Source organism: Collinsella tanakaei, from assembly GCF_016902615.1.
In the GTDB taxonomy this organism is placed as follows: domain Bacteria; phylum Actinomycetota; class Coriobacteriia; order Coriobacteriales; family Coriobacteriaceae; genus Collinsella; species Collinsella tanakaei_A.
Genome location: NZ_JACJMB010000002.1, coordinates 114,416 through 165,931, shown reverse-complemented (window position 1 = coordinate 165,931; position 51,516 = coordinate 114,416). Strand labels below are relative to the sequence as shown.

General features: G+C 65.8%; 39 protein-coding genes and 1 riboswitch (1 of these 40 running past the window's edge). Of the genes, 22 read left to right on the top strand and 17 right to left on the bottom strand.

The genetic code is table 11. The features are described 5' to 3' along the window. Positions 1-80 precede the first annotated feature (80 nt). Positions 81-1,061 carry a hypothetical protein gene (locus H6A21_RS01555; RefSeq protein ID WP_204559835.1) on the top strand — a complete coding sequence of 327 codons (981 nt, stop codon included), beginning with the start codon at positions 81-83 and terminating at the stop codon, positions 1,059-1,061. Positions 1,062-1,076: 15 nt separating this feature from the next. Here the strand turns inward: H6A21_RS01555 and H6A21_RS01550 are convergent, their stop codons facing one another. Together H6A21_RS01550 and H6A21_RS01545 are read right to left on the bottom strand one after the other, a co-directional pair. Beyond that, positions 1,077-1,916, bottom strand: coding sequence for a PRD domain-containing protein (locus H6A21_RS01550; protein WP_204559834.1), 840 nt, complete (start codon positions 1,914-1,916; stop codon positions 1,077-1,079). A gap of 103 nt (positions 1,917-2,019) precedes the next feature. Further along, positions 2,020-4,173, bottom strand: coding sequence for a PTS transporter subunit IIABC (locus H6A21_RS01545; protein WP_204559833.1), 2,154 nt, complete (start codon positions 4,171-4,173; stop codon positions 2,020-2,022). Positions 4,174-4,643: 470 nt separating this feature from the next. On the opposite strand from H6A21_RS01545, the gene H6A21_RS01540 reads away from it, so the two are divergent. The 3 genes from H6A21_RS01540 to H6A21_RS01530 all read left to right on the top strand — a co-directional run bounded on the left by H6A21_RS01540 (position 4,644) and on the right by H6A21_RS01530 (position 8,047). After that, positions 4,644-5,384: a helix-turn-helix domain-containing protein gene (locus H6A21_RS01540; RefSeq protein WP_204559832.1), complete on the top strand. Its 741-nt coding sequence runs from the start codon at positions 4,644-4,646 to the stop codon at positions 5,382-5,384. A gap of 120 nt (positions 5,385-5,504) precedes the next feature. Then, complete coding sequence (locus H6A21_RS01535) at positions 5,505-6,332, top strand: fructosamine kinase family protein (RefSeq protein WP_204559831.1); 828 nt, start codon at positions 5,505-5,507, stop codon at positions 6,330-6,332. Positions 6,333-6,568: 236 nt separating this feature from the next. Then, positions 6,569-8,047, top strand: coding sequence for an ATP-binding cassette domain-containing protein (locus tag H6A21_RS01530; RefSeq protein ID WP_204559830.1), 1,479 nt, complete (start codon positions 6,569-6,571; stop codon positions 8,045-8,047). 311 nt (positions 8,048-8,358) lie between these two features. Here H6A21_RS01530 and H6A21_RS01525 read toward each other — a convergent pair whose 3' ends face one another. The 3 genes from H6A21_RS01525 to H6A21_RS01515 all read right to left on the bottom strand — a co-directional run bounded on the left by H6A21_RS01525 (position 8,359) and on the right by H6A21_RS01515 (position 11,375). Next, positions 8,359-9,714, bottom strand: coding sequence for an alpha-amylase family glycosyl hydrolase (locus H6A21_RS01525; protein ID WP_204559829.1), 1,356 nt, complete (start codon positions 9,712-9,714; stop codon positions 8,359-8,361). A gap of 172 nt (positions 9,715-9,886) precedes the next feature. Further along, positions 9,887-10,591 carry a hypothetical protein gene (locus H6A21_RS01520; RefSeq protein WP_204559828.1) on the bottom strand — a complete coding sequence of 235 codons (705 nt, stop codon included), beginning with the start codon at positions 10,589-10,591 and terminating at the stop codon, positions 9,887-9,889. A gap of 127 nt (positions 10,592-10,718) precedes the next feature. Beyond that, positions 10,719-11,375 (bottom strand): YczE/YyaS/YitT family protein, encoded by a 657-nt coding sequence (locus H6A21_RS01515; protein WP_204559827.1) that lies wholly within the window; start codon positions 11,373-11,375, stop codon positions 10,719-10,721. A gap of 244 nt (positions 11,376-11,619) precedes the next feature. Here H6A21_RS01515 and H6A21_RS01510 point away from each other — a divergent pair, with 244 nt between their 5' ends. The 5 genes from H6A21_RS01510 (at position 11,620) to H6A21_RS01490 (ending at position 16,602) form a co-directional block, all read left to right on the top strand. Beyond that, on the top strand, positions 11,620-12,069 hold the full coding sequence (locus H6A21_RS01510; protein WP_204559826.1) for an Rrf2 family transcriptional regulator: 450 nt from the start codon (positions 11,620-11,622) through the stop codon (positions 12,067-12,069). A gap of 324 nt (positions 12,070-12,393) precedes the next feature. Then, positions 12,394-13,221 carry a DUF5685 family protein gene (locus H6A21_RS01505; RefSeq protein WP_204559825.1) on the top strand — a complete coding sequence of 276 codons (828 nt, stop codon included), beginning with the start codon at positions 12,394-12,396 and terminating at the stop codon, positions 13,219-13,221. A gap of 105 nt (positions 13,222-13,326) precedes the next feature. Further along, positions 13,327-14,106 carry a DnaJ domain-containing protein gene (locus tag H6A21_RS01500; RefSeq protein WP_204559824.1) on the top strand — a complete coding sequence of 260 codons (780 nt, stop codon included), beginning with the start codon at positions 13,327-13,329 and terminating at the stop codon, positions 14,104-14,106. A gap of 45 nt (positions 14,107-14,151) precedes the next feature. After that, a complete protein-coding gene (gene dnaK / locus H6A21_RS01495; RefSeq protein WP_204559823.1) occupies positions 14,152-15,930 on the top strand; it encodes a molecular chaperone DnaK in 1,779 nt (592 codons plus the stop codon). Positions 15,931-16,080: 150 nt separating this feature from the next. Further along, positions 16,081-16,602, top strand: coding sequence for a nitroreductase (locus H6A21_RS01490; protein ID WP_204559822.1), 522 nt, complete (start codon positions 16,081-16,083; stop codon positions 16,600-16,602). 90 nt (positions 16,603-16,692) lie between these two features. Here H6A21_RS01490 and H6A21_RS01485 read toward each other — a convergent pair whose 3' ends face one another. Beyond that, positions 16,693-17,844 (bottom strand): aldo/keto reductase, encoded by a 1,152-nt coding sequence (locus H6A21_RS01485; RefSeq protein WP_204559821.1) that lies wholly within the window; start codon positions 17,842-17,844, stop codon positions 16,693-16,695. A 175-nt stretch (positions 17,845-18,019) separates the two neighbouring features. Between H6A21_RS01485 and H6A21_RS01480 the strand changes: the two genes are divergently transcribed. The 3 genes from H6A21_RS01480 (at position 18,020) to H6A21_RS01470 (ending at position 19,851) form a co-directional block, all read left to right on the top strand. Next, positions 18,020-18,286: an autorepressor SdpR family transcription factor gene (locus tag H6A21_RS01480; protein WP_204559820.1), complete on the top strand. Its 267-nt coding sequence runs from the start codon at positions 18,020-18,022 to the stop codon at positions 18,284-18,286. A gap of 1 nt (position 18,287) precedes the next feature. Further along, positions 18,288-18,965 carry an SdpI family protein gene (locus H6A21_RS11195; protein WP_204559819.1) on the top strand — a complete coding sequence of 226 codons (678 nt, stop codon included), beginning with the start codon at positions 18,288-18,290 and terminating at the stop codon, positions 18,963-18,965. Positions 18,966-19,200: 235 nt separating this feature from the next. Continuing rightward, positions 19,201-19,851, top strand: coding sequence for an MBL fold metallo-hydrolase (locus H6A21_RS01470; RefSeq protein ID WP_204559818.1), 651 nt, complete (start codon positions 19,201-19,203; stop codon positions 19,849-19,851). Between the two features lie 241 nt (positions 19,852-20,092). Here the strand turns inward: H6A21_RS01470 and H6A21_RS01465 are convergent, their stop codons facing one another. Then, a complete protein-coding gene (locus tag H6A21_RS01465) occupies positions 20,093-23,233 on the bottom strand; it encodes a vitamin B12-dependent ribonucleotide reductase (protein WP_275052427.1) in 3,141 nt (1,046 codons plus the stop codon). 819 nt (positions 23,234-24,052) lie between these two features. After that, on the bottom strand, positions 24,053-24,376 hold the full coding sequence (locus tag H6A21_RS01460) for a DMT family transporter (RefSeq protein WP_204559816.1): 324 nt from the start codon (positions 24,374-24,376) through the stop codon (positions 24,053-24,055). 21 nt (positions 24,377-24,397) lie between these two features. Next, a riboswitch (guanidine-III (ykkC-III) riboswitch) is annotated at positions 24,398-24,464 on the bottom strand. Positions 24,465-24,719: 255 nt separating this feature from the next. Here H6A21_RS01460 and H6A21_RS01455 point away from each other — a divergent pair. After that, positions 24,720-25,838 carry a hypothetical protein gene (locus H6A21_RS01455; protein ID WP_204559815.1) on the top strand — a complete coding sequence of 373 codons (1,119 nt, stop codon included), beginning with the start codon at positions 24,720-24,722 and terminating at the stop codon, positions 25,836-25,838. A 162-nt stretch (positions 25,839-26,000) separates the two neighbouring features. Here the strand turns inward: H6A21_RS01455 and H6A21_RS01450 are convergent, their stop codons facing one another. Further along, positions 26,001-28,508 carry an excinuclease ABC subunit UvrA gene (locus H6A21_RS01450; RefSeq protein WP_204559814.1) on the bottom strand — a complete coding sequence of 836 codons (2,508 nt, stop codon included), beginning with the start codon at positions 28,506-28,508 and terminating at the stop codon, positions 26,001-26,003. 118 nt (positions 28,509-28,626) lie between these two features. On the opposite strand from H6A21_RS01450, the gene H6A21_RS01445 reads away from it, so the two are divergent. The 4 genes from H6A21_RS01445 (at position 28,627) to H6A21_RS01430 (ending at position 33,790) form a co-directional block, all read left to right on the top strand. After that, on the top strand, positions 28,627-29,610 hold the full coding sequence (locus H6A21_RS01445; protein WP_204559813.1) for a LacI family DNA-binding transcriptional regulator: 984 nt from the start codon (positions 28,627-28,629) through the stop codon (positions 29,608-29,610). 174 nt (positions 29,611-29,784) lie between these two features. Next, on the top strand, positions 29,785-31,194 hold the full coding sequence (locus H6A21_RS01440) for a PTS transporter subunit EIIC (RefSeq protein ID WP_204559812.1): 1,410 nt from the start codon (positions 29,785-29,787) through the stop codon (positions 31,192-31,194). 84 nt (positions 31,195-31,278) lie between these two features. Then, the gene (locus H6A21_RS01435) at positions 31,279-32,691 is read left to right on the top strand and encodes a glycoside hydrolase family 32 protein (RefSeq protein WP_204559811.1); all 1,413 of its coding nucleotides are present in this window, start codon (positions 31,279-31,281) and stop codon (positions 32,689-32,691) included. A 355-nt stretch (positions 32,692-33,046) separates the two neighbouring features. Then, positions 33,047-33,790: a LytR/AlgR family response regulator transcription factor gene (locus H6A21_RS01430; protein ID WP_204559810.1), complete on the top strand. Its 744-nt coding sequence runs from the start codon at positions 33,047-33,049 to the stop codon at positions 33,788-33,790. Positions 33,791-33,907: 117 nt separating this feature from the next. Here H6A21_RS01430 and H6A21_RS01425 read toward each other — a convergent pair whose 3' ends face one another. The 8 genes from H6A21_RS01425 to H6A21_RS01390 form a co-directional block, all read right to left on the bottom strand. Continuing rightward, a complete protein-coding gene (locus H6A21_RS01425) occupies positions 33,908-34,498 on the bottom strand; it encodes an HdeD family acid-resistance protein (protein WP_204559809.1) in 591 nt (196 codons plus the stop codon). Positions 34,499-34,893: 395 nt separating this feature from the next. Further along, positions 34,894-35,898 (bottom strand): TIGR00341 family protein, encoded by a 1,005-nt coding sequence (locus H6A21_RS01420; protein WP_204559808.1) that lies wholly within the window; start codon positions 35,896-35,898, stop codon positions 34,894-34,896. 247 nt (positions 35,899-36,145) lie between these two features. Further along, on the bottom strand, positions 36,146-39,685 hold the full coding sequence (nifJ, locus tag H6A21_RS01415; protein ID WP_204559807.1) for a pyruvate:ferredoxin (flavodoxin) oxidoreductase: 3,540 nt from the start codon (positions 39,683-39,685) through the stop codon (positions 36,146-36,148). 327 nt (positions 39,686-40,012) lie between these two features. After that, on the bottom strand, positions 40,013-40,459 hold the full coding sequence (locus tag H6A21_RS01410) for a hypothetical protein (RefSeq protein WP_204559806.1): 447 nt from the start codon (positions 40,457-40,459) through the stop codon (positions 40,013-40,015). Positions 40,460-40,623: 164 nt separating this feature from the next. Next, positions 40,624-41,220, bottom strand: coding sequence for a recombination mediator RecR (gene recR, locus H6A21_RS01405; RefSeq protein ID WP_204559805.1), 597 nt, complete (start codon positions 41,218-41,220; stop codon positions 40,624-40,626). Between the two features lie 41 nt (positions 41,221-41,261). Further along, positions 41,262-41,582 carry a YbaB/EbfC family nucleoid-associated protein gene (locus H6A21_RS01400; protein WP_204559804.1) on the bottom strand — a complete coding sequence of 107 codons (321 nt, stop codon included), beginning with the start codon at positions 41,580-41,582 and terminating at the stop codon, positions 41,262-41,264. Positions 41,583-41,738: 156 nt separating this feature from the next. Beyond that, positions 41,739-44,375 carry a DNA polymerase III subunit gamma/tau gene (dnaX, locus tag H6A21_RS10860; protein ID WP_239462550.1) on the bottom strand — a complete coding sequence of 879 codons (2,637 nt, stop codon included), beginning with the start codon at positions 44,373-44,375 and terminating at the stop codon, positions 41,739-41,741. Between the two features lie 81 nt (positions 44,376-44,456). Then, positions 44,457-44,651, bottom strand: a complete 195-nt coding sequence (locus tag H6A21_RS01390; protein ID WP_342636025.1) for a hypothetical protein — start codon at positions 44,649-44,651, stop codon at positions 44,457-44,459. Positions 44,652-44,850: 199 nt separating this feature from the next. On the opposite strand from H6A21_RS01390, the gene H6A21_RS01385 reads away from it, so the two are divergent. The 5 genes in view from H6A21_RS01385 to H6A21_RS01365 are tightly spaced (at most 7 nt apart) and all read left to right on the top strand, a layout consistent with a single transcriptional unit that may run on beyond the window. Beyond that, complete coding sequence (locus H6A21_RS01385) at positions 44,851-46,713, top strand: serine/threonine-protein kinase (protein ID WP_204559802.1); 1,863 nt, start codon at positions 44,851-44,853, stop codon at positions 46,711-46,713. A 6-nt stretch (positions 46,714-46,719) separates the two neighbouring features. Beyond that, a complete protein-coding gene (locus H6A21_RS01380) occupies positions 46,720-47,631 on the top strand; it encodes an FhaA domain-containing protein (protein ID WP_204559801.1) in 912 nt (303 codons plus the stop codon). A 7-nt stretch (positions 47,632-47,638) separates the two neighbouring features. Next, complete coding sequence (locus tag H6A21_RS01375) at positions 47,639-48,052, top strand: FHA domain-containing protein (RefSeq protein WP_204559800.1); 414 nt, start codon at positions 47,639-47,641, stop codon at positions 48,050-48,052. Further along, positions 48,049-49,824 carry a Stp1/IreP family PP2C-type Ser/Thr phosphatase gene (locus tag H6A21_RS01370; RefSeq protein WP_204559799.1) on the top strand — a complete coding sequence of 592 codons (1,776 nt, stop codon included), beginning with the start codon at positions 48,049-48,051 and terminating at the stop codon, positions 49,822-49,824. The genes H6A21_RS01375 and H6A21_RS01370 overlap by 4 nt, the downstream gene beginning before the upstream one ends. Next, positions 49,824-51,516: the 5' portion of an FtsW/RodA/SpoVE family cell cycle protein gene (locus H6A21_RS01365; RefSeq protein WP_204559798.1), read on the top strand. It continues 1,199 nt past the right edge of the window; only the first 1,693 of its 2,892 coding nucleotides appear in the window; the start codon lies at positions 49,824-49,826; its stop codon lies beyond the right edge, outside the window. The genes H6A21_RS01370 and H6A21_RS01365 overlap by 1 nt, the downstream gene beginning before the upstream one ends.

The following is a 51,516-nucleotide window of genomic DNA, read 5'->3' as shown; positions in this document are numbered from 1 at the left end:
CCCCCCCTCAAACGGCGCGGGCAACGGGATATACTTCTGTAAACGCAAAGGCGTGCCGTACATCGACCGATCGGGGGACCATGAAGCGCCGCGATTCACAAATCGACCCGTTTAACGCCGGCGAGCCCGAGCTCCCCTGGGAGTCGCCCGACGCATATGGCGATCACGACGAGGACGCCTGCGAGCTTCCCGACCACAGCTACGAGAGCCCCACGAAGGCTCCCGACGACTACGACGCACCCGATGACGCGCCTGCGCAAAAGCCCGCAGAGCCCGAACAGCCGACGAACCGTCGCGCGTCCCGCCCCGCGCCCACACGCGAGAGCACCCCGGCACCGGTCTCGACACCGAAGCGCAAGCGCGGCTGCGGCTGCCTGGTCCTCATCTTGATCGTCATCGCCATCAACGTGCTGCTGCCCACGTTGGCGTTCATCCCCCACTGCACCGGTATCATGCTCGAAGACGATGCCGTCGAACTCACGTGGGACGCGAGCGATTCCTACGAGGATGAGGAGCGCGAGGAGGACGAGGCCGAGATCGAGGCGCTCGCCGAGGATACGCTCGACACCGTCACCGCCCCAGAGAGCCCCGCGCGCTCGCTGATTGCCTCCCACTTCGAGCAGGACTTCCAGCAGAATCTCGGCTACACCGTGCAGGACCTGGGCATCGATACGGATGATTACGTCGAGTGGGCCCTGACCGGCTTCGACTACGACATCACCGACGTGTTCGCCTTCGATGACAGCGAGGGCTGGGGCGAGGCCTACGGATCGGTCTACTTCGACGCGACGACCCCCGACATCTTCGCCTTCAAGGATTCGTTCTATGCTGCCGCCCATGAGTTCCTCGCCCAGAACAACCTGATCGGCATCGACGTCATGCCCAACGATGCGCAGCGCGCAAGCTTCCAGGCGCTGTTCGACGAGCAGCTCGACGCCTTCCGCACGACCGTCACGACGACGTCGACGGCAAACCTCGAGACCAAAGAGGGTTCAGACGGCTGGGTGCTCGCCGATGGAACCTACGACAGCGCGATGGAGTACATCTTCAAGCTGTACTAGCGAAAAACGCCTGCGCTATCGCTCGCCGGCGACGCGGGCGATATGCATGGCGAGGTAGCCCACCTCGAGCTCGCTCACGCTCATGCTGAGCGTCCGCTCCATCTCGGCGCACACCGCTGCGGCCGTCCGATAGCTCTCCGGCGCGCTCGACCGGATGGTGTCGTTCACGTCGATCGTCAGGCGTTCCCCGTTCAGGATGCGGGTCGCCATGTACTTCACGTGCGTCATGAGGCGCATGTAGTCCATGGACCGCACGTCGATGGACATTCCCGTAATGCGCTCGACCGATTCGATGCACGCGCGCGTGAGCTGGGCGATCTGCATCGCCTGCTCCACGTGGCTCGAATCGAGGGCGGAATGGACGTGCAGGGCCACAAGCCCCGTCTCGTCATCGCCGAGCGTGACGCCGACCCGCCGCTCCAGCTCGCGCACGCCGCGGCCGGCGACATCGAACTCCTGGGGGAAGAGCGCCCGGATGTCCTCGGTCAACGGATTGCTCAGCGCCCCGCCGCCGCGCACGCGCGCCACCGCGAACGCCAGATGGTCGGCAAGCGGCAGCAGCATGTTCTGGTCGACAGGGCCGAATGCCGCACAGGCATCCTGGTAGATGTCTTCGGCAACATCGAGGATCTCCGGGTCGATGCGCTCGAGGAGCTCACGCGAGGCGCCGCGAGACCCATCCACCTCGGAAAGCAGGTACAACTGCACCGTCTCCGGACGCCCCAGGCACTCGACGCGCTCACCCGGCTTACGACCGAACCCCACGCCCTTGTCCACGACCAGGTACTCCCTACCCTCGTCGACGTCGAACGCGAGGACGGCGTTGTGGTTCAGCGGCTTGGTGATGCGGTACATGGACGACCTTTCCGAGCGAGAAGCGAGCAGGTGGGAATCGGTCCCCGGCGCGAGCGCACCGGGGACCGTGAGGCTTCAACGACGTACCGCGGTACCTCTGGAGTTAAGCCTCGAAGATATCGATGGCGAGCAGGTCGTCGCCCTGGTTCACATGGCCGAACGCCAGCTGGCGCACCTCATGCTTGCCGTCGGTGGCGGTAACCAGCACCGGGGTGGAGATGCTCGGGGCGTTGGCACGGATGAAATCGAGGTCGAACGTCAACAGTGTATCACCGCGCTTGACCTCGTCGCCCTGCTTGACGTGAGCGGTGAATCCCTCGCCGCCCAGCTTGACGGTGTCGATGCCCACATGGCACAGGATCCCCGTGCCGTCCGCAAGCTCGAGACCCACGGCATGCTTTGTGTCGAACACGAAAGCGACCTTCGCGTCGCACGGTGCCACGAGCGCGCCTGCCGCGGGCACGATGCAGGCGCCGTCACCCATCATCTTCTGGGCGAAGACGGCATCCGGGCACGCGGTGATCGAGAGGGCCTCGCCGGACAGCGGGCTGCCCAGGATGACGGTCTCCACCGGCTCGCGCTTCTCGTCGCGGGCAGCCTCGGCCACCTCGGCAGGCGCCGCAGCCTCGGGCGCGGCAGCGGACTGCGCCGGTAGGGCGGCCAGGTACGCCTCGAGGTTCGTCTTGATGACGTTTACCTGCGGGCCGTACACCACCTGCACGCCCTCGCCGCGGCGGATGACGCCCGCAGCGCCCGTCGCCTTGAGCTGGGCCTCGTTCACCAGGCTACCGTCGTGCACCGTCACGCGCAGACGCGTGGCGCAGCAGTCGACGTCGCGGATGTTGGCAGCGCCGCCGAGGCCCGCCGTGATCTCCGTGGAGCGCTCGTCATCGGCGGCACCCGCACCGGCGCCATCGGAGGCCTTACCGTCCTTGCGCGCGTTGTAGTCGGCCTTGGTGTAGAGCTTGGTCTCGGCGTCACCCTCCTCGCGACCGGGGGTCTTGAAGTCGAACTTCTTGATCAGGAAGGAGAACAGGAAGTAATAGATGAAGAAGAACGCGATGCCGAGCGGGATGATGAGCAGCCAGCTCGTCTTGTCGTTACCCTGCAGGATGCCGAACATGAACAGGTCGAGAAAACCGCCGGAAAACGTCAGACCGACCGTGATGTTCAGCAGGTAGCACAGCATGTAGGCGAGGCCGGCGAACACCGCGGAGATGGCGAAGAGCACTGGGGCCACGAACAGGAAGCTGAACTCGAGCGGCTCGGTGATACCGGTCAGGATGGAGGTCAGCGCAGCGGAGAGCAGAAGGCCGCCCACGAGCTTCTTGCGCTCGGGCCTGGCCGCGCGGTACATGGCGAGCGCGGCGCCGGGGAACGCGAAGATGTACAGGACGAACTCACCGGTGAAGCACCAGGTGCCGGCCGTAGAGAAGTGGACGACGGTGGGGTCGGCCAGCTGCGCGAAGAAGATGTTCTGGGCGCCGTAGATCATCTGACCGGCAACCTCCATGGAACCGCCCACGGCAGTCTGCCAGAAGGGCAGGTAGAAGACATGATGCAGGCCGAAGGGAATGAGCAGGCGCTTAATCATGCCGAACAGGAACACGCCCACCGGGCCGGCGCTCGAGACGCCGTAGCCAAGCGCGTTGATGCCCTCCTGCACCGGCTGCCAGACGAAGAACATCGCGATGCCCACGAACGTGAACACGATGGTGGAGATGATGGGCACGAAGCGCGAGCCGCCGAAGAACGACAGCGCCTGGGGCAGCTGGATCTTGTAGAACCTGTTATGGAGCGCTGCGGTTCCCAGGCCGACGATGATGCCGCCGAACGCGCCCATCTGCAGCGACTGGATGCCGAGCACGCTCGCGGTCGCACCGTCGATAAACTGGTCGGCACCGCCGGTCAGGTCGATCATGGCCGAGATGGCAGAATGCATGACGAGAAACGCTACCGCCGCCGAGAGCGCCGCGACCTCCTTTTCGGCACGCGCCATGCCAATGGCCACGCCCACAGCGAAGATGAGCGGTAGGTTATCGAAGATCACGCCGCCGCATGCGGACAGCACCGTGAAGATGTCCCATGCGATGGTACCGGGGCCCATGATGCCCAGCAGGTTGTACGTGGCCAGGGTGGTCTCGTTCGTGAAGGTGCTGCCGAGGCCCATAAGCAGGCCCGCCACCGGCAGCACTGCGATGGGCAGCATAAACGAGCGGCCCACGCGCTGAAGGATTCCAAAGATCTTGTCCTTCATGTACGCCTCCTCTTGTTCGCGCGCCCCGATGGGGCGCAAGCCTTTCCGGCACCCGATTGGGCCCGGAGCGAAACGACGCTGACGTTCCGAGGAGGACGACCTTGGCACAGGTGCGTGGGGTCGGACGCGGTCTGCCGGCATGAAAAAAAGCACCGACCAACGACATGAGCGACGGATGCGCCGCCTCGGAAAGTCGAAGGTTAGTGCCTGCCTACCAGTTACACGCCTTGCTATGCGATTCGTCGCTATTCTGCCGTGTTTGAACGGCGGTGGCGACCGAAGGAGCGGCGAACGGTCGATATTTTCGGGTGGGCGGCATGCGCTCACGCCAATGAGTAAGGCGCCGTTTGCAAAAGGCGCGCGAGCCCACTGCGCAACCGGCGGTTGACACCTGTTTTGTCGCCGCGGCATACAGCGATCACCGCATCGGTACAATCCGAATGAGGCAACCTGCGGCCGAGGAGGCAGCGATGGCACCTGATCAGATATCGACCAACTCACTCGGCGCGCACCTGCGTGCCGCCCGCCTGGAGCGCGGCCTTACGCAAGGGCAGCTCTCCATCCGGCTAGGGATTTCGCGCCAGGCGATCTCGAAGTGGGAGCATGACCGCTCGCAGCCCGACCTGGAAAACCTCCAGAACATAGCGGCGCTCTACGGGATGTCGGTCGACGAGCTGCTCGGCAAGCCCCCGGCCGACAAGGCGATCGCCGCCGCGGAGGCTACGCGGAACATAACCCCCTCCGAGGGGGCGCGAATCGCGCGCGACCGAAGGCGCGCCGGCGCATACACGGTGCTCTCGGGGTTCCTCATCGGCATCGGGCTCAGCCTCTGCACCATCGTGGGCACACAGCGAGCCGCGGCCGGCGATGCCCCGTATCTTGCATTCGCCCTTTCGGTTGCCGCGCTCCTCATCTGCCTCAAGCTGTTCGAGTACACCCTGGAATACCGCCGGCGCGGTGGCTCTCGTGTGCTGTTTGCCCTCCAACTGGCAACTGTCGCGCTGGTTTCGGTCGTGCCGCTCGCGCTCGGCGGGACCCCGGCCGCAATGGGGGCGTGCGCGCTCGCGGCCGTAGCATGCTCGATATGCGCAAGCCGCATCGTCGCGTGGCGCCTCCTGTATCAGCGCACCTGGAACGTCCGGGAAGACTTCCGCGATCCGTTGGGCCGCAGGTGGCATGGCACGGGCACGCACACGACGCGCGAGCCCTGAGGCGTCCCTGCCGAATCCCGCAGCGCGGCCGTGCTCCCCATTCGCTATGCTTGACGTGGCGCGCTGATATCTGCGATGCCTGCGCGCCCTAGACCCTCCCGCACCGATGAGGAGACGAAAATGCCCCGCTTCACGCCCGATACCGCAATAAAGACCGTCTCGGCGGCAACCGACGAGCTCCTGTGCGAGGCGGCGGGGCTTCGCTGGCTCGCGGCGGCGGAAGAGACGGGCGGCATCCGTATCGCACACGTCATCGAAGCTGCGCGGGATCGTCTCGTTGAGGAGCGCATCAAGACCGGTGCGCCCACACGCGCCGCAGCCCGCCGCATCGGTGCGGCGCTCGCGCGCATGCATGCCGCGGGAGCGCCCTGGTGGGGCTGCCCGCCGCCCGACACGCCGCGCGGCGCGCGGGGCATCGGCCGCGCCCTGACACCGTGGGCCGAGCGCGGGGCGGCGAAGAGCTGGGGCGCGTTTTTCGCCGAGTACCGCATCGCCTACTATGTGCGCATCCTGCGCGACGAGGGAACCTTCGGCCCGCGAGAGACCGCGCTGTTCGACCGGGTCTGTGCACGCCTTGCCGCAGGAGACTTCGACGCCCCGCAGCCGGCGCTCGTGCGCGATGCCGGCACCTGCTGCGCGCGCCTCCATGGCGACCTGTGGGCGGGAAACGTGCTCTACCTGGCAGATACGGACGCACGCACCGGCGGCGCCCTCATCGACCCCATGGCATACGGAGGGCATGCGGAAACCGATTTGGCCATGCTGCAGCTGTTCGGCTACCCGTACCTGGACGACGTGCTTGCGGGCTACGACGAGGTGTCCCCGCTCGCCGACGGATGGCGCGAGCGCGTGGGTCTGCATCAACTCGCCCCGTTGCTGCTCCACTGCGTGCTGTTCGGCGGCGGCTACGTGCCCGAAACGCTGGACACCGCCCGCCAGTACCGTTGATCACCGCGAGCCGCCCCACACGGCGCGCTCCGTCACCGACGTAGAACACGCGGCTTCCTGCTATACTCGGGGCGTCGACCGAGTGGGAAATAGGTCCCGCAGTGCGTGTGGCGGCGTCATCGGGTCGAACAGAAAGGCTGGACACGGTGCGGATTCGCTAGACATCTCTTCTCGTTTCCATTCACCCGCCGAAGCGGGTGCGGCGGCGCTACCCGCTGTTGAAAAGGAGTATGTCTATGCAGCTTTCGCTCTCCGGCGTCACATTCGCCTATCCCTCTGCGCAACAACCGATTCTCACTGACGTGAGCGTCACGTTCCCCGTCGGCTGGACCGGCCTTCTGGGTGACAACGGCTGCGGCAAGACCACGCTCGCGCGAATCGCCTGCGGCGACCTCGCGCCTGATCGCGGAGCGGTCACGCAAAGCCTGTTCTCCATCATGTGCCCGCAGGAAGCCGACGTGGCGCCCGATGCGCTCTTCGACTTCGCTGCCGACTACGGGCGCGATGCGCGCGAGCTGCGCCGGATCTTCCGCATCGGAGACGACATGCCCTGGCGCTTCGACGAGCTCTCGTTCGGTGAGCGCAAGAAGCTCCAGATCGCCGTCGCCCTGTGGCAGCGCCCCGACGTGCTCGTGGCCGATGAACCCACAAACCACCTGGACGCCGATGCACGCGCCCAGCTCACAAGCGCCCTCGCGCGCTTCCGCGGCATCGGCATCCTCGTATCGCACGACCGCGAGCTGCTCGACGCGCTCGCCTGTCGCTGCGTCTCGTTCGAACCCGGCGGCACGCTCGTCGTTCGCCCCGGAGGCTACACCCAGGCGCACGCGCAAGCGGAACTCGAGCGCGCAAGCGTCGCGCATGAGCGTGCGGCGGCACAAGAGGAACTCGCGCGCCTGTCCTCCGAGCGCGACCGGCGCGCCCACGAGGCGGCGCGCGCCGATGCGCGACGCAGCAAGCGGCGCGTCGATCCCAAGGACAAGAGCGCCAAGGCCGCAATCGACCTCGCCATCTACACCGGGAGAGACGGCGTCGCCGGCAAGAGGACCGTGCAGATGAACGCGCAGGTCGCCTCAGCACGCAAGCGCGTCGAGGCGGCGTTTGTCCACAAGCGCTATGACGGCGACCTCTGGGTCGATGCGAGCCCGAGCCCGCGCAGGACCGTGCTGCACATACCCGCCGCGACCATCCCCTGCGGGGCGGGCACGCTCACCGTCCCCGAGCTCTTCGTGGGCAACACCGACCATATCGGCATCGTCGGCCCCAACGGCGCGGGCAAGTCGACACTGCTTGCGCACCTGCGCGGCCTTATCGCCGCCGACCTCGCCGTGCTCGATATCCCCCAGGAGCTCGATGCTGCGACGCGCGCGAGCACCGTCACCGGCATCACCGCGCTTTCAGATGCCGAGCGCGGCCGCGTGCTTTCCACGGTGGCGCAGCTCAACTCGAATCCGGACCGAATCCTCGAGGGCGGCAACACGAGCCCAGGCGAGCTGCGCAAGCTCATGCTCGCCGAGGGCATGCTGCGCCACCCCGTCCTCATCATCATGGACGAGCCCACCAATCACCTGGACCTGCATTCCACCGAAGCGCTCGAGCGCGCGCTTGCCGCCTTCCCCGGCGCTCTGCTGCTGGTCAGCCACGACCATGCGTTCCTCGCTGCCTGCACCGCGCGCACCTGGGAGGTCCGCGAAGGCGCAGTAGCCGCCCGCTGACCCGCCGGATAAGGTCTCAAGACGGCCGGAAGGCGGCAAAAGGGGGTTACTAATATCTCGAGGGCCCACTTTCAGTACTTTTTTCGCAAGGTGCCCGGTAGGCGCTCCGAACGCGTTTACCGGGCACCTCATCTACCTGCGGTTTCTTTGTTGGCAATGCGACAGGGCAACCCGGTCTTCGCGACGGGTCGCCCAAAATGTACTGAAAGTGGGGTGTCCTCATCGGGGACGGGGCAGCTCGGCGCCATCCCACGCCGCACGGCGCGGGATGGCGCCGAGCTGCCCCGTCCCCGATGAGGACACATGCCGGATTAGGGCAGGCGGCGCAAGTAGCGGACCTCGAAGGGCTCGAGCTCGAGGGTGCCGGCGAGCTCGAGAGGCTCGGCATCCGCATCGAGCATGTCGGCAAAGGCGCCCGAAAGCTCGCCCGCCTGCAGGCAGAACGGCTCATCGACCGCGTTCACCGCCACGAGCACGTCTTCTGCCGGCTGCATGCCCTCCATCTCGACGGCACGCTCGAACAGCAGCTGCTTGTTGGTGATCGCCACGTTTCGATAGGTTCCGTAATTGAGCGCACGACTGCCCGCGCGCGCCTCGATGAGGGTATGCAGATAGGCGGTCAGCTCGTTCGGCTCGGGCTGCTCGAAGGCGGGACGCAGGTCGTAGTCATCGCGCGCGCCCTTCACGCCCGTCTGCCCCCACTCGCTGCCGTAATAGATGCAGGGGATGCCCGGCATGCCGAACAGCACGCCGTAGGCGGGACGGATGCAGCGCGGCTCGGTCAGGATGCTCGCCAAGCGCGTGACGTCGTGGTTGTCCGCGAAGCTCAGCAGATGCAGCCCGCGGTAGATGCACCACGGGTCGCCGCCGAACTGGCGATGAAGTGAATGGGCGATCTCGAACATGTTCTGCGAGTTGAAGCTCGAGTACAGGCCCTTGTAGCACTCGTAATTCGTGCAGGAGTGCAGCATCCGGTCGTTGACGAGCTGGCTGTAGTCGCCGTGCAGCGTCTCGCCGATCAGGACGAAGTCGCGCCCCGGTTCGCTCGCCGCGGTGATGTCGTTTGCCACCTCGCGCAGGCGGCGCATGAAATCGTGGTCAAGCGAGTAGGCGACATCGAGGCGCAGGCCGTCGATATCGAACTCGTAACGCCACGTGCGCACGCAGTCGAGCAGGTACTCCACGACGGCGGGGTTGCGCAGGTTCAGCTTCACGAGGTCGAAGCAACCCTCCCAGCCCTCGTACCAAAAGCCGTCACCGAAGGCGGAATCGCCGTCGAAGTTGGTGAAGAACCAGTCACGATACGGCGAATCCCAGCGCTTCTCGCGCACATCGCGAAACGCCCAGAACTCACGGCCCACATGGTTGAAGACGGCATCGAGCACCACCTTGATGCCGTGGTCATGCAGCGTGCGGACGACATCGGCGAAGTCCTCGTTCGTGCCCAGGCGGCAATCGATACGGGTGAGGTCGCGGGTGTCGTACCCGTGAGAGCTCGACTCGAACACCGGGTTGAGCAGCACCGCGCCCACGCCCAGCTCCTCGAGATAGGAAGCCCACTCGGCTATATGCAGAATCCGATGAGCCTGCTCGCCATCGTTGTGCAGCGGCGCGCCGCAGAAACCGATGGGATAGATCTGGTAGAACGTGCACTCATATGCCCACATGGCAGCCTCCCGTGCTCTCGACAGAACCGATAGCCAGTATACCTACGGAGGCCGAGGTCTATTCCCTATCCGGATGAGCGGTCATAAACCGGCCACGCGGGGCACGCCCCGCCGCGTGCGCCGCCTCCGACCGCATGCGCGACGGGGCGCCCGGCAGGACCTGCGCAGTCACCTATCCCATCAGCGACCCGTTGAAGTGAATGATGACGGCAAACATCGCAATCATGCCGCCGGCAGCCAGGACAGCGCCTGCGCCCACGAGCGCCTTGCCCCACATAGGCATCGGCCGCTTCCCCGACAGGCCGAGTCCCGCCGCGATCATGAGCGCAAGGCCGCACCCGAAGGCGACCACGCCCGCCCCGACACCACGCGCCACCAGGGGCAGGTCCGCAGCGGTGACGTTCACCAGATGGTAATCATGCAACATCGAGGGATCGCCCGACACGATCATCTGCACGCCAGGCGCAACGGTCAACACGAGCACGATGGCCGCAGTCAGCACGCCGAACCCGATAGACGCGGCGCGTGAACCGAGCGTGCCACCCGCACTGCCGCCGAAGGCGAACAGCGACCCGTTGAAGTAGATGATTGACCCGAGCGAGAGCGCAAGCCCCGCCACGAACAGCACGATGCCGATCGCGGTCAGCCACACCGGGGTCCCCGCAGGCGGGATGAGCAGCGCGCACCCGACACCGGCGGCGATCAGCCCCGCGCCCGACCAGTGTGCCAGCGCAGGCATCTTCGCCGGCGGCACCAACGCGTAGTGATAGCCGTGCATAATCCGCGGGTTGCCCGTCACCACCATGTACAGACCGCATCCCGCAACGAGCAGGCCGCAGAGCGCGCAGCCGATAAAACCATACATCTCGGAATCCATGAGCGAGCCTCCTTGGAACCTCGTCTCCCTCATCCCTGTGAAGTTTGCGCAATTCTAGCGCGCGGCTGACGGCATGCAAGAGGGTCGAAGGCCTGCCGCCAAATGGATGAAAAACGCCGGCAGATGGCTATTCGCCCAGGACCGCTCGGATGGGAACAGCGGTTCTGGGCAGCCAGAACTGCACAAGCGGACCGGTGCAGAGGGCGGCCACGATCGTGCCGACGCCCACGGTGCCACCCAGCAGGAATCCTGCTGCCACGAAGAACAGGTCGCAGGCCACGCGCACCCAGCGGAACTCGATGGAGGGGAGCTTGTCGGACAGGATGATGGCGATCAGGTCGTTCGGCCCCGTGCCCGCGTTGCTGTTGATGACGATGGACATGCCGAGCGCCAAGACCACGCATCCCACGAGCATGCTCGCGACGCGCAGCTCCATGGGCGACCACTCGTTGATCGACCCCTGCAAAAGCCAGGTGAACAGGTCGATGATCGGCCCGCCGCAAAACGCGCAGACCACGGTGCCGGGCTTCACGTAGCCCTTCGTGGTGAGCAGCATCACGACCATAAGCAGGCAAAGCACGATGACGTGAACCGTACCGACCGTGAGGCCGAACACGCGTGACAGGCCCTGGATGAACACCGTGAACGTGTCCGTCCCCAGCGCGGACAGCAAAAACAGCGTGACACCGAGGTGCGCCACGGTTAGGCCGATGAGCAGGACGATGAGTGCGCGCGCCCAGTCGGCCGCGCTGCGCCCCGAGGTATCGCTTGCGAACTGCGCCATATTGACCCCCTGTGTATCGAGATGAATCTCGATGGTACCGCAACGCGCGCGCAGGCGCGGTCGGGGCCCACCCTGAACACGTCAGACGGGTGCCTCAGCCCCTCCAGCGACCCCCTGCGCGCGACGGCCATCACCGCGCGCGACATCCGCATGCTCCCCCTCCACACTTCCTTCATGTTGTAACATCGGTACCTACAGCCACGGCGCACGCACCGTACAATAGAGGCGCAACGATTGGAGCATCATGCAGATTTCAACTCGCTTCACCATCGCCGTGCACGTGCTGCTCGCCATCGGCGAGTTCTCGCCCACCACGCGCGCAACCTCGACGTTTCTCGGCAAGAGTGTGAACGCCAACCCCGTGGTCATCCGCCGCTCGCTCGGCCAGCTCAAAGACGCGGACCTCGTGAACGTTGAGATGGGCGCTGGCGGCGCCACGCTCGCCCGCCCGGCAGACGAGATCACGCTGCTCGACATCTACCGTGCGGTCGAGAGCAGCGAGGAGCACCTCTTCAACTTCCACGAGAGCCCGAACCCCGAATGCCCCGTCGGCCGCAACGTGCACGCCGTGCTCGACGGGGAGCTCGCCGCCGCGCAGCAGGCGCTTGAAGACCGCCTCGCGCAGACGACCCTCGCCGACCTGCTCGCACGCACCGACGCCCTGATCGCCGAGCAGGAGGCCGCCCAGGCGTAAGGAGCGCCTCGCCAAGAGGACCCCGCTTCGAGGCGACGGTACATACGCGAAAACGCCGCGCAGCAGCCGGCATCCCCGTCATCGTGCTATAGCCGCGCACGGGAGCGTCTGCATGCGAGCACAGCGCCCAAAGGTTAACGAACTTGTCAAAAGTCTCGATAAGGAGCTCTCTTATCGAGACTTTTGACAAGTTCGTCGCGCGCCGGCCAGACGCCACCCGTCCGAACGCTTCCTTAAAACTCCCTGAAGAGCGCGCCGCGCCCACTGGATTGCCGACGCATACGGGTATATGCCCCTCATGTGCACCCGATTGAAAGGACCCCCATGTACGGCTATCTCGTTGCCGACGAATCGGCGCTCGACGAGGCCGAGAAGGCACGGTACCAGCAGCTGTACTGCGGCCTGTGCCACGCCCTCGGCACGCGCTACGACCTGCCCAGCAAGATCGGTCTGAGCTACGACATGGTGTTTCTCGTCATGCTGCTGGGTTCGCTCTACGAACCAGCAGAGGATACCGGCAGCGAGCGCTGCGCCGTCCATCCCATGAAGGAGCATGCGTACTGCGTATCGTCGAGCACCGATTACGCCGCGGACGTCTCGGTCGCGCTTGCCTACCACAAGCTGCTCGACAACTGGGTCGACGACCGCAGCATCTCGGCGCGCGCGGGCATGGCCGCGCTCAAGCGCTCCTACGAGACCGCCCGGCTCCGTGCGCCGCACGCCTGCAGCGCCATCGAGCGCGAGCTGGCTCGCCTGGGGGAGCTCGAGCGCGCGGACAGCGATCGCATCGACGAGGCTGCGGCCTGCTTCGGCCGGGCCCTCGGCGAGATCTTCGCCTGGCGTGACGATTTCTGGGCCCCGCAGCTGCGCACCTTCGGCCTGCATCTTGGAGGACTTATCTACCTCATGGATGCCGCGTGCGATTACGAGCACGACAGCAAGCAGGAAAGCTACAATCCCTTTATTGCCTCGGGCATCGATCCCGCGCATGCGCGCGATGCCATCGCCAACGTCGCCGGCGCGGCGGCCGATGCCTTCGAGCGCCTTCCGCTCGAGCGCGACCTGCACCTTATGCGCAGCGTCGTCTACGCGGGCATCTGGACGCCGTACAACCGATGCTACGGCACCGAAACCGAGTCGGGCGACGCGTAGCCGCAAGCGAGAGGAGACCTGCGCTGCGGACCCCTGCGGCGCGCGCATAGCCAGCGTTCGGTCAGCCCGATACCGACCGCTCTTCCTATAGAAAGGCAGCCATACGTGGCACGAGACCCCTACGAGATACTTGGCGTCAGCAAGGACGCGAGTCCCGACGAGATCAAGCGCGCATACCGCAAGAAGGCACGCGAGAACCACCCGGACCTCAACCCCGACGACCCGGATGCCGCGCGCCGCATGAACGAGGTGAACGAAGCGTACGACCGCATCATGAACCCCGAGAAGTACGCGCGCCGCGACGCCGCCGAGGCGGCCCGCAACGCAGGCAACCCCTATGGGGGAGCCGGCGGCGCCGGTCCGCAGAACCCCTACGGGGGCGCGGGCGGACAGGGCCCGTACGACCCCTTCTGGGGCCCCTGGGGCGGCTTCGGCTTCAACGACTTCTACGGCCAGACGAATCAGGCGGGGCCGACGGGCACGGTGGAGGCGCCCGTGGCCTCCCCCACCGACACGGCAACCGTGCGCGAGGCCATCGGCCAGATCCGTTCGGGCAACTCCCGCGCGGCGCTCGAGACGCTGCGGAGAACCGTCAGCGCCGACCGCGACGCCCGCTGGTACTACGTGAGCGCTTGCGCCCATGTGGGGGCCGGCGAGCGCGTCGCCGCCCTGGAGAGCATCAAGCGCGCCTGCGAACTCGATCCGAACAACCCCACCTACCGGCGCGTCCTGACGACGCTCAGCCAGACGGGCACCGCCTACCAGCAGGCGGGCGAGGCGCACGGCTTCACCATGTCACGCGCCACCTCGCAGCTTCTGTGCTGCAGCATGTGGTTCTGCGGCCCGACGCTGTGCCGCATGTTCTGCATGCCGTTCTACTGGTAGGCAGCACAAGGCGCACCCCGCACCATCGACAAAGGAGCATCGAACATGGCAGCAACCATCGGCATCGACCTCGGAACCACCAACAGCTGCGTCGCGACCGTCGAAGGCGGCCGCCCCACCGTCATCCCCAATGCGCTCGGTGAGCGCACGACGCCGAGCGTCATCTCGTTCACCAACGACGGCGAGCGCCTCGTGGGCACGCCGGCCCTCCGCCGCCAGGCAATCGCTCCCGACCAGACGTTCTCGTCGGTCAAGCGCCACATGGGTACCGACTGGCGCGCGAGCGCGGACGGCAAGACCTTCTCGCCCCAGGAGCTCTCGGCCATGATCTTGCGCCAGATGAAGAAGGACGCCGAGGCCTATCTGGGCCAGGCGGTGGATAAAGCCGTCATCACCGTGCCCGCCTACTTCAACGACACGCAGCGACAGGCGACCAAGGACGCCGGGCGCATCGCCGGACTCGACGTCCTGCGCATCATCAACGAGCCCACGAGCGCCGCACTCGCCTACGGCCTCGACAACGGCACGCCCCAGAAGGTCATGGTCTACGACTTGGGCGGCGGCACGTTCGACGTGTCGATCATCGAGATCGGCGAGGGCGTGATCGAGGTGCTCGCGACCTCGGGCGACAACCACCTGGGCGGCGACGACTTCGACGAGCGCCTCGTGGACCATCTGATACAGGTCTTCGAGCAGGAGAACCATGTCGACGTGCGCCGCGACGCCTCGGCGCTCCAGCGCGTGCGCGAGGCGGCCCGCCAGGCCAAGTGCGAGCTCTCCAGCGCGCAGAGCACGACGGTCAACCTGCCGTTTCTCATGCAGAGCGGCAACGCTCCGCTGCACATGAACGTCACGGTGACCCGCTCGGAGTTCGAGCGCATGACGCACGATCTGATCGAGCGCACGAGCGCGCCCGTCATCCGTGCCCTCGACGACGCCGGCATCGCCGCCTCGGAGCTCGGCTGTGTGCTACTCGTCGGCGGCTCGACGCGCATGCCCGCCGTCGTCGAGCACGTCCGCTCCCTTACCGGCCGCGAGCCGTCGAACTCCATCAACCCCGACGAGTGCGTGGCGCTCGGCGCGGCCATCCAGGCGAACACACTCGAGACCGCCAACCAGGGCCTCGCGCCGTACAACGAGATCCTGCTGCTCGACGTCACGCCCCTGTCGCTCGCCATCGAGACCGTCGGCGGCGTCGCCACCCGCGTCATCGACCGCAACACGACGCTGCCCACGCACTACTCGCAGGTCTTCACCACCGCTTCTGCCTTCCAGACGAACGTCGAGATCAACGTCCTGCAGGGCGAGCGCCCCATGGCGAAGGACAACAAGTCGCTCGGCAAGTTCAAGCTCGGCGGCATCAAGCGCGCGCTCGCCGGCGTGCCGCAGATCGAGGTCACGTTCGACATCGACGCCAACGGCATCCTGACCGTGTCCGCCAAGGACCTGAAGACCGGCAACGAGCAGTCCATCACCATCACCGACTCGGGGCGCATGTCCGATGAGGAGATCGACGCCGCCATCCGCGACGCCGAGCAGTACGCTGCCGAGGACGCCGTGCGCGCCAAGAACGCCGGTGCCGTGGAGAACGCGCGCCGCCAGGTGGCGACCGTCGAGGCGGCGCTCTCGCGCGCCGGCAAGCGCATCGATCGCGACGAGAAGAAGCGCGTCAAGGCAAGCGTGGCGCAGGTCTCCCGTTACCTGCGCAAGCGCCCCGGCAAGATGGCCGATGACGACATCCAGGCGCTCATCGCCGCCACCGAGGACCTCGAGCGCGTGGGCGCCCACGTGATCGAGGTCGCCTCGGAGGACCAGGACCACTAGCGCGCAGCAACGCCGTATTTGTCGATAGACGACACGTACGCCGAGTGCCGGAAGTTCCCCAGCGCTCGGCGTTTTCATACCGCAAAGACCTGTCGATTTGTCACCATTGCTATGGGTACAACAGGAACGTCAACCCAAAGGAGGCAGCCTATGAACACTCTTGATGCCCTGAAGACCCGCCGCAGCGTCCGCGCCTACAAGCCCGACGCCGTGCCCGCCGAGTTGATCGACCGGATTCTCGAGGCGGGGACCTTCGCGCCCACCGGCATGGGGCGCCAGTCCCCCATCATCGTCGCCATCACGAACAAGGAGGTGCGCGACCGGCTCGCGAAGATTAACGCAGCGGTTATGGACGCCGAGGACGACCCCTTCTACGGAGCGCCCGTCGTGCTCGTGGTGCTCGCCCGCAAGGACGTCCCCACCCGCGTCTACGACGGAAGCCTCGTGATGGGCAACCTCCTGAACGCCGCCCATGAGCTGGGGCTCGGAAGCTGCTGGATCCACCGCGCCAAGGAGGAGTTCGAGACGCCTGAGGGCGCGGCAATCCTCGCCGAGCTGGGCATCGATGCCAGCGAGTACGAGGGCATCGGCAACTGCATCCTCGGCTACGCGGACGGCCCCGAACCCGAGGCGGCGCCCCGCAAGGACGACTACGTCTACCGCATCGTTTAAGCGACCTGCACACCACAAAACCGAAGAGCCGCCCCGTCTTGGAGCGGCTCTTATCATGCCTGGATTTCAAATGGCCTGGTCAGCGCAGCGCTAGCAGCCGAACAGCTCCGCCGCCTTCGCCATCTTGTCGGCAATCTTCACACCGAACGGGCAGCGGCCCTCGCACGCCCGGCAGGCCACGCAGTCTTTCGCCGTGGCGCCGAGGGCGCGATAGTGCTCGCGCAGCGAATCGGGCACCTCGTCGTACATGGTCGCGAGGTCAAAGAACTTGTTGACGCTCGCGATGTCGATGCCGCGCGGGCAGGGCGCGCAGTGGCCGCAGTAGGTGCACTGACCCACGTACGCATGGCGCGGGGCGCCCGCCAGCACGAGCGCGTAGTCGCGCTCCTGCGCGCTTGCGGTCTCATAGGCGACCGCGGCGTCCACATGGTCGGGCGTCGTGAAACCCACCATTACGCTCGCCACCGCCGGGCGCGTCAGCGCGTAGTGGAGGCACTGCACGGGCGTGAGCGCCACACCGAACGGCGAGGTCTTGGCGTCGAAGAGGCGCCCTCCCATGTAGCCCTTCATGACGGTGATGCCCGTGCCCGTCTCCTCGCACAGCGCGTAGAGCTCCGCGCGCTCCGGCGTCATGCCGTCCGTCGCGCTCTGCTCACCAGCCTCGCCGAACAGGTCGTCAAGGTTCTCGGTGGCGGGCATCATGTCGAAGGCCGGGTTCACGGAGAAGAGGATCATCCCGATCTCAGGGCAGGAGGCGGCAAGCTTCGCCACCTGCGGATTGTGCGTCGACAGGCCGATATGTCTGATGCTTCCCGCCGCATGCAGCTCGCGCGCGTACTCGATGAAGGGGCCGTCCATGATCTGGGCGAACTCCTCGACCTTGTCCACGTAGTGGATCATGCCGAGGTCCATGTAGTCGGTGTGGAAGCGCGCGAGCAGGTCCTCGAAGGCGGGCTTCACCTGGTCGAGGTCGCGCGTGCGCACGTACTGGCCATCCCGCCACGTGGAACCCAGGTGCCCCTGGATGACCCACTGGTCGCGAATGCCCAGGTCATGTAGGGCGTCGCCCAGGTTGGAACGACGCGTCGGATCGGGCATCCATACGTCGAGGACGTTGATGCCGGCCGCATGCGCGCGCTCAACCACCGCACGCGCCTCCTCTGGCGTGCCGTCCATCCATTCGCCACCGAAACCGATCTCGCTGACCGCAAGTCCGGTGCGGCCGAGTTCGCGATACTCCATGTGCCCTCCCCTGACGATGTGCAAGCGATGGCACTAGCGTAGCAGGTCGCCCAGATGCCGGCCCTCAGCTCCGGCCAACGGCTCAGGCGGTTGGCGCCGGTCGCATCCGACATCTAAAATAGTTCGACATCTATCTAATTGTTAGGGTATACTTCGCCCTGAAGGAGAGGTGACCATGGCGGGAGATGGATTCAAGGCGCTTTCCGACCCTACGCGCAGGAAGATTCTCGAACTGCTGGGCAAAGGCGACCTGACGGCAGGCGAGATCGGCGCGCACTTCGACATGACCAAGGCCACGCTCTCACATCACCTGGACGTGCTACGCGAGGCGGGGCTCGTGAGCTCCGAGCGCCATGGTCGCAATATCGTGTACAGCTTGGAGACCACTGTGCTGCAGGGCATTATCGCATGGTTCTACAACCTGACGGACAAGGAGCAATAACGTGAAACGCAGGCTTTCGACAGGCGAGCTCGTGTTCTGGGCAGTGCTCGCGCTTGCCGCCATCGCCAACATCGTCGCATATGTCGCGCTGCTGCCCAGCATGCCCGATCAGATGCCCAGCCACTGGGGCCTCGACGGCGTGGACGAGTGGAGCAGCAAGGAAAACTCCATCGCGCTGGCGGTCATGCCAGCAATCCTGCTCATCGTGCTGTTCATCGTCCCGCGCATCGACCCGAAGCGGCGCAATTTCGACCGCTTCACCGGCATCTACCGCACCTTCGCGGCCGTCATCACCCTGTTCATGATGGCTGTCAGCTGGATGGGCCCGCTCACTGTATGGGGATACCTCTCGACCAACGGAACCCTCCTGAACACGCTGCTCTTCGGGTTCTTCGGCGTGCTGTTCATCGGGCTGGGCAACTACCTGCCGCGCATCAAGCCGAACTTCACCTTCGGTATCCGTACGCCCTGGACGCTGGCAAGCGAGGAGGTCTGGCGCCGCACGCACCGCGCGTCGGGCCCCGCATTCGTGATCGCCGGTATGGCAACGCTTGTGGCCGCGCTTTTCTCGTCCGTCGCTCCCACCATCACGTTCTGGGTGATGCTCGTCTCGATCCTGGGCGCGACCGCGTTCGCCGGCGCGTATTCCTATCTCGCCTGGCGCAAACTGGAGGCATAAGGGGTTCCGCGTGCAGAGCGCCCCACTTGTATGGGACCCGACACGCTCAGCACACACCCCGCGGGCTGCATGGCCTACACCACGCCGCCCTCATGTAAAGGCTTCAGACGTTTTGCCGCCATGAGCCCCTGTCTTGATTGCGATGGGTACATTTAGAGCTGGGAGTACGCCGATCCGGGCATCCCTCAGGGCACTGCGGCGCCCGTCGTATCGAGCTTTCGCGAAAGGGGCATCTATGGCGAATACGTTCAATCTCGACAACATCCGCGTCCTCACGCACAGCGCCATCCGCATCCAAAGCGATGCGGGCACCGTCGTGTACCTCGACCCGTACGACATCGCCGATGAGCCGCATGACGCCGACTTCGTCCTCGTGACTCATGCGCACTTCGATCACTTCTCGCCCGCAGATATCGCCCGCGTGGCGAAGGGGACGACCCAGCTGGTGGCACCAGCGTCAATGACTGACGAGGCACCGAAAGCGGATCTTTCCTACCGACTCGTGAGCGCGGGAGACCACCTCGAGCTCGCCGAGATCACCGTCGAGGTCGTACCTGCCTACAACGTCGAGACCGAACGGCTCGGATTCCACCCGAAGGCAAACGGATGGGTCGGCTACGTGCTCGATGTCGACGGCTCGCGCATCTACGTCGCAGGCGATACCGACCAGAACCCCGATAACTCGGCGATCGCGTGCGATATCGCACTCGTTCCCGTCGGCGGCACGTACACGATGGACCCGCACCAGGCGGCCACGCTCATCGACACCATCGCGCCGCGCGTGGCCATCCCCACCCACTACGGCACCGTCGCCGGCAGCCCGGGCGACGGCGAGGCTTTTGCCGCCGAGGTGGACCCGAACATCCAGGTGGTCCTCAAGCTCTAGGGACGCCACAGCACAGGCAATCAAGCGCCGCACGGCCGCTCGCGACGAAGACGAACTTGCCGAACGCTTCACTAAGGGGCCCTCTTAGTGAAATGTTCGGCAAGTTCGTTGCTTTTGTGTGAGAAGACGCCGCCCAGACGCAACGAACGCGGACGGGCCCCAGCTCAAGGGACCCGCCCGCGTCACGTATCAGCGTCGATCGCCGTCAGGCTCGCTCAAGCACTCCCGAGCGGCCTCCTTATCAGCTGCAGCCCGTGGTGGTGCCGCAGTCCATACACACCTTGCATGTGCCGTTTTGCACCATGCGGGAGCTGCCGCAATTGGGGCAGATGCTGCCGTCGTACAGGCGCTCGCCATGAATGGCGGTATCGTGCACCGCCTCGTTCACGAATGCCGCGGTGTAGCGGTCGCCGCTGTCGAAGGCGCCGGTCTCCTCCAGCAGCTCATCCTGCTTGGCGGCGGTCAGACGTTCGCGCTCGGCCTCGCTCACCGCGGGCTCGTCGTCGAACAGCGGATCGTCCACAGCAGGCGCCGCGGCGGCCGGTGCCGGCACCGCGCCCGCCACCTGGGCCCAGCCCTCGGGCTTCACCTGCACGCGCGTGAAATCGCCCAACTCGATGTCGATGACCTTCGAGATCAGGTCGGAGATGGAGTTCACGTACTTGATATACGGGTGGCTCTGCACGAAGCCATAGGGCTCGTACATCTGACCACGGAGCATCTTGGAGATGCGCTCGGCAGGGATGCCGTACTGCAGCATCACCGAGATGGTCTTGGACAGCGAGTTGAGCAGGCCCATGATGGTCGTGCCCTCACGGTCCGTCGTCACGAACAGCTCGGAGATATCACCCTCCTCGTTGCGGTTGACCGTCGTGTAGATCTTCACGCCGTCGATCTGCGCCAAGTGGGTATGCCCGCTGCGGATACCCATGATGCGGCGGCGCTGCGCCGGCTGGTGCGCCGTGGCAAGCTGCTTTTGGGCGTCGCGCGCATAGTCGAGCAGCGCGGCGTAGGAGAGCTCGCCCAGATCCTTCTCACCCGTATCCTCCGCCAGCGAGGTGTTCAGCGGCTGGGCGTTCTTCGAGCCGTCGCGATAGAGCGTGATGCCCTTGCAGCCCGTCTTCCATGCGAGCATGACCACGTCCTTGAAGTCCTGGACGGTGGCCGTACCCGGCAGGTTCACGGTCTTGGAGATGGCGCCGGAGATGAGCGGGGTCATGGCGGCGACCATGAGGACGTGGCCGCGCGGATCGATGTAGCGCTCGCCCGTGCCGCAGGTGTTCGCGGTGTCGAAGATCGCCAGGTGCTCGTCGCGCAGGTGCGGGGCGCCCTCGATCTTGCCGTCCACGATCATGCCGGCCTCATCGGTCGCCTGGACGTAGGCGAGCACATCGGCCACCTCATCCTCGGAATAGCCGAGATGGCGCAGCGCGTCGCCGATCACCGGGTTCGCAATCGTCATGAAGCCGCCACCCGAGAGCTTCTTGTAGATCATGTGGCTGAAGAACGGCTCGATGGACGTGGCGCCGCAGTCCATGGCAAACGAGATGGTGCCCGTAGGCGCCATGACGGTCACCTGCGCGTTGCGATAGCCGTACGCCTCGCCGAGGCGCTCGGCCTCCTGCCACGACGAGACGAGCGCCTCGGCGAGGTCGTGCGCACCCACCTGCTCGAGCAGCCCGAGATCGACCGAGGGCGGCTGCACCGTCAGGTTCTCGTAGGCATCGTCGCGGGCACCGGCCACGCGCGCGTGGTTGCGGATGACGCGCATCATGTAGGGGCGGTTGAGCTCGAAGCAATCGAATGCCCCCACCTTGTGGGCCATGAGGGCGGACACCGCGTAGCTGCGGCCTGTGAGCGTGCCCACGATCGCAGCCGCCAGGGCGCGCGCCTCGGGCGAATCGTAGGGGATGCCGCTCGCCATGAGGAGGCTCGCGAGGTTCGAGATACCGAGGCCGGTGGCGCGGAAACGGTAGGTGCGCCGCGCGATGTCCTTCGTGGGGAACTGCCCCCACGCGATGGACGCCTCGAGCGCGAGCTGCGCGATATCGATGGCGTGCTCGTAGCCCTCGACATCGAACGCGCCCGTTGCGGGGTCGAAGAAGCGGTAGATGTTGATGGAGCCCAGGTTGCAGCTCGAATCGTCCAAGAAGGCGTACTCGCCGCAGGGGTTCGTGGAGTTCAGACGGTTGTAGGGCGCGCCGACCTGGCCGTCCTCGCCCGCCGGACAGGTGTGCCACTCGTTGAACGTATCGGAGAACTGCGGCGCGGGGTCGGCGCAGCGCCAGGCGCTCTCGTTGAAGACGTCCCAGATGTGCGCGACGGACACGTCCTCGTCCTTCGCCGGGTCCACACGGCCGCGCAGGCGGTAGGTCGCGTCCGGGTCGTCCTGCAGGTTGTCGACCTTCTTCATGAACTCGTTGTCGATGCGCAGCGAGTTGTTGGAGTTCTGACCCGACACGGTGGCGTAGGCCTCGCCGTTGATGTCGCCGTCATAACCCATCTTCATGAGGGCGAGCGCTTTGCCCTCCTCGCGCGCCTTCCACGTGATGAACTTCTCGATATCGGGGTGGTTGATATCCAGGCACACCATCTTGGCAGCGCGACGCGTGGTGCCTCCGCTCTTGATGGCGTCGGCGTTGCGGTCGAGGCCGCGCAGAAAGCTCATGACGCCGCTCGACACGCCGCCGCCCGAGAGCTTCTCGCCCTCGGCACGAAGCGCCGAGAAGTTCGAGCCCGTACCCGAGCCACCCTTGAAGAGCTTCGTCTCGGTCACGAACTCATCGGAAATGGAGTGCTCGCCGAGCAGCTTGTCTTCCACCGACACGATGAAGCAGGCGCTCGCCTGCGTACGCGTGTACTGGTCGGATGACTCCACAACCTCGCCGGTCTCGGGGTCCACGTAGTACATGCCCTGCGGCTCGCCGTGGATACCGTAGGCACGCTCGAGGCCGGTGTTGAACCACTGGGGGGAGTTCGGGGCGAAGCGCTGGTCCAAGATCATGTAGACGAGCTCGTCGTAGAGAATCTGCGTCTGCTCGCCCTCCTCCACCATGCCCTCGTCGATGAGGGCAGCGACCCAGAAGTCGACCATGCGGTGCGCCACCTGGCGCATCGAGGTCTCGTGGCCGCATCCGGGCACGCCGGCACGGCGGAAGTACTTCGACGCGACGATGTCGACGGCGTTTTGCGAATACCGCGCCGGAAATTCCAGGTCGTGCATATCGCACAGGACCTTGCCGGTTTTGTAATCAGTCAGATGGACATCGCGCGTCGTCCACTCGAACAGGTCGTAGACGGTCTTGCCCGCATATTCGGGTTCGTCGAGCGCCGCGGTGAACCTGCGGGTGATGAGTTCGCCAATCGTCTGGGCCATGAGCAACCTCGCTTTCTCTCGGCTGCTCAAGTATCGCCCCTCGCGCGGACAAAAACCTCGTGCGTAAAGGCGCAAGGGTGCCCTCAGCAGCCAGCGATATCGATTCTATCAAGTTGTACTTGAAAGTTAATCAATATCTTGTCTTGTTCTGTGAACGGTATCACTATATATTGTGTTTCGACTTCATGAAAAGCTGTGACGATGCAACGAAGCGCAGCTCATCCGACCACAGCATATTGAATGGCGACGGGACGAGCCGCGCGCTCGCGTTGCATCTTCGTTAACCCTTCACAGCGAGGCGAATGAGATCGGAGAGCCGCCTGAGATGTCCATGAGCGGAGGCTTTGCTATCCGCCGAACCTGTATCGAGATAGCGAAGACGAGTTCCCCACCGCCGTGACGGATCGCGGCGTCGCAGCCGAACGGCGCCCATGCGTGACCTCATCGCCAAAAAAATCGCCCACATCCTGAAGACCTTTGGCGCACATCTCGCCAGAGACCGACTGAATCTGCATTTCGTGTACTTCGAATACACGATTTTCAGCATTTCGTGTATCTGAAGTACACGTTTTACAGAATGAGGGCGCAATATGGGTCCACAGGCATTATGAATGGCGAAGCATTGCACAGTGAAGACGACTGACGGAATCAGCCCTGTCCCAAAGCAACCTGTCTGCCTCCCACCGCGATAAAGCCAACCATGAGACAAAAGGCCGGCGGCCGCTTCCATCCAAGCGACCGCCGCCTCGATTTCATTTCGCAATGCGCACGCCGTCATGCCGGCAGCCCAATGAGATCACGAGGCGCCACACCCCCCTCGCCCTATCAGTGGCTGTCGGACACCAGCTTTAGGCCGATGATGCAGACGATGAGGCCGCCGATGAAGATCGCCTTGGCGATGGAGAACGGCTCGGTCCCGGTGAACATCCCGTAGCACACGGTCAGTGTGGCGCCGATACCGACCCAGACGGCATAGGCGGTACCCGCCGGCAGCGAGCGCATGGCATAGGCGAGCCCCGCCATGCTCAAGAACAGGCCGACGACGAACACGACCGTGGGCCCAAACTTGGTGAAACCCTCCGCGCGGCTGAGAGCCGTGGCCCACACGGCCTCCATGCAACCGGAGACGATCAGCACAATCCAATTCATGAGATAACAACCTCCCTGATCGATGCGCCGTCTTTTCGATCCTGGTACGGCTGCCCTCGTCAGGGAGCTGCGCACATCGCGCAATCGTGGCAACCTTAGCAAAGGGGCGGTGGGTTGGCAGCCGCCCCGTAACCTGTCGCCACCGTCGCTCGCGAGGGCGGAAATCTGTTCGCAACACGCTCGCAATCTGCAGGGACGCACTCAGCGGCGAACCCGCCCGTTCAACTAAGCTGAAAAAGACAACACCAAACGTATCTGACGGCGCGCCGCCCAAATGACCCCCGTACGCTTCCGCTCGCAAGCTCGCACCAGCGCGCCCGACTCCACCATCGAGGGAGACCACATGTTCCATATGCCCATCTACCGTGCACCCGATTTCTCGCAGGCCCTCTTCACCAGCGCGCCCGACGCCACGCTCGCCCCGGTCGAGATGGACGGCGTCGCCCCGCAGGGCTTCCACAGCACCTCGGTGTTTCCCGAGTACATCAAGGTCGATGGCGCCTGGCTGCTTGCACGGCACGGCCGCATGGACGCGAGCATCGTGGTCGCCCGTGACGAGGCGGGTGCGCCCGTGCTGCACGCGGTGGAGAACCGCAACCTGCGCACAGGCGACCTGGTGGTCCTCGGCCGCACCGAGAACGCCGAAGAGGGCATCTACGTGCACGCCGACTGCTTCGATGACCCCTGCGACGAGACACCTGAAGGGATGAACGACAAGTTCGCCTTCCGTCAGGGACGCAGCCGCGAGACGTCCTTCGCGCGCGACTACGACCGTCTGTACGAACGGATGCGCTACGATCGCGACCACGGCAAGATCGTGTGGGTCCTGGGACCGGCGTTCGCCTTCGACGCCGACGCGCGCCACGCCATGCAGGTGCTGATCGAAAACGGCTTTGTCGACGGCATCATGGCCGGCAACGCCCTTGCCACCCACGATCTCGAGGCGGCGACGCTCCACACGGCTCTTGGCCAAGACATCTACACGCAGCAGACGCAGCCGAACGGGCACTACAACCACCTCGACGTGATCAACCGCGTGCGACGCGCCGGCTCGATCGAGGCGTTCGTGCGCGAGCAGAATCTGGACGACGGCATCATCGCGAGCAGCGTTCGTCGCGGCGTCCCGCTGGTACTCGCCGGCTCCATCCGCGACGACGGGCCGCTGCCCGGCGTGATCGGTGACGCCTACGCCGCGCAGACCGCCATGCGCGAGATGGTCACGGATGCGACGACCATCATCTGCCTGGCAACGATGCTGCACACCATCGCCACCGGCAACATGACGCCGTCCTACACCTATGGCGATGACGGGCAGATCCGCCCCGTGTTCTTCTACACGGTCGACATCTCGGAGTTCGTCACCAACAAGCTGCTCGACCGCGGCAGTGTCTCGGCCACGTCGTTCATCGCCAACGTGCAGAACTTCATCGTCATCGTCGCCAAGGGCTTGGGGCTGATGTAGGGCTGAGGTTAAAGTCCCTCGTCAGCACCCAAGGTTTTGTCAGATCCAATTGACTCGATCCGAATTGAGTAAAACTGGAGCTGAACAACACGACGTTCAGCGGCAGGTATGCGAAGCAAAACGGGGAGCCTGGCTTCGGCCGGGCTCCCCGCTGCCGCTTCATCAGCCGAGCTCCTCGGCCACGTAGCGTCCCGTGATGCTGTCCGCACACGCCGCCACTTCCTCGGGCGTGCCCGCGCACACGATACGGCCGCCGGCGTCGCCGCCGCCCGGGCCCATGTCGATCACGTAGTCGGCGTTCGCGATCATGTCCAGGTCGTGCTCGATCACCACCACGGTCGCCCCGTTGTCGATCAGGCGCTGGAGCACGCCGAGCAGCACCTCAACATCGAGCGGGTGCAGGCCGATCGTCGGCTCGTCGAACACGAACAGTGCGTCATCCTGCTTGCGGGTGAGCTCGCTCGCGAGCTTCAGGCGCTGCGCCTCGCCGCCCGAAAGCGCCGGCGTGGCCTCGCCGAGCGTCAGATACCCCAAGCCCAAATCGTGCAGGACCTGCAGCTTCGCCTTCGCGCTGCGGAGATTCGTCTCCGCCAGCACCTCAGCGGCCTGGTCCACCGTGTATGACAGAAGCTCCGGCAGCGATATATCGTCGGCGAGCTTGATCGCATACGCCTCGCACCCGTAGCGCGCCCCACCGCAGTCGGGACACGGAATGTCCACGTCGGGCAGAAACTGCACGTCGAGCGAGATCTGGCCCGTGCCGTCACACGTGGGGCAGCGCAGCGATCCGGTGTTGTACGAGAACGCCCCCGCTTTGAGTCCGGCTTCTTTGGCCGCGGGCAGCTTCGCGAAGGCGCGACGCAGGTCGTCGAGCACGCCGGAATAGGTCGCCACGGTCGAGCGCACGTTGGCGCCGATGGGCGTGGCGTCGATCAGGTTCGCGCGGGCGAGACCATCCGCCTCGACTGCCCGCACATGCGCGGGCAGCGCCTCGCCCGCGAGGGCCGCCTTGAGACCCGGGATCAGGCTCTCGAGCACAAGCGTCGTCTTGCCAGACCCCGAAACGCCGGTCACCGCGGTCAGGCGCCCCCGGGGGATCTCGACCGACAAGGGTTTCACGGTGTGGATCGCATCGGTCTCGAGCCGGATGGCACCGTCTGCGAACACCTCCGCTGCCGTCGCGCGCTCGCGGACGCGGACCGTGCGAGCACCGGACAGAAACGGCCCGATCCTGGTCTCGGGTGCGGCCTCGATGTCTGCAACCGTCCCCTGCGCGATCACGCGCCCACCGTCGGCACCCGAGCCCGGACCGATCTCAATCAGATGGTCAGCCTGGCGAAGCACGCGCACGTCATGGTCCACGAGTACCACCGAGTTGCCATCGGCAAGCAGGTCGTCCACCACGCCGAGCAGGCCCTCCACGTTGGAGGGATGCAGGCCGATCGACGGCTCGTCCAGCACATAGAGCACGCCGCACGTGCGGTTGCGAACCGCGCGGGCGAGCTGCACGCGCTGCCGCTCGCCGGTGGAAAGCGTCGAGCTCGCGCGGTCGAGCGAAAGGTAGCCCAAGCCCAGCTGCTGCAGGCGGCAGACGGGTTCGGCCATCTCCGAGCAGATGCTTTCCGCCATGGGACGCAGGTCCTCGGGGCAAAGGCCGGGCACCGTGGGCACCCAGGCCGCCAGCTCGTCAAGCGTCATCGCCGTGGCGTCCGCAAGCGTCTTGCCGCAGATCTCGGGTCCGCGGGCGCGCTCGGACAGGCGCGTCCCGTGGCAGTCGGGACACACCTCCTCGCGCAGGAACTTCGAGACGCGCGCAAGCCCCTTCTCGTCCTTCGCCTTGGACAGCGCGTTTTCCACCGTGTAGACCGCGTTGAAATACGTGAAGTCGAGCTCCGCGAAGTCGTCACCCTTCTTCGACTTATAGAGGATGTGCTTCTTTTCCGCCGGACCGTGGAACACGATGTCGCGCTCCTCGGGCGTCAGCTCGCAAAACGGCACGTTCGTGCGCACGCCCATGGCGCCGCAGACCTGCTTCATCAGATCCCACATGAGCGAGCCCCAGGGCAGCACCGCCCCGTCGTCGATGGAAATGGACTCATCCGGCACGAGCGTTGACTCATCCACCGTGCGCACGATACCCGTGCCCCCGCATGTGGGGCACGCGCCTGCGCTGTTGAACGCGAGGTCCTCCGCACCCGGCCCCATGAACTGCACGCCGCAGACCGGGCAGGTGGTCATCTGGCCGAGCGCCACGTCCATGCTGGGCGGCACGCGATGCCCGTTCGGACACACATGGCTGCCCACGCGCGAGAACAGCAGACGCAGGTAGTTGAGGAGCTCGGTCGAGGTGCCGAACGTGGAATGCACGCCGGGGATGCCGGGGCGCTGCCGCAAGGCGAGCGCCGCGGGCACGTGGAGCACCTCGTCCACCGTGGCGCGCCCGGTCTGGGAGATGCGGCGGCGCGTGTAGGTGGAAAGCGCATCCAGGTAGCGGCGGCTCCCTTCCGCATAGAGCGTGCCCAGCGCTAGCGAGCTTTTGCCTGAGCCCGACACGCCCGCGATACCCACGAGCTGTCCCAGCGGGATATCGACATCGATGTTCTTCAGGTTGTGGACGCGCGCCCCGCGCACGCAGATGGCGGTCGGCTGCTCGTATCGAACTGGTTCCATCTCGCTCCCCTCTCGCACGACTTTCAGTATAGCGACGCGGCAGGCCCTCCCATCCCCTTCGCATATGGAACCCTTCTCATGCCCTGGAGTACAATCGATGCGAACGGAAGGGGTCACTATGGACATCAACCAGATCGCCCAGATGGCAGGCGTGTCGCGCGCCACGGTATCGCGCTACCTGAACGACGGCTACGTCTCGCAGGAGAAGCGCGCGACCATCAAGCGCGTCATCGACCAGACCGGCTACGTCCCCTCCCGTCAGGCGAAAACCCTGCGCACCGGCAAGACCGATGTCGTGGGAATCATCATCCCCAAGATCAACTCGGCATCCGTCTCGCGCATGGTCGCCGGCATCACGTCGGTCTTCAACGATACGGGTTTCCAGATCCTGCTCGCGAACACCGATAACGATGCGGAGCGCGAGGTGGGGTTCTTGCGCCTGTTCACCGAGCGCCATCAGGTCGACGGCGTCATCCTCATCGGAACGGTGTTCACGCCGGAGCACCTGGCTGCCATCAAGGCCCTGCGCGTGCCCATCGTGATCCTCGACCAGAACCTGCCCGGCTACCCCTGCGTCCATCAGGACGACTATGACGCCATGCGCGATGTCGCCGAGATCGCGGTCGCGCATGCGAAGGCCCCTGGCTACATCGGCGTGCTCGAAGATGACGTCGCCGCAGGCAAGATGCGCCACCAGGCCTTCCTTTCGATCTGTGCGGACCACGGTATCGAGGTGCCCGGGGACGCCCAGGCGATTGCCGCCTTTACCGTCGACGCGGGCTACGCGTGCGCCGAGCGCATCATCGAGGCGCATCCGGAAACCGATGCGCTCGTGTGCGCCTCGGACTCCATCGCCTACGGTGCCCTCACCTACCTGCGCGAGCACGGCCGCCGCGTACCTGACGACGTGCAGGTGACCGGCGTGGGCGACGCTGAGTTCTCCCAGCTCGTCACGCCGCGGCTCACCACCGTCCATCACCACTACAAGACCTCGGGCGCCGAAGCGGCGAAGATGCTGTTGGGTCTTATGACCGGCAGCGGCACCGTCCCCCGTGAGATCAAGATGGGCTACGAGATCGTCGAGCGCGACTCTACACGCTAGCCGAAACCCGTTCAACCTTTCTGCCGCGACCGTTCGCCGACTGATAGCTACCGTTTATAACTGGAATCGATTTCACATAGCATGACAGAAGTGATATGAGCTATTACTACGTTGTGAGAACGATTCCACGTGAGAACATTCTCATATCCCGTCAAGCGATGTTGAGGAGGATTCATGGCACTCGATTACACCAAAGCCGCCCAGGAGATCCTGGACGCCATCGGCGGTCCGGAAAACGTCATCTCCGCGGCCCACTGCGCCACGCGCCTGCGCCTGGTCATTGCGGACAACAGCAAGATCGATCAGAAGAAGGTCGACAACGCCGAGGGCGCCAAGGGCAACTTCCAGGCATCCGGTCAGCTGCAGGTCATCTACGGCACCGGCACGGTCAACAAGGTGTACGACAAGTTCATCAAGCTCGGCAACATCACCGCAGCCACGAAGGCAGAGGCCAAGCAGGCCGCCGCGGAGCAGCAGAAGAACCCGTTCATGCGCGCCATCAAGCTGCTCGGCGACGTCTTCGTCCCCATCATCCCGGCCATCGTCGCCTCGGGCCTGCTGCTCGGCATCATGAGCGCCCTGTCGTTCATGGATTCCAACGGCTTCATCACGCTCGACATGAACAACGCGTGGTACCAGATCCTGAACCTCGTCTCCAACACCGCCTTCACGTTCCTGCAGATCCTCATCGGCTTCTCTGCCGCCAAGGCGTTCGGCGCCAACCCCTACCTGGGCGCGGTCATCGGCATGCTGCTCATCAACCCCGCCCTGCAAAACGCCAACACCGTCGCGGCTGAGGGCGTCCAGCAGACCTACACGGTCATCCCCGGTCTCTACTCCATCGAGTGGATCGGCTACCAGGGCCATGTCATCCCCATCGTCATCGCCGCGGGCATCCTCGCCTTCATCGAGAAGCGCCTCCACAAGATCGTGCCCGAGGCCTTCGACCTGTTCGTGACCCCGCTCGTCTCCGTCGCCGCGACCGCCTACATCGTCATGCTCGCCGTCGGCCCCGTCTTCGTGTGGGCGGAAAACGCCATCCTCGGCGCCATCCAGTTCCTGCTCACCCTGCCCGCGGGCATCGGTTCGCTCATCATGGGCGCCCTGTACGCGCCGACCGTCGTCACCGGCATTCACCAGATGTACACCACCATCGACCTCGGCCAGCTCGCGAGCTACGGCGTGACCTACTGGCTGCCGCTCGCCAGCGCCGCCAACATCGGCCAGGCCGGCGCCGCCCTCGCCGTCGCCCTCAAGTCGCATGACGTGAAGATCCGCTCGCTTGCCCTGCCCTCGTCGCTTTCCGCCTTCATGGGCATCACCGAGCCCGCCATCTTCGGCGTCAACCTGCGCTTCGTCAAGCCCTTCATCGCCGGGTGCATCGGCGGCGGCCTGGGAGCCATGTTCGCCTCCATCGTGGGCCTCGCTGCCGCGGGCACGGGCGTCACGGGCATCTTCGGCATCCTGCTGTGCCTGAACCAGCCCATCCAGTACATCATCATGTTCGCCATCGCCGGCATCGTGAGCTTCGTCATCTCCTTCATGCTCTACAAAGATCCCGACGGCACGGTCGACGTGGCGTAACCGCGCAGCACCACCCCTTTCTGCCCACCCCTTCGGGGAGGCATCCCTCCCGGATGCCTCCCCTTCCCATAAAGGAGCACCCCCATGACTACCGATTGCTGGCGCATGGGCTTCCATATCATGCCGCCCACCGGATGGCTGAACGACCCCAACGGCCTCTGCCAGTTCCACGGCATCTACCACGTCTTTCATCAGTACAGCCCCGACTGGCCTGCACCCGGCGCCCCGCGCGGCTGGGGCCACGCCACGAGCCGCGACCTCATCCACTGGGAGCACCACGGCATGGCCATCCGCCCCGACACGCCCGACGAGGCACAGGGCTCCTACTCCGGCTGCGCCGTGCGCGTGGGCACCGGCGCCGACGAGCACCTGCGCTTCTACTACACCGGCAACGTCAAGGAGCCCGGCGACTTCGACTACATCCATACGGGCCGGCGCGCCGCGCAGCTGCTGATCGAGAGTCCCGACGGCTTCGAGCTCGGCGAGAAGCGCGTCCTGCTGCGCAACGAGGACTACCCTGCGAACTGCACACTCCACGTGCGCGACCCCAAGGTGTGGGTCGATGCGGACGGCACCTGGTGGATGCTGCTCGGCGCGCGCGACGTCGACGACTGCGGCATGGTTCTCGTATTGAGCTCTGCCGACGGCATCGCCTGGACCGTCGTACGCGAGATCTACCCGTGCGCACCGTTTGGCTTCATGTGGGAATGCCCCGACCGCATCGAGCTCGACGGACACGTCTACCTCTCCTGCTGCCCCCAGGGCATGGCCGCCTTCCCGTGGGCCTCCGGCATGCGCGATGTCGCCGGATACTTCCCGCTGCCCGAGGGCGCGGACCTTTCCACCTTCGACCAGGCGATCCCCGCCGAGAGCTTCCGCCTGTGGGACCACGGCTTCGACTTCTACGCCCCCCAGACCTTTACCGACGAGCAGGGTCGCACCCTCCTCATCGGCTGGATGGGCATGCCCGAGGCCCCGTATGAGAGCGCGCCAGACAACCTGTCGTGGTGCCACTGCCTGACCGTGCCGCGCGTGCTCACGCGGCAGGCGGACGGCGTGATCGCGCAAGCGCCTGCACCTGAACTCGACGGCCTGCACGAGCAGGAGGAGGCCTTGGTCGCCAACGACACGAGCGTGCTTTCCGGTCACCGCCACGACCTCGTGATCGAGGGCATCGATGACCCGTTCTCCCTCACGCTCGACGATGAGCTGGAGATCGTCTTTGAAGACGGCTCCCTCACCCTGCGCTTTACCGCACGCGGCACGGCCAGCATAGGCGCCGGTCGCACAGAGCGCTCCTGCGCCGTCGAGAATCTGTCCGACGTGCGCGTACTTGTCGACAGCTCGGCAGTTGAAGTCTTCGCGAACGGCGGCCGCATCGTCTTCGCCACGCGCTGGTTCCCCTGCGCCGACACCTGCATCGTCCGCCTAGTCGGGTCGACGCCCTCCGCGCGCGCTTGGCGCATGGGCGACGGCATGCGCGGCACATACGCATAGCGAATGCTCAAACGCTTCCTTGCGCCTCTCACGCGCCCCACGGCGCCGTGAGGGGCGCTCTTGTATCGCGCCTGCGTGAACAGACGGATGCTGGCATCAGATGGCCGCATCGCTCCACTTTTCTTTTGCCACACTGTATCTAGAGACAAAGACCGTGCGGAGTTATGCATGCGTTCGAACACACCCGTTTACCTGCGGCGTTACAGAACGGTAGCCCGATGAGACGCCATTTCGGGATAGCGACTCGGTGTCATGGCCTCAATCCCATCTCAATCATTTCTTGAATCGGACACCGGCACCCCGGTGCGGTGATGAGCTGTATGATGGGTCGGAAGGCGAACGGGGCGTTACCGCCATGCGCATAGCGATTGTCGATACCTCACAGGCGGAATGTGCCAACCTGCGCCACATCTGCACGCGCTGGAGAGCCAACCAGAGCACGCAGCCGTCCGTCGAGACATCCTCCACTGCCGAGGCCTTTCTCAACGCTTGGCATGCCCGCCAGTTCGATCTGGTGATTCTCGATACCGAGCTGGGCGGAGACCGTCTGGGCATCAAACGTGCGAAGACCATACGGGAGCACAGCGACGACTCAGCAATCGTCCTCACCTCCCTCACGCCGCAGCGCGCGCTCGAGGGCTACGAGATCAGCGCGGCGGGGTATCTTCTCAAACTGGTCTCCCGAACCCGACTGATCGACACGCTCGATCGCGTGGCACCCACGTGCCTGTTCGCAGCAAGTAGCGAACCCATCCGCCTGTCCGCCCAGGGCCTTGAACTACTGCTGGAGCCGCATGGCATCGCGCTTGTCCAGTCGCGCAACCACTATGTCGACCTGTTGTTCTCCAGCGGACACGAGATCCGCGTGCGCAAGAGCTTCTCATCTTTGCGCGAGGCCCTCGCCGACCTCGGCCCGTTTTTCCAGAGCGCCCGCGGCACGCTCGTCAACTTCACCCACGTCCGCGCTATCGACGGCAACTCGTTCATCCTGTTCAACGGGCGCTCCGCACCCATCTCCCGCGCGAACCTGTGCGAGGCGCGCCTGCGCTACGAGTCCTTCATCCTTGCGCAGGCCCAGTTTCCGCAGGATAGCCGCTGAACCGTCTCGTACGGCACGCACCCTTCGCTTCGCCTCCCGAAACGCATGGGAGGCCCGCACGTACGTGCGGGCCTCCCATGTGAGGAAGGATGGACCGAGGTACTGGCTACTCAGACACTACTTGTCGATATGGCTCATGAAGAGGGACTCGATCACGAGCGTCACGCCGCCGACCACCAGGTACGCTGCGACCAGATAGCTCAGCACGAGGCTCGAGAACAGCGGCATCAGCACGAACACAAGGCCCAAGATGATGTTGATGATGCCCGTCGCGGTGCCCACACCGGTGTGCTGCAGGCCGAAGTAGTGCATGCGGTGCGCATAGGTGATGCGCTCGATGCCCGTCACGATGAACAGGAACCCGAGCAGAAACACCAGCGTTCTCGCCGTGAGGTAGGCAGGCAGCGCAAACAGCATGATGCCGAGCAGGATGTTCAAGATGCCCGTGATGATCTGCGCGGCGCTGCGGAAGAACTCAGGCGTCTGCACGTAGGACACGATCTGGAAGATACCAATAATCACCAGAGCTGCCGCTCCGAAGCCCTGCACGAAGGCATAGAAGCCATAGGGGGCAACCGCCGTCACCACACCGGCAGCGATGAGCAGAATGCCCAAAACGGCAAGCCAGATACGGGCGTGCTTGATGTGGCTGTTCCATTGATCGATGAAATCGCTACGGTAATCGAAATGAGAGTCGTACGCGTTCATAACTATCGCTCCTATCAGGTAGGCCGCGCCTCCCAGATGGCGCGGCACGTCGGTAGTCTTGTTCTACCCTGCTGAGAAGAAATTATTAATGTGTTTCAAAATTGGTGTCGTTTTTCTCGCTCACCATACTATACAATTGGCAGATATGCTGTTTTGAACGTCTTTCCCTGTACAACATCATCGCGCACGCAACGAGCCGTAGGGCACGTATAGTACTGCCGTCCCCATCGGCGCCCGAGGTGCAGGCAATCGCAAACGGGGGCGTGAAACCCTGCGCCAGGGGCCTGCCAACCGTGCTGATCGGAGCCTCCTGCAAGATAGCTGATCGCTTGTTTTCGCGCCAGCAGGCGAACGCCGCGCAGTGACGGGCGCAAAACGGTTTTGCCAGCGCTTCCCTAGCTTTCGCCCAGCGCCATGCGCCGTTCGTCCACCACGGACACCGACAGGCCCACCAGACCCACGTCGCTGTCCTTCAGCTTGCGCGCAAGCGAACCCAACGTCGGCTCCTTCCCCCTGCCCGCGATCTGGAGATAGAGCTCGCCCTCGTCAAGCGTCAGGTTCACCACCCGGTAATCGGTCCCCTCGAGCCACGCCACGGCCGCATCCTGGGCCGCACGCTCCTGCATCGAGGCACGCACCACACCCATGCTCTCGTTGAACAGCAGGGCGACGAGCACCACCGCGCCGATGCCCACAAGCGTGTACCAGAGCTTGCGCGCCTTATCGCTCACCACGGAATAGCGCTTGGCACCGAGCCCCATGAGCAGGTACACCGCGCCGCCCATCACCTGGATGGCCACGTAGTTCGCCAAAAACAGCACGAGGGCACCGAGCGCCTGCTCGAACGCCCGCTCGTACAGGGCGGCGCCCACCACGCACAGCGGCGGTACGATGGAGGCGGCGATCGCCACGCCGGGAACCGCGTCGGGAATATCGCTGCGCATGGAGGCGAGCGCCGCCATGAAACCCGAAGCGAGCGCGATGATCAGGTCGACCAGGCGCGGCGAGACGCGTGCAAGCACCTGGGAATTCGTCTCCATGTTGGCAGCCACGGGGATAATTGCCGTCACGAGGGCGGACACGCCCACCACGAGCACCATGCCGAGCACCGTGATGACAAGGGTGCGGAACGCCTCGCGCGGACGCCCGAGCGCCGTCGCGAGCGCGGTGCCGAGCATGGGCGACATCAGCGGCGCGATGAGCATGGCGCCGATGATCGTCGTCGCGGAATCGGCCGCCACGCCCGCTGTCGCCACAACTGTCGCCGCAAGCAGACGCAGCGCGAACGACGAGTACTGCCGAAGCGGCCTATCGACCAGCATGAGCGTCGAGCGCTCGGCATCGACAAGCACCGCCTCATCGAGCGGGCCGCCCAACAGCACCTCAGATACCCTGTTCATAGATCCGCCTCCACTCGCCATCCGCTCGATGCCGACAGCCGCGCCCGCGGCTTCTCCGACGGTGCCGGCGGCAACCCGGCACCGCGCCCGATCGCTTCACCTCGATAGTAACCAAACATCGTTGCGTGCACTTGAACAGCCGCCGCGCATCCCGTGACATCCGGGCTACGGTATGAAAAAAGGACCCCGAAGCCCTGCGGCTTCGGGGTCCTCGGCACACGACGGGTGTCGTGTCAGAATCGCTGCATTACGCCTCGTTGTAGAGGGCGTTCAGCTTCAGCAGGTGCTGATAGCGGTCCATGGCGGCCTGCTCGTTCTCGGCGAAGAGCTCCTCGGCGCGCTCCGGGAAGGAGCGGGTCAGGGAAGCGTAGCGGGCCTCGTTCATCAGGAACTCCTGATAACCGCCCTTCGGCTCCTTGGAGTCGAGCGTGAACTTCTTGTCCGCAGCGGGGTTGAAGCGGAAGAGGTTCCAGTAACCGCAATCGACGGCCTTCTTCATCTCCATCTGGCAGTTCTGCATACCGCCCTTCTTGATGGAGTGCATCTCGCAGGGGCTGTAGCCGATGACGATCGACGGACCGTCGTAGGCCTCGGCCTCCTGGATGGCCTTGAGGGTCTGAGCGGGGTTCGCGCCCATGGCGACCTGCGCCACGTAGACGTAGCCGTAGCTCATAGCGATCTCGGCGAGGCTCTTCTTCTTGATGGCCTTGCCGGCAGCGGCGAACTGAGCGACCTGGCCCAGGTTCGAGGCCTTGGAGGCCTGACCACCGGTGTTGGAGTAGACCTCGGTGTCGAAGACGAAGACGTTGATGTTGTGGCCGGAAGCCAGGACGTGGTCCAGGCCGCCGAAGCCGATGTCATACGCCCAGCCGTCGCCGCCGAAGATCCAGAAGGACTTCTTGGTGAGGTACGCCTTGTCGGCCAGGATGCTGGAAGCAACCGGGCAGCCGTCCGCGGCAGCCTGCTCGAGCGCCGGGATCAGCGCAGCGGCAGCGGCCTTGGAACCCTCAACGTCCTTGCGGGCGTCGAGGTAGGCATGGATGAGCTCCTTGGTGCCCTCAGGGGTCTTATCGCTCTCGAGCATCTGGTTGAGCTCGACGACGACCTTGTTCTGGACGGCCTCGTAGCCGAGCGCCAGACCGAGACCGTGCTCGGCGTTGTCCTCGAACAGGGAGTTGTTCCACGCCGGGCCGTGACCGTCCTTGTTGGTGGTGTACGGGCAGCGGGCAGCGGGGTTGCCCCAAATGGAGGAGCAGCCGGTGGCGTTGGAGATGAACATGCGGTCGCCGCAGACCTGGGTCACGAGGCGAGCGTACGCGGTCTCGGCGCAGCCGGCGCAGGAACCGGAGAACTCAAGCAGCGGCTGCTTGAACTGAGAGCCCTTGACGTTGTTGGCCTCGAGAACCGGCTTCTCGGAAACCTCGGCGACGCAGTAGTCGAAGACCTTCTGCTGCTCGAGCTCCTGCTCCTGGGGAACCATGGTGAGGGCGCCCTTGGGGCAGACCTTGGCGCAGTTGGTGCAGCCCATGCAGTCGAGCGGGCTGATGGCCATGGTGAACTTGAGACCGGTGTCCTTCGGGATCTTGATGTCGAGGGTGGCCATGTTCTCGGGCGCCTTGGCGATCTCGTCCTCGGTCAGACCGAACGGACGGATGGTGGCGTGCGGGCAGACATAGGCGCACTGGTTGCACTGGATGCACTTCTCGGAATCCCAGTGCGGGACCATGACGGCAACGCCGCGCTTCTCGAAGGCGGAAGCGCCGGTGATGAACTGGCCGTCCTCGTGGCCGACGAACGCGGACACGGGCAGGGAGTCGCCCTCCATGAGCTCGATGGGCTCCATGATGGTCTTGACCTGCTTGGCGATGGCGCTGCACTCCTCGTCGGAGAGCTTGACCTCATCGTCGGTGGCGTTGGCCCACTCGCCCGGGACCTCGATCTTCTTGAACGCGGTGGCACCGGCGTCGATGGCGCGATGGTTGGCCTCGACGATGTCCATGCCCTTCTTGGAGTAGGACTTGGTGGCGGCGTCCTTCATGTACTGGATGGCGTCCTCGGAGGGGAGCACCTTGGCCAGCGCGAAGAACGCGGACTGCAGCACGGTGTTGGTGCGCTTGCCCATGCCGACCTGAGCGGCCAGGTCGATAGCGTCGATGGTGTAGAGCTGGACATCGTTCTGGGCGATGTAGCGCTTCTCCTCAGCGGAGAGGTGCTTGGCGAGCTCGTCGGCATCCCACTGGCAGTTGATCAGCAGCGTACCGCCGGGCTTCACGCCCTGGGCGATCTTGTAGTGCTTGGTGATGTAGCTGGGGTTGTGGCACGCGACGAAGTCGGCCTTGGTGATGTAGTACGGCGAGCGGATGGGGTGGTCACCGAAGCGCACGTGGCTGATGGTGACGCCGCCCGTCTTCTTGGAGTCGTACTGGAAGTAGGACTGGATGTACTTGTCGGTGTGGTCGCCGATAATCTTGGTGGAGTTCTTGTTCGCGCCGACCGTACCGTCGCCGCCGAGACCCCAGAACTTGCACTCGATGGTGCCCTCAGCAGCGGTGTTGGGGGCGTCGGCCATCTCGGGCAGGGACAGATCGGTGACGTCGTCCACGATGCCGACGGTGAACTCGCGGCGCGGGGCGTCCTTCTTGAGCTCCTCGAAGATGGCGAAGGCGCTCGAGGGAGGAGTGTCCTTCGAGCCGAGGCCGTAGCGGCCGCCCACCACGGTGATGCCCGTCTTGCCGGCCTCGTAGAGGGCGGAGACGACATCCTGGTACAGAGGCTCGCCGATGGAGCCGGGCTCCTTGGTGCGGTCCATGACGGCGATCTTCTTGACGGTCTCGGGGATCACGTCGACGAAGTGCTTGATGGAGAACGGACGATACAGGCGGACCTTGACGAGACCGACCTTCTCACCGTGGGCGTTCAGGTAGTCGATGACCTCCTCGAGCGTGTCGCAGAAGGAGCCCATGCAGACGACGATGCGGTCGGCATCGGGAGCGCCGTAGTAGTTGAACAGGCCGTAATCGGTGCCGAGCTTGGCATTGATCTTGCCCATGTAGTCCTCGACGACCGCCGGCAGCGCGTCGTAGGCCTTGTTGCAAGCCTCGCGGTGCTGGAAGAAGACGTCGCCGTCCTCGTGGGAACCGCGCGCGGAGGGATGCTCCGGGTTGAGCGCGTGATCGCGGAAGGCCTGGACGGCGTCCATGTCGCACATCTCGGCGAGATCGTCGTAATCCCACACGGCGACCTTCTGGATCTCGTGAGAGGTGCGGAAACCGTCGAAGAAGTTCAGGAACGGAACCTTGCCCTCGATGGCGGCGAGGTGCGCCACGGGAGCGAGGTCCATGACCTCCTGGACGTTGCCCTCGGCGAGCATGGCGAAGCCGGTCTGGCGGCAAGCCATGACGTCGGAGTGATCGCCGAAGATGTTAAGAGCGTGGGAGGCGACGCAGCGGGCGGACACGTGGAAGACGCCCGGCAGGCCCTCGCCCGCGATCTTGTACATGTTCGGGATCATGAGCAGCAGGCCCTGAGACGCCGTGTAGGTCGTGGTCAGAGCACCGGCACCGAGCGAACCGTGGACGGTACCGGCGGCACCGGCCTCGGACTCCATCTCGATGACGTTGACGGGCGTACCGAAGATATTCTTCTTGCCCTGCGCGGCCCACTGGTCGACATGGTCGGCCATCGGGCTGGACGGCGTGATCGGGTAGATACCCGCAACTTCGGTGAATGCATACGATACGTATGCAGCCGCCTCGTTGCCGTCCATAGACTTGAACTTACGCGCCATATACCCCTCTCCTCTCAAGTTGGGTGTACATGTTCCGGCGGCCTCACGGCAACCGGGGATTACCTTGCATGGATACCCCCCGGCGATCAGGATGGCATCAGTGGATGAAAACCCGCATGCATGGTTTATTGTACTCCGAACAACGTTTGCAAAAAGCGGAATCTAACGCAGATTTTCCCGTCGAATTCTGTGAGCTGTACCAGCGCTTTAGCTGCGCGAGACACCTCTCGCGATGCACGCGGCGCGGCCAGAAAAAGAACAGCAGGGACACACCGCCTTTCCCCGTCGGGGCCGCGTCCCGGCACCGCACGCTTCACATCCGCATGGCTACGCCTGCTGGCGGGCGACGAGCGAGGCGAACAGGCCGCCGCGCTCCATAAGCTCCTCATAGGTGCCGTCCGCTGCGGTCGTGCTCGCGTCCCCTGCCTCCTCGGCGGCGTTGTAGCGCTCTACCAGGCTGTTGTAGGCATCGATTGCTTCCTGCTGCTCTGCCACGAACTCGTTGTAGGAGACGTCGCGGCCGATGATATCGTCCATCTCGAGCCATGCGGGCAGGTCGTCGCCAGCGTCGTAGCCGTTTTGGGAGGCCGAAGCGCCGGCATGGTCCGCCAGCTGCGCCAGACGATCCGCTTGGGTGTCCAGGTAGGTGCTCCGCACGCTGGTGTAGATGAACGCGGCGGACAGCGCGATGGCCACGAGCGCGAACAGGACGAACGCAACCATGAGTTTGCACACGAGCTTGCCGACGCGTGCGTCTTTCGCGGTCTCGCTCACGATGTGCCCCTTCCTCTCGCCAGCGTGCGCGACACCCGCGGAGCGAATGGAAGCATATTGGCACGAATGAGGACGGGCACACGACCGGAACATCGCGCGCGCACTCATTACGTAGATAAGGGAGTATCTGCGCGCAAGCGCCCGTTCAGTGGGCGGCGCCGCCCCTACAGGGCGCGGCGGGCCTCGATGGCGCGCCCCAGCGTGAGCTCGTCGGCGTACTCGAGGTCACCGCCCACGGGAAGGCCGCTCGCCAGACGGCTCACCGCCACACCGAGCGGTTTGATGATGCGCGCGAGATAGCTCGCCGTCGTCTCGCCCTCGATGTTGGGGTTCGTGGCGATGATGACCTCCTGGATGTCCTCGGCGCCCAGGCGCGCCAGCAGCTCGCGGACGTGGAGCTGCTCGGGCCCAATCTTGTCGATGGGGCTGATGACGCCGCCGAGCACGTGGTAGAGGCCGCGGTAGCTGCCCGTGCGCTCGATGGCCGTCACGTCGCGTGGCTCGGAGACCACGCAGATGCGGGTGCGGTCGCGGCTCATGTCCTCGCAGATGGCGCACTCGTCGTCCGTCGCATAGTTGAAGCAGCGGCTGCAGAAATGGACCTGCGCCTTCACCGCGAGGATGGCGTCGGCCAGCCGGCGCGCCTCCTCGGCGTCTGCCTCCAGCAGGTAGTAGGCGATGCGCTGGGCTGACTTCGGGCCGATACCCGGAAGCCTGCCCAGCTCATCGAGAAGAATCTGTAGACTGCGGTCCGCGCTCATGGTTCACCTTGCATGCGGGATGAGATTCCCGCACAGCCGTCTTAGAACGGCATGCCCGGGATGTTGAGGCCGCCGGTGATGGAGCCCATCTGCTTGTGGGCGATCTCGGTCACCTGGCGCACGCCCTCGTTCACCGCGGCGACGATCATGTCCTGCAGCATCTCCACGTCCTCGGGGTCGAGCGCCTCGGGATCGATGGTGATGGACTCGAGCTGCATGCTGCCGTTCACGACAACCTTGACCATGCCGCCGCCGGCGCTGGCCTCGACGTTCGTGGCCTCGAGGTTCTCCTGGGCCGCGGCGAGCTGCTCCTGCATCTTGCGGGCCTGCTTCATCATCTGCTGCATGTTGATATTGGCCATGGGGCCTCCTCGATGTCGTCGGCCGCGCAAGCGCGGCATCTCGATTTTTCCGTCCGCTATCGTACCATGCGCGCACGCGGGCGCACGGGGTCTGAAAACCTCCATGCGCCTGCGCGGGTTCACCCGGACGGTCAGGGATTGCGGGGGCTCGCCCGCCTACTCCTGAGACGCGTCCTTGAAGACGACGTTGCCGAAGATGCTGCTCAGCATCTCCTTCGCCTCCTCCTCGCTCTGGGGGACCTGGGTCTCCTCGGAGGCAGGCGTGGGCGCGCCGGCCCACGGCGCGGCGCCCAGAGGGGCAGCCGAGCGTGCGGGCGCCTTGGCGGCAGGCGTGGGCGCGGGCGCGACGGGAGCCGCAACGGGGACTGCCGGCATGTCGGCGGGCACGTCGAAGGGAGGCAGCTCCTCGTCCTCGTAGGCCGCGATGGCCGCATCGTCATAGGGGACCTGCTCGTCCTCCCAGGCGCGACGGTCCGCCTCGATATCCGGCTCGGGCACGATCGTGGGCCCGCTGACCTCGTCGACCGCGGGCGCGGTCTCAGGCGCCGGCACCTGCGCGGGCGCTGCCTGGGCGGCAGGCGTGGGAGCTGCGCCGGGACCGGCGGCGAGATTGGGCGCGGCCGTGGGCGCAGCTGCTGCGGGGACGGGCGACGTCGGCGCCGAAGCGGGCGCCGCATCAGACGCGGCCGGCACCGTCGCCGACGCCGAAGCGGGTGCGGGGGTCGCGGCGGGAACCGGAGTTACCGGCTGCGGCGCGGCGGCTTGGCGCGGCGAGGCACCGGATGCCGCCGGTGCCGTCGCCTGAACAGGCCGGGCGGGTTCGGCCGAACGCTGCGCCGGCTGCGCTGCGGGCGCGGTGGCAGCAGCCTGTTGCTGGGACGGCGCCCCGCCGTCCATCACGTAGTCCACGGCACGAGAGCCGAACACCGCGGCGACGATCGGCATGATCAGCTCGTGGGAATCGGCTCGGCCGAGCATCTTGATGGCGAAGTTCGACCCCTTGGGGAATCCGACGACCAGCCGCGACCCGTCGTCGGACTTCGCGCGCGACGACTGCAGCAGCGCGCCGCGCGACGCCTGGGCGGCCGTGACGCGCTTCACGACCTCGGCCCACCTGCGCTGCAGCTCGCCTGCATCGGCCACGGCCTCAGACGGGACGCTTGCGGCAACCGGCTCATCCTGGGGAGTGGATGCCGCGGGCGCCTTGGGCGCTGCGGGGGCGGGCGCCTCGGGCGAAGCGGGCGCCTGCTGCGTCACCGGAGCAATCGGGGTTGCCGAAACCGCCGGGGCGGCAGCGCCCTTCTGCTCGGCAGGAGCCGGGGCGGTATCCGTCCGCTCAGCGGAAGCGAGCGGCGCTGCGGGAGCGGGCCGCTTCTCGGTGCCTGCCGCCGGCGCAGGCGCGTCGGCGGGACGCGGCGTACTCGACGATGCGGCCGGCTGCTGACGCGGCGCCGTCTTCGGCTGAGACCACGGAGGCGCAGCGGCACCCGCCGGGGCCGCGGGAGCAGCTGCCCTCTGCGTGCCCGCGGGCTCGCCCTGACTCGTTGCGCGCGGGGCCGGCGTCTTCGCGCCGGTCAGCGCCGCGATGCTCGCGGCATCGAGCGGGGCACTCGGGACGCCGGCCGCGAGCTGGGCCTCGATGCGGTCGAGCCGCTCGGATAGGGCCTCGAGCGACAGGTCGCTTTCCGGGCGCGCCAGGCGCGTGCAGGCGATCTCGAGCACGAGGCGCGCGTCGGAAGCGCCGCGCATCTCGATGGCGGCGTCGTCCAGCACCGTGAGCACCCGTGCCAAGCGGTCCGCTCCCTCGAAGCGGGAAGCCTCCTCCACGAGCGCCGCGACCTCATCGGGCGTTCCGTCGAACAGCTCGGCGCGGTCGCCCGCCACGCAGGCGGTGTACACGTCGCGCACGTGCGCCACGAGGTCGCGCGTGAACTCGAGCAGGTCGTTGCCCTCGTCCGCCTGCGCGCGGACCATCGCGAACAGCCCGGCCACATCGCGCGCGGCGATGGCCGTCGCAAACTGCGCCAGCACCGTGCCCGCCACCTCGCCGAGCAGCGCCCGGGCATCGTCCACCCGAACGGCGCCGTCGCCGAACACCGACAGCTGCTCGAGCGTCGAGAGGGCGTCGCGCATGCCGCCGCGCGCGTGGCGCGCCACGATCTCGAGCGCCTCGTCGTCCGCGTCAAATCCCTCCTGCTCGCAGATGTAGCGCAAGCGTCCCACAATGTCCTCGTTGGAGATGCGGTGGAAGTCGAAGCGCTGGCAGCGCGAGAGGATCGTCTCGAGGATCTTCTGCGGGTCGGTCGTGCACAGGATGAAGACCACGTGGCTCGGCGGCTCCTCGAGCGTCTTCAGCAACGCGTTGAACGCCGCCGCCGTGAGCATGTGGACCTCGTCGATGATGTAGACCTTGTACGCGCCGCGCACCGGGGCGAAGTTCACCGAGCTGATGATCTCCTCGCGCACGCTGTCGACGCCCGTGCGCGACGCGGCGTCGAGCTCGTAGACGTCCGGGTGCGTACCGGCGGCGATGGCCTCGCACTCCGGACATGTGCCATCGGGCATGCAGCCGCTCGCCCCCTGCGCACGGGCCGCATCGGCGTGCTCGCACAGAAGGGCCTTGGCGAGGATGCGCGCCATGGTCGTCTTGCCCGTACCGCGCGGGCCGCAGAACAGATAGGCGTGCGAAAGGCGCCCCTCCGCCACCGCATGCTCGAGCGTCGACACGATATGCTGCTGGCCCACGACACTCTCGAAGGTGAGCGGGCGATATTTCCGGTACAGCGACTCCATGGAGCTTCGTTCCCTTCACGCGAATCGGTTGCACCCCATGATACCCGCTCGGGCGCCGCCCGGCGCCCGAGCGGGCAGCTCCTACAGGCCGTGCTCGCGCAGGCGCCGCTCGATATCTTTCAAGGTGATCCGCGCGGCGAACAGATGCCGGTACGTGGCGGATTTCACCTTGCCCGCCGCCTTGAGCTCATCCATCTTCGCCTCGATCTCGGCATGCTCGCGCCGCACGTCCTCCGCAAAGGCGTCATATGCGCAAAGGCGCTCGGAATCGTCCACGGCAACCTCCTTCATCGCTTCAAAACCGCTGCATATGATACGCGCCGCGCCTCCCGCAAGGCGCCCGTGCCCGCAGGACCCGCGCCGCCTGAACCTAAAGGAGACGAGATGGCACCTGGATACCCGTCCCCAATGAGGACACGTGGTACCATAGGCGAATACGGCAATCCACTCATACCATTAACGCACCAAGGAAGCCATGCCCAACACCTCGCCTTCGCAACAGCGCACGCGCGTACTCGATTTTTTCGAGCGCCGCCCCGTCCCCGAGCGGGTTCCCGCCCCGGACGCGACGGCGTCTGCCCTGCTGCGGCGCTATAGGCCGCTCGAGACCCGGGCGGCAGGAGGCTTCGGCAGCGTCGAGATCTGCCTCGACTCCCGCCTGCAACGGCGCGTGGCCATCAAGCGCATCCCGCTCACCTCGCCCGACGTGCGCACGACGGCGGAAACCGTCGCGGACGCCCTCGCCGAGGCCCGCACGGCGAGCATGCTCCAGCACCCCAACATCGTCTCGGTCATCGACTTCACCTACGACGCCGCCTACGCGTACCTTGTGATGGAGTACGTCGACGGCATGAGCCTCGAGGAGTTCCTCGCCGAGGTCGACGGCCATTCGCTCACCTACGACGAGGCAGCCTGCATCGCCGACGCGCTCGTGCAGGCGCTCACCTTCGCCCACGAAAACGGCGTGCTGCACCTCGACATCAAGCCCGCCAACGTGCTCATCGACCGCAACGGCCACGTGAAGCTGACCGATTTCGGCATGGCGACGCTCACGAGCGCCGCCGGCTTCGGCGGGGCGCGCGGCGGCACCATCGGCTACATGCCCCCCGAGCAGCTCCGCGGCGACGAGGTCGACGAGCGCACCGACATCTTCGCGCTCGCCGCCGTCATCTACGAGGCGCTCTGCGGTACCGCGCCGTTTCGCGCGGCGACGCCGGCGGACTCCGAGAGCCGCATCGAGCAGGGCGTGCTCTATCCGTCCGACCTGCTGCCCGATATCCCCGAGAACACCGAGGAGGCGCTGCTCTGCGCCCTCTCCCCCAGCCCGCGCGACCGCATGACCAGCGTCGCCGCCTTCGGCGACCTTTTGCTCGCGGGCCTCGGCCACGCGCGCGAGGGCCGAAAGAGCCTTGCGACCATGATCGCGCGCCTCACCTCCGACGAGGCCGATGAGGATGCCGAGGCCCCCGGGCGCGCCGAGCGCACCTGGGAGCTCGACCCGACGGAGGGCTATCTTGGCAGCCAAACCCCGCACGCCCGCCGTATCCTCACCGGGCTTGGCGCAGGACTCTCCGTCGCCTTCGTGAGCTGGGCGCTGCTCGCCCTCGTCGGCCCCGACACCGCCGTGGCGCGCGGAGCCGCCGGCGCGGCGATCGGTGCGGCCGCCGGCGCGGCGCCCCAGATGGGCTCCGCCCTTGTCATCACGGGACTGATCGTGACCGCGCTCGCGGGCACCCCGCTGCTCGCCGCCCTGCCCGTCGTCGTGCTCGCGCTCGCCCTCGGCGGCGCGTGGTGGCTCGTCTGGGGCCGCCTCGACGCGGGCGCCTCGGCGGCGCTCGTCATCGCCTCCGCGCTCTTCGCGGGTGCGGGGGACCCCGTGCTCGCCATGCCCTTCGCCGTCACCGCCGCCGCCCTGCTCGCTCAGGGGCCCGCGGCTGCAAGCGCCGTGGCCCTCGGCGGGGCCCTGGGCAGCCTCGTGGCCGTACTCGGGCAGACAGAGGGCGCGCTCGGCATCGCAGAGGCCGCCCAAGCCGTCGTGAACCTGCCCTCGCTCGCCTCGCTCGCGCTCGGGGCCGCGGCCGCCATGGGGGCCTCGGCTGTACTCGCGCGCGCCTGGCAGCGCTACCAAGACGCTGCGAAAACAGGGGGCTACGTGCTCGCCTCGCTCGTGCCCGCAGCTGCGGCACTCGTCGGATTCGCTCTTGCATACCCTATGGAAATTCCCAGCTTATCGCCCATGCGCGCCGCAACGGTAGCGGCATGCGGGATTGCATCCTCTATAATCGTTTGGATTTACCTGTACCTATTCGGCTATCGAAAAAGTTCGACCGGAGTGTGATTGTTCGTGAACTTCCTGAGCACCTTCGAGGACCACGTGGCGGGTATCTTCGGCGCTGCCCGCTCCCCGTTCTCCTTTAAGAAGCTTGCCCGCCAGGCGGCGCACGAGATGGAGGACCAGACGCTGGTGGTCAACGGCGTCAACACGGCTCCCGCCCTCTACACCATCCTCATCGCCAACGAGGACGATCCCCTCATGGCTCCCTATTATCCGCAGCTCACGCGCGAGGTCAGCGAGTTCGTGAAGGCCAGTGCCGAGAAGAAGCACTACACCTTCGTGGGCGAGCCGCTCGTGCGCTTCATGATCGACCCCTCGCTCAAGGCGGGGCGCTTCTCCGTGTTCGCGGAGAACGTCGACGCCGCGACCCTCGGCCGCCTCTACGAGGAGGAGCGCGCCTATCAGAAGGGCCTCTCGGGCCAGATGAACATCGTGAACCCGCGTCCTGCTCCGGCACCCGCCCGCCAGGCGGCACCCGCCGAGCCCGACCCGTTCGCCGTCTCCGATCCGTTCGCCCCGAGCGAACCCGAGCCCATCGCCGTGCCCAAGACCGTCACGCGCGCCCAGATGGCCGCCGGCGCCGGCGCGAGCATCGCCGCCAACATGGCGAGCTCCCGCCCGCAGCAGCGCGCTGCCGCGCCGCTCGCCCAGCTCGTGGACGTCGTGACGGGAGACGTGCTGCCCATCAGCGGCTCGCGCTGCATCGTCGGCCGCGAGCGCGCCGCCGCCGACGTGGTCCTGCGCGACCCCAACGTCAGCCGCCGCCACGCCGAGCTGCTCTACACCGGTTCCGACTGGTCCATCGAGGACCTCAACTCCACCAACGGCACCCTCGTCAACAACCGCCGCATCACGCGCTGCCCGCTGCGCAACGGCGACCTGTTGACCTTCGGTCTCAGCACCTTCGAGTTCAGGGGATGATCCTCATATGATCGACCTCATTTTGTTTGCAGGCCGCATCGTACTGGTTGTCCTGCTGTACATCTTCCTGTTCGCGGTCATGAAGACCGGCGTGGGCCTCGTGCGCGGTCAGCGCCGCGACTCCGCCATCTGGACCATCGACGTCGACAAGGGCCCCCGCGGCATCCGCGGCATCCATGTCGACATGCTCGGCCCGGTCATCGTCGGCCGCTCCCCCAGTTCCGATATCTGCATCAACGAGCCCTTCGTGTCGGCCTCCCATGCGCGCTTCTCGCTGCAGGGTCCCGCGCTCGTGATCGAGGACTTGAACTCGCTCAACGGCACGCTCGTGAACGGGCGTCCGCTTGCTGAGCCCGCCACGCTACGCGAGGGCGATGAGGTGCAGATCGGCGACGTGGTCATGAAAGTGAATCGCCGATGACCGACGAGAAGAGCACCTTCTCATATGCTGCCGGCGACGTGCCGGAGCCCGAGGGCGCCATCGGTGCCCATCGGCCCGCCCCTGAGGATGAGCCGATGGGCAAGCACGCCGCCGCAGGCGATCCGGCGCCTGCGCGCCCCGCGTGGGTGGATGCCGCGGCGTCCGATCCGTCTGAGGATGAGACGGCGCTCCCCGATGCGCGCACCGAGGCCCAGCACTTCGCCGAGATCGCGCCCGAGCTCGCCGCCGACGCCGGACTCGCCGGTACGGCAATCGAGTACGTCGCTGCCTTAGACGAGGCCGCGAGTTCTCCGACGGCACCCCAACCCGACTTCCTGGGCGACCAGGATACCGGCGAGCTGCCGCCGCTCGACGCCCTCGAGGCGGCCGTCGCCGCCGCCGAGCTCCATGCGCCCGACGACACCGCCGAGATCGATGTCGCCCATCTTGAATCCAAGCTCTCCGACCCCGGCACGACCCAGAGCTTCCAGCCGCTCACCGAAGAGCGCGTCGTGACCGATTCGACCTACGACGCCGGCACGACCACCTCGCTCATGTGGGGCGCGCGCTCCGACGTGGGCTGCGTGCGCTCGCACAACGAGGACTCCTACCTCGTGGCATCGCCTCTGTTCGCCGTCTGCGACGGCATGGGTGGACACGCCGCCGGCGAGGTCGCGAGCTCTATCGCCGTCGAGACGATCGGCAAGCTCTCGCCCGGCACCGCCGACGCCGCGAAGCTCGCGGCAGCCGTCGAGGCCGCCAACTCCGCCATCATCGAGGCGGCTGCACAGGGCATCGGTCGGCCCGGCATGGGCTGCACCGCCACGGTCGCCTACATCGAGGGCAACACCATCGCCATCGCGCATGTGGGCGACTCTCGCGCCTACCTCGTGCACGACGGCGTGCTCACCCGCATCACGCGCGACCACTCCTATGTGGAGGAGCTCGTGGATGCCGGCGAGATCACCGCCGACGAGGCGCGCGTGCACCCCAACCGCTCGGTCATCACCCGCGCGCTCGGGTCGGACCCCACCATGTACGCAGACCATTTCCAGCTGAACATCGAGGAGGGCGACCGTCTCATCCTGTGCTCGGACGGCCTGTCCAGCATGATTCCCGACAACGAGATCGAGAGCATCGCGGCCAAGTCGTCCACTGCCCAGATGTGCACCGACAACCTCGTCGACGCCGCGCTCGCGGCGGGCGGCGCGGACAACGTGTCGGTCGTGGTCGTCGACGTCGTGGACGACGGGCGCCTGAAGAAGGTCATCCGCACCCACCGGCGCAACGTCTTCATCGCGATCGGGCTGCTCGTGGCGGCCGTCCTCATCACCATCGCCTTCCTGTTCTACTCGATCTCCAACTCCATCTTCCTCGGGGTGAACGGCGATACCGTGGGTCTCTTCCGGGGCCTTCCCGGTGAGGTCGCGGGCATCCACCTCAACCGGCTCGAGGAGAAGACCTCCATCAAGCTTACCGACCTGCCCGAAGACACCCAGAACCGCCTGCGGGAGGGCATCTCGCAGGAGAGCCTCGAGCAGGCCTGGGACACGCTGTCCGACTATCGCCAGCAGATCAACGATGCCCAGACCAAGCAGGCCGAGGACGGCGAGACCATCCGCGAGAGCGCCAAGGCCGAACAGCAGGCGCAGGAAGCGGAAGCGGCGCGGGGCGGCGCGGGCGACACCCCGCAGGCAGCCGAGGCCAATCCCGCCGATGCCGCATCCGCCCCGCAAGATACGCAAACCCAACCCCAGGAAGGAGGCGCCTGATGGGCAGCCGTCGCAACACCGAGCTCTTCTTGCTCATCGCGTCCGCGTTCCCGGTCATTCTTCTGTACGCGCTCTATGTCACGACGACCGGCGCCACGCTCAGCTTCGAGACCCTCGCCGTGCCCCTCGGCCTGTTCGCCGCCTTCGCCGCGGCGCACATCGCCGAGCGCATCCTCGCACCCGGCGCCGACCCGGCCATCCTGCCCATCGTGTTCGTGCTGTCGGGCATCGGCATCACGTTCGTGACCAGGCTGAAGCCAGAACTCGCCATGAACCAGCTCATGATCTTGTTCGCGTCGATCGCACTCATGGTCGTGACGCTTGCGCTCGTGCGAAACCTGGACATGGTCAGGCGCTACAAGTACACCTTCGGCATCATCGGCATCGTGCTGCTGTTGCTGCCCATGTTCGTGGGCACCACGATCTACGGCTCCAAGCTGTGGATCAAGATTCCCGGCATCGGCACCATCCAGCCCGGTGAGTTCGCCAAGATCTTCATCGTCTTGTTCCTCGCGGGCTACCTGTCCGAGAACCGAGAGCTGCTCTCCATCTCGAACCACAAGTTTTTGGGCCTCAAGATCCCGCGCTTCCGCCTGCTTCTGCCCCTGCTCGTGGTCTGGGGCGTCTGCATGGCCATCGTCGCCTTCGAGCGCGACCTCGGCAGCGCCCTTCTGTTCTACACCGTCTTCCTCATGATGCTCTACGTAGCCACCGGCCGCGTGTCCTACGTCGTCATCGGCATCCTTCTGCTGCTCATCGGCGGCTTCGGCATGTACCAAATCATGGACCACGTGCAGGTGCGCTTCAACATCTGGCTCAATCCGTTCGCAGACCCGCAAGGCGACGGCTACCAGCTCGTCCAGTCGCTCTACTCGCTCGCCGACGGCGGGCTTGTGGGCGTGGGCATCGGACGCGGTCTGTCCTCGTCCATCCCGGTCGTGGAGTCAGACTTCATCTTCTCCGCCATCGGCGAGGAGATGGGCCTGCTCGGCGGTGCCGCTGTACTGCTGCTGTTCATGCTGTTCGCCGTGCGCGGCCTCACCGTGGCGGCGCGCGCGAAAAGCGACCTCGCGGCCTTTATCGCCAGCGGCCTCACCGCATCCATCTCGTTCCAGGCATTTCTGATCGTGGGCGGCGTCACCCGCCTCATCCCGCTGACGGGCGTCACCCTGCCGTTCATGAGCCAAGGCGGCTCATCGCTGCTCGCGAGCTTCATCATCGTCGCGCTACTCATGCGCGCCGGCGACGAGGCAACCGGGCGAAACGTCGAGCTCGCGGGCACCGGCACGGGTCAGGCCGAGGCGCCTACGCCCTCGCTTACCGCCGCGGGCGTGAGCAAGGCGGGCACCCGCATCTTCGGCGCCGTCAGCGGATCCGCTGTGGGCGGCCATGCGCGCCCCGGCTCGCGCGTACGCCGCCGGGCGCTCGACACGCCCGAGAGCGGCGTGCTCGGCCGCGTGGCCCTCGCCAAGCGCCTGACGCGCGAGGTCGTCCTGTTCACGGGCCTGTTCGCCCTGCTCATCGGCAACCTCACCTACATCCAGGTCGTCATGGCGAAAACCTACCAGGAGATGCCGAACAACAACCACACCATCGCCAAGGCCGCCTACATCAAGCGCGGCTCCATCATCACCTCCGACGGCGTGACCCTTGCCGAGTCGCTGCAGCAGGAGGACGGCACGTACGTGCGCT

Coding starts and splice junctions, on each gene's coding strand:
- H6A21_RS01555 (WP_204559835.1), top strand. CDS start 81: ATGAAGCGCCGCGATTCACAAATCGACCCGTTTAACGCCGGCGAGCCC.
- H6A21_RS01550 (WP_204559834.1), bottom strand. CDS start 1,916: ATGTACCGCATCACCAAGCCGCTGAACCACAACGCCGTCCTCGCGTTC.
- H6A21_RS01545 (WP_204559833.1), bottom strand. CDS start 4,173: ATGAAGGACAAGATCTTTGGAATCCTTCAGCGCGTGGGCCGCTCGTTT.
- H6A21_RS01540 (WP_204559832.1), top strand. CDS start 4,644: ATGGCACCTGATCAGATATCGACCAACTCACTCGGCGCGCACCTGCGT.
- H6A21_RS01535 (WP_204559831.1), top strand. CDS start 5,505: ATGCCCCGCTTCACGCCCGATACCGCAATAAAGACCGTCTCGGCGGCA.
- H6A21_RS01530 (WP_204559830.1), top strand. CDS start 6,569: ATGCAGCTTTCGCTCTCCGGCGTCACATTCGCCTATCCCTCTGCGCAA.
- H6A21_RS01525 (WP_204559829.1), bottom strand. CDS start 9,714: ATGTGGGCATATGAGTGCACGTTCTACCAGATCTATCCCATCGGTTTC.
- H6A21_RS01520 (WP_204559828.1), bottom strand. CDS start 10,591: ATGGATTCCGAGATGTATGGTTTTATCGGCTGCGCGCTCTGCGGCCTG.
- H6A21_RS01515 (WP_204559827.1), bottom strand. CDS start 11,375: ATGGCGCAGTTCGCAAGCGATACCTCGGGGCGCAGCGCGGCCGACTGG.
- H6A21_RS01510 (WP_204559826.1), top strand. CDS start 11,620: ATGCAGATTTCAACTCGCTTCACCATCGCCGTGCACGTGCTGCTCGCC.
- H6A21_RS01505 (WP_204559825.1), top strand. CDS start 12,394: ATGTACGGCTATCTCGTTGCCGACGAATCGGCGCTCGACGAGGCCGAG.
- dnaK (WP_204559823.1), top strand. CDS start 14,152: ATGGCAGCAACCATCGGCATCGACCTCGGAACCACCAACAGCTGCGTC.
- H6A21_RS01490 (WP_204559822.1), top strand. CDS start 16,081: ATGAACACTCTTGATGCCCTGAAGACCCGCCGCAGCGTCCGCGCCTAC.
- H6A21_RS01485 (WP_204559821.1), bottom strand. CDS start 17,844: ATGGAGTATCGCGAACTCGGCCGCACCGGACTTGCGGTCAGCGAGATC.
- H6A21_RS01480 (WP_204559820.1), top strand. CDS start 18,020: ATGGCGGGAGATGGATTCAAGGCGCTTTCCGACCCTACGCGCAGGAAG.
- H6A21_RS01470 (WP_204559818.1), top strand. CDS start 19,201: ATGGCGAATACGTTCAATCTCGACAACATCCGCGTCCTCACGCACAGC.
- H6A21_RS01460 (WP_204559816.1), bottom strand. CDS start 24,376: ATGAATTGGATTGTGCTGATCGTCTCCGGTTGCATGGAGGCCGTGTGG.
- H6A21_RS01455 (WP_204559815.1), top strand. CDS start 24,720: ATGTTCCATATGCCCATCTACCGTGCACCCGATTTCTCGCAGGCCCTC.
- H6A21_RS01450 (WP_204559814.1), bottom strand. CDS start 28,508: ATGGAACCAGTTCGATACGAGCAGCCGACCGCCATCTGCGTGCGCGGG.
- H6A21_RS01445 (WP_204559813.1), top strand. CDS start 28,627: ATGGACATCAACCAGATCGCCCAGATGGCAGGCGTGTCGCGCGCCACG.
- H6A21_RS01440 (WP_204559812.1), top strand. CDS start 29,785: ATGGCACTCGATTACACCAAAGCCGCCCAGGAGATCCTGGACGCCATC.
- H6A21_RS01435 (WP_204559811.1), top strand. CDS start 31,279: ATGACTACCGATTGCTGGCGCATGGGCTTCCATATCATGCCGCCCACC.
- H6A21_RS01430 (WP_204559810.1), top strand. CDS start 33,047: ATGCGCATAGCGATTGTCGATACCTCACAGGCGGAATGTGCCAACCTG.
- H6A21_RS01425 (WP_204559809.1), bottom strand. CDS start 34,498: ATGAACGCGTACGACTCTCATTTCGATTACCGTAGCGATTTCATCGAT.
- H6A21_RS01420 (WP_204559808.1), bottom strand. CDS start 35,898: ATGAACAGGGTATCTGAGGTGCTGTTGGGCGGCCCGCTCGATGAGGCG.
- nifJ (WP_204559807.1), bottom strand. CDS start 39,685: ATGGCGCGTAAGTTCAAGTCTATGGACGGCAACGAGGCGGCTGCATAC.
- recR (WP_204559805.1), bottom strand. CDS start 41,220: ATGAGCGCGGACCGCAGTCTACAGATTCTTCTCGATGAGCTGGGCAGG.
- H6A21_RS01400 (WP_204559804.1), bottom strand. CDS start 41,582: ATGGCCAATATCAACATGCAGCAGATGATGAAGCAGGCCCGCAAGATG.
- dnaX (WP_239462550.1), bottom strand. CDS start 44,375: ATGGAGTCGCTGTACCGGAAATATCGCCCGCTCACCTTCGAGAGTGTC.
- H6A21_RS01385 (WP_204559802.1), top strand. CDS start 44,851: ATGCCCAACACCTCGCCTTCGCAACAGCGCACGCGCGTACTCGATTTT.
- H6A21_RS01375 (WP_204559800.1), top strand. CDS start 47,639: ATGATCGACCTCATTTTGTTTGCAGGCCGCATCGTACTGGTTGTCCTG.
- H6A21_RS01370 (WP_204559799.1), top strand. CDS start 48,049: ATGACCGACGAGAAGAGCACCTTCTCATATGCTGCCGGCGACGTGCCG.